This window comes from Actinacidiphila guanduensis (assembly GCF_900103985.1).
Taxonomy (GTDB): domain Bacteria; phylum Actinomycetota; class Actinomycetes; order Streptomycetales; family Streptomycetaceae; genus Actinacidiphila; species Actinacidiphila guanduensis.
The window spans coordinates 399233-456903 of record NZ_FNIE01000003.1 but is presented as its reverse complement, the minus strand read 5'-3'; the positions used below and the strand labels follow the sequence as shown (position 1 = coordinate 456903).

Here is a 57671-nt window from a genome sequence, read left to right as displayed (position 1 = left end):
CCGCGGCTCCCCCGCAGCCGCGCTACAGCCAGCCGTTGCGGCGGAAACCGCGGTGGATGGCGTAGCAGATCGCCAGGATCGCGCCCAGGACGGTGGGATAGCCGTAGCGCCAGTGCAGTTCGGGCATGTGGCTGAAGTTCATGCCGTAGACGCCGGTGATCATCGTGGGCACCGCCAGGATGGCCGCCCAGGCGGTGATCTTGCGCATGTCCTCGTTCTGCACCACGGTGGCCTGCGCGAGGTTGGCCTGCAGGATCGAGTTGAGCAGGTCGTCGAAGCCGGTGACCTGCTCGTGCACGCGGGCCACGTGGTCGGCGACGTCCCGGAAGTACTTCTGGATCTCGGGGTCCACCAGCCGCATCGGCCGCTCGCCGAGCATCTGCATCGGCCGCAGCAGCGGCGAGACGGCCCGCTTGAACTCCAGCACCTCGCGCTTGAGTTGGTAGATCCGCCCGGCGTCGCCGCCGCGCGAGGTCTTGCCGCTGCCGGCGGAGAACACGTCGATCTCCACCTCGTCGATGTCGTCCTGCACCGCCTCGGAGACGGCGAGGTAGTCGTCCACCACCCGGTCGGCGATGGCGTGCAGCACCGCCGAGGGGCCCTTGGCGAGCAGCTCCGGGTCGTCCTCCAGCCGCAGCCGCAGCGCCCGCAGCGAGCCGTGCCCGCCGTGCCGGACGGTGATCACGAAGTACTGGCCGGTGAAGACCATCACCTCGCCGCTCTCCACCACCTCGCTGGTGGCGGTGAGTTCGGCGTGCTCGACGTAGCGGATCGTCTTGAAGACGGTGAACAGCGAGTTGTCGTACCGCTCCAGCTTGGGCCGCTGGTGGGCGTGGACGGCGTCCTCCACGGCGAGCGGGTGCAGGTCGAACTCCTCGGCGATGCCGGCGAACTCCTGCTCGGTGGGCTCGTGCAGGCCGATCCACACGAAGCCGTCGCTGCCGTCGCAGGCCGCGCCGGGCCGCCCGGCCCGGACCATCTCCAGCGCCTCGCGCAGGTCGGCGCCCTCGTTGCAGCGGACCCCGTTACGGTAGACGGCGCAGTCCACCACGGCGCTGGGCGTGTTCAGGTCGCGGGCCGGGCCGTAGTCGTAGGACGTCGTGTGCTTGCGCAGGGTGGGTCGCAGGGCCGGGCGGACGACTGCGCGCAGGTCACGGATCATCGACATGGCAAGCTCCTTCACGGACTGGCCGACGGCGCGGGGCCGCACTGAATGCTGATCAGGGCGTGGTGATCACAGGCAGTTCAGGGCGCTCTTCCGACGCGGGCAGGACTCCGCGGAGCGGTGCGGCCGGGGCGGCACCGGTTGATCGCGTTTCACGGCGGCGGGGCCGGGTAGGGAAACGCTGCCACTCACGTCGCGGGGCGGCGTACGGAAGAGCGGCCGGTACTGCACGGTCGACTGGGATCCATGTCAGTCCCACCTCCTCCGGCCGATCCCCGCTGAGGGATGACGTCAGTGAACGCTCCACTTTAGCAACTCCGGAGGCGCCCGATGCCGCGCCTTGCGCGTTCCGTACGCGTTCTATGCTCGCCGTATGGCTGATGTTGTGGCGCTGGTCGAGGCGCGGCTGCGTTCCGCGCTCGGCGAGCCGGACGCCCGGGCCGCGGTCACCTTCCTGGGCACCGACCGGATCGAGGTGCTGCGGTTCACCGCCGGCGGGCTCGTCCGCTACGCCACGCTCGGCATGTCCGCGCAGCCGATGGGCGACCCCACCGCGGCCGCCGCCGACCCGGTCCGCGGGCCGCGCGCGGAGCTGGTGCTGACCGTGCGGGCGGGCGCCGCCGACACCGACAAGGTGCTGCGGCCGCTCGCCGTCCTGGCGGCGTCCCCGCAGGTCGAGGGCCTGGTCGTGGCGCCGGGCGCGGGCCTGGACACCGGGGAGCCGCTGTGGCCGGGCGCCCCCTTCTCCGCGGTGCTGGTCGCCGAGAGCGGCGGCCTGGTCCCCGACCTCGATCTCGATCCGCCGCTCGACCCGGTCCGCTTCCTGCCGCTGCTGCCGATGACGGCGAACGAGGCCGCGTGGAAGCGGGTGCACGGCGCCGCCGCGCTCCAGGACCGCTGGCTCGCCGCCGGCACGGACCTGCGCGACCCGTTCCGGGCCGGGGTGGCGCTGGACCAGGGTTCGCCCGGAGCCGGATCGGGGCCGGGCCCAGGCTTGACCGGAGCTTGACCGTCGCCGGTGCTTCGGCGGCAACCGCGCGCTGCCCTCCGGACGGGTGATCGTCCTTGACGCGGGCACGGGCGGGGAGGACCGTGGGGCCTTATGAGGGGCGAACCCAGTTGCCCGAAGTGCGGGGGAAGGGTCCGTGCGCCCGGGCTCTTCGCCGACTCATGGCAGTGCGCCGTGCACGGCACGGTGCACCCGCTGCAGCCCGTCGTGCCCCCCAGCGTCGAAGCCCTCGCGGTGGCTGTCCACCGCTCGCAGGTGCCGGTGTGGATGCCCTGGCCGCTGCCGGTGGGCTGGCTCTTCTCCGGTGTCGCCGCCGTCGGTGACGACCGCAGCGGCGGCCGCGGCGCCGCCGTCACCTGCTCCGGGCCCGGACCGCTCGGCGGCCCCGGCGAACTCATGCTGATCGCCGAGGAGTTGGGCGTCGGCCTCGGCGCCCGCTACGCCGGCATCGACGGCCCGGACCCCGGCCCGGCGATGTGCGTCGACACCCCGCCCCATGCCAAGGTGCTGGCCGCCGGCCGCCCCACCCCGCTCTGGCATGTCAGCGGCGCCCCCGACGACCGGGCCGTCTTCGCCGGCGAGGCGCGCGGCCTGTGGCTGTGGGCCATCGTCTGGCCCGAGGAGACCGGCCTGCTGATGTACGACGAGCTGGTCCTCACCGACCTGCGCGACGCGGGCGCCGAAGTGGACCTGCTGCCCTGCGGCGCCCTGTCCCCGCGGCTGCTGGCGCGCTGATCCCCGGCGGGGCGGCCCGGCCGTGGCACCCGTACGGGCCGGATATGCTGGAGCGGGCCCGCCACGTGCGGGTCCTGCCAGCCCGTCCCGTCAGCGTCCGTGGAGAGTGTCGTGCGTATCGACCTGCACACCCACTCCACCGCGTCCGACGGCACCGACAGCCCCGCGCAGCTGGTGCGCAAGGCGGCCGCCGCCGGGCTGGACGTCGTCGCCCTCACCGATCACGACACCGTCGGCGGCTGGGCCGAGGCGGCCGGCGCGCTCGTCGGCGTGGAGAGCCCGGGGCTCACCCTCGTGCCCGGCGCCGAGCTGTCCTGCAAGGTCCAGGGCATCAGCATGCACATGCTGGCCTACCTCTTCGACCCGGCCGAGCCCGAACTCCACGGCGAGCGCGAGCTCGTGCGCGACGGGCGGGTGCCGCGGGCGCAGGCGATGGTGGCCAAGCTGCGCGACCTCGGGGTGCCGGTGCGCTGGGAGCGGGTCGCCGAGATCGCCGGGGACGGCTCCGTGGGCCGCCCGCACATCGCCACCGCCATGGTGGAGCTGGGCGTGGTCGGCAGCGTCTCGGAGGCGTTCACCGAGGAGTGGCTGGCCAACGACGGCCGCGCCTACGTCCCCAAGCACGAGTTCGACCCCTTCGCCGCGGTCCGCCTGGTCAAGGCGGCGGGCGGGGTGACCGTCTTCGCGCACCCCGGCGCCCACAAGCGCGGCGAGACGGTGCCCGACGAGGTGATCGCGGACCTCGCGGCCGCCGGCCTCGACGGCCTGGAGGTCGACCACGTCGACCACGACGCCCCCACCCGGGCGCGGCTGCGGGCGCTGGCCGCCGAGTTGGGCCTGCTCGCCACCGGTTCCAGCGACTACCACGGCGAGCGCAAGACCGTCGGTCTCGGTGCGTGCACCACCGACCCCGAGGTCTACCGCGAGATCTCCCGCCGGGCGACCGGCGCCCTCCCCATCTCGCAGGTCTAGCACCCGCGTACCGACCTGCCCGGCCCGCCGCCCTCCGGTGCGGGCCCTCCGTGCGCCGCCGTGCCCCGCGGCCCCCGTTGTCCCCGCCCCCGCTCGACCGAAAGCCCCGTCATGTTCGAAGTACCGCTGTTCGGGTCGGTGTTCGTCACGCTCTTCGTGATCATGGACCCGCCCGGGATCACCCCGATCTTCCTCGCGCTCACCTCCGGCCGGGCCACGAAGGTGCAGCGGCGGATGGCCTGGCAGGCGGCCGCCGTCGCGCTGGGCGTCATCACCGTCTTCGGCATCTGCGGCCAGCAGATCCTGGACTACCTGCACGTCTCGGTGCCCGCGCTGCGAGTGGCCGGCGGGCTGCTGCTCCTGCTGATCGCGCTCGACCTGCTCACCGGCAAGGCCGAGGAGCCGACGCAGACCAAGGACGTCAACGTCGCGCTGGTGCCGCTCGGCATGCCGCTGCTCGCCGGGCCCGGCGCGATCGTCACCGTGATCCTCGCCGTGCAGCATGCGCACGGCTTCGGGCAGCAGCTGTCGGTGTGGCTGGCGATCGTGGCGATGCACGCGGTGCTCTGGCTCACCATGCGCTACTCGCTGGCGATCATCCGGCTGATCAAGGAGGGCGGCGTGGTGCTGGTCACGCGGCTTTCCGGCATGCTGCTCTCCGCGATCGCGGTGCAGTCGGTGGCGAACGGCGTCTTCGGCTTCATCCACGGGAACGGCGGCTGAGCGCGGCAGGCCAGGCGCATGGCCGCGCACAAAGCTGAGCACATGACCGAGCGCACGGCCGGGCACATGCGCGAGCACATGCCCGGGTACATGGTCGGGCGAGTGGCCGGGCACGCGAAAGCGCCCCGTACGTCCATCGGTACGGGGCGCTGCTGCGGGTTGGGTGCGTCGTGTGCGGAAATTCGGCGGGTGGAGCTGGACCTGCGGTGATGCGGTGCTGCGCGCTACTCCGCGGGTCGGATGTAGATGCGCTGGCCGAGTGCGGCGGCCTGCTGGACGATCTTGTCGACTGCGGTGGCGTCCACGACGGTGCTGTCCACGGCCTCGCCGTTGACGTCGTCGAGTCGCATGATCTCGAAGCGCATGGGGCCTCTCCCTTCGTCACGCGTTACATGTGTGGTCAACGAACACCCCCTTCAAAACATTCCCTAGACTAAAGAAATTCTTGCGCGCTGCGATTACTCGCCGGTAAGGGAGTTTCCGCCCCGCCGCTCGGCGTCGGTCCAGAAGTCGATCAGCGCTGCCGCGGTCTGCGCGGGCCGCTCGGCGTTGGGGGAGTGCTCGGCTCCCTTGATCACCACGCGGCGGGCCCCGAGACGCACCGCCATCTCGTCCAACCACGGCACCGGCCAGGCGTAGTCCACCTCGCCGGAGAGTACGAGTGTAGGCACCGGCAGCGCGGCGAGTTCGGCTACTCGGTCGGATTCGGTCATCAACTGGCGGGCGGTGGCAATAAGTTGCTCGGGAACGGTGGTCACCCAGCGGCGGTGCAGAAATTCCTCCAGCCAGTCCGGGTCGGCCGGCTGCGCGGCCGTGCCGTCCTCGGCGACCTGGGCGTCCATCGCGCGCATCGCCTGCCAGGCGGTCTCCATGTCCATCGTCGGCAGGTGGTCGATGAGCAGTTGGGTACGGACCTGCTGCTGCTCGGAGATCGCGGCGGGGCCCGAACTCATCAGCGTCAGCGAGGTGTAGGGCAGGGGTGCGCCCGCCGGCAGGGAGAGGGCGGCGGCCCGCACCACGTGGCCGCCGAAGGAGTGGCCGAGCACGTGCAGCGGGCGGCCGCCGCTCCCGGCGGCCACGGTGTCGGTCTGGGCGAGCAGGTCGGCGGCCAACTCGGCCTGGGCGTACGCCGTCTCGTCCCGCGGGCCGGGCGACTCGTGCTGGCCGCGGCCGTCCACGGCGACGACGCGGTAGCCCGCGGCGGTCAGCGGTTCCATCAGGTCGAGGAAGTCCTCCTTGCTCCCGGTGAACCCCGGTACGAGCAAGGCGGTGCCCTTCTCCTCCAGTTGCGGCGCGCCCTCCACCGCGGCGAACGCCCCCCGCGCGGTCTCCAGCACCCGCGCGGCCACGTTCCTCTTCGGCTTCAGCGAACGGGGTCGACTCATGCAGTGAGGTTACGCTGCGCTCGGCTTTACGGGGGCTACGCGCCTTGCCCCTTGCGGCCTGTCCCCGGCCGGCACCTCCGTGGGTGGTTGCTCGCGCCGTTCCTCGCGCCCCTCGGGTGCGCGTCTGCCCCGCGAGGGTGCCTTTCCGGCTGCGCGCCGGTGGCCTCTTCCCGCGCAGTTCCTCGCGCCCCCAGGAACGGTGGCCCGCCGTGGGGTTCCTGCCTGTTGCCGGCTGCCGGGCCGGTTCGGGGCTGGTCGCGCCGTTCCTCGCGCCCCTTCGGGTGCGCGTCTGCCCCGCGAGGGTGCCTTTCCGGCCGCGGGCCGGTGGCCCTTTCCCGCGCAGTTCCTCGCGCCCCCAGGAACGGTTCCCGCCGTGGGGGTTCTGCGTGTTGTCGGCCGCCGGGCCGGTTCGGGGCTGGTCGCGCAGTTCCCCGCGCCCCTTCGGGTTCCCGTCGTAGGGGTGCGCGGTGTTTTCCGGCCGCCGGGCCGGTGGGTGGTTGCTCGCGCAGTTCCCCGCGCCCCTTCGGGTTCCCGTCGTAGGGGTGCGCGGTGTTTTCCGGTCGCCGGGCCGGTGGGGGGTTGCTCGCGCGGGTCCCCGCGTTCCTCGGGGGACCGTCTGCCGCAGCCCTGCCGTGTCCGGCCGCAGGTGGTGGCCCTTTCCCGCGGCGTTCCTCGCGGCCCTCGGGGGGCTTTTGAGGGGGTGCGGGGGTAGCCCACGCTGGTAGGGGTGGGTGGGCGGGGAACGACAAAGGTGCGGCACCCCTTGTTGCTTGGGGTGCCGCACCCTTGGGCTCGCTACTGCTGGGGGGCTGCCGGGGCCGGGATCTCGGCCGCGGTCGCGGCCTTGCGCGAGGCTCGCTTGCGGGGGGCGGGCTTCGCTTCCTCGGTGGGCGCCGCCTCCGTGGTTGCGGCCGCGGTCGCGGTCTTGCGCGGGGCCCGCTTGCGGGCCGGCTTCGGCTCCTCCTCGGTGGCTGCGGCCGTCGCGGCGGTCGCGGGCGCCGCCGTCTTGCGGGTGCGCTTCGGGGCGGCAGGCTGGGGCTGCACCTCGTCCACTACGGCCTCGGCGGCAGCGGTCGCCGTCTTGCGGGGCGCACGCTTGCGCGCGGGCTTCGCTTCCTCGGCGGGCGCCGCCGCGGGTGCCACGTCGGTCGCAACCGCCGTAGCTGTCGCAGCCGTCGCCGCCGCGGTCTTCCGCGGGGCCCGCTTGCGCGCCGGCTTCGGCGCGACAGGCTCCACCGTCTCGACCGCCGGCTCCGCCGTTCCCACCGCGGGCTCGGCCGTCTTCACCGCCGGCTCCGCCGGCTCCGCCGTCTCCACCGCGGGCTCCGCGGCAGCGGACTTGCGGGTGCGGCGGCGGGCCGGCTTCTCGGCCGGGGGTGCGAGCGGCGGGTCGAGCACTGCGACCGGCTCGGCCGGAGCCACCGACTCACGTACCGTCTCGGGAGCGGCGGCCGCACCGGCGCGGGTGCGGCGGCGGCGCCGCGGGGTGCGGCGCGCCTCGCCGTCCACCGGCTCCGCGGGCGCGGGAATGGCCGACGCGGGAGCAGCCGTCTCGCCGGCACCGCCGGGGGCGACCGTCTCGCCGCCCCGGGTGCGCCGCCGCTGGCGCGGCGTGCGGGTGCGCGCGGGGCGCGGCTCCGCGGCCGGTGCCTGGGAGCGCCCGCGGCGCGGCCCGCGGGACCCGGTCTCGCCCAGGTCCTCCACGGCCTCGGCGTCGAGCCCGGCCCGGGTCCGCTCGGCCCGGGGCAGTATCCCCTTCGTGCCCTCGGGGATGCCGAGCAGCTCGTAGAGGTGCGGGGAGGTGGAGTACGTCTCCTCCGGCTCGTTGAACGGCAGTTCCAGCGCCTTGTTGATCAGCTGCCAGCGCGGGATGTCGTCCCAGTCCACGAGCGTGATGGCGGTACCGGAGGCGCCGGCGCGGCCGGTGCGGCCGATCCGGTGCAGGTACGTCTTCTCGTCCTCGGGCGTCTGGTAGTTGATCACATGCGTGACGCCCTCGACGTCGATGCCGCGGGCGGCGACGTCGGTGCAGACCAGGACGTCCACCTTGCCGTTGCGGAAGGCGCGCAGCGCCTGCTCGCGGGCGCCCTGCCCGAGGTCGCCGTGCACGGCGCCGGCGGCGAAGCCGCGCTTCTCCAGCTGCTCGGCGACGTCCGCGGCGGTCCGCTTGGTGCGGCAGAAGATCATCGCCAGGCCGCGGCCCTCGGCCTGCAGCACGCGCGCGACCAGTTCCGGCTTGTCCAGTGAGTGGGCGCGGAAGATGTGCTGGGTGATGTTGGCCACGGTCGCGCCCTCGTCGTCCGGCGCGGTGGCGCGGATGTGGGTGGGCTGCGACATGTAGCGGCGGGCGAGGCTGATCACCGCGCCGGGCATGGTGGCCGAGAAAAGCATGGTCTGCCGCTTGGCCGGCAGCATCGCCATGATCTTCTCGACGTCGGGCAGGAAGCCGAGGTCGAGCATCTCGTCGGCCTCGTCCAGGACGAGGGTGCGCACGTGCTTGAGGTCGAGCTTGCGCTGGCCGGACAGGTCGAGCAGCCGCCCCGGGGTGCCGACGACCACGTCGACGCCCTTCTTCAGCGCCTCGACCTGCGGCTCGTAGGCGCGTCCGCCGTAGATCGCGACCACCCGCACCGCGCGGACCTTGCCGGCGGTGAGCAGGTCGTTGGTGACCTGCTGGCACAGCTCGCGGGTGGGGACGACGACGAGCGCCTGCGGCGCGTCGGTGAGCTGCTCGGGCGTGGCGCGGCCGGCCTCGACATCGGCGGGCACGGTGATCCGCTCCAGCAGCGGCAGGCCGAACCCGAGGGTCTTGCCGGTGCCCGTCTTGGCCTGGCCGATCACGTCGTTGCCGGCGAGGGCGACCGGGAGGGTCATCTCCTGGATGGGGAAGGGGGTGGTGATGCCGACGGCGTCCAGGGCCTCGGCGGTCTCGGGGAGGATCCCGAGGCTGCGGAAAGTCGTGGTGGTCAGGATGTTGCCTCTTCTGTGAGACGCGGCACTGGCGGCAAGGGGGGTCGAGCCACCGGAGCGCCTAAGGGACGGCGCCGGTCGCTGACCGCGCAGAGGTGTCGTTCGGCCATAGGTCGGCCGCGGAGCGCGGGACCGCTGCCCTCGCTGATGCCGCGAGTGGGCCCCTCCCGATGGCGGGAAGGCGGTCGGTTCGGAGCCGATCGGGCCACCGACCGGGCATCCAGGTGTTGCACACGTCGCCCGCCGGCCGTCGTCACGTGACCGACTTCTCGGCGGGTGCATTACCACTCTACCCCGGAAACGCCCAGCTGCACCCGATCATGTGTTTCGTTCCACTGCGATCGGGCAGGAACGGGCGCTGCGGAGGGCCGCGCCGCACCGTATCCGGGCGGTGCGGCAACCCCGTGCCGTGCCCGTCGGGCCGCGGAGGCCCATGGCGTACGGCACCGGACCTCGCCGCCCGCCCTCGTCACCCGCCGGTTTGGCTATTGTGCGGGCCATGGACGACGAGACGCCTGAGTCGACGGACGCGAAGCCGCAGCCCCCGGTCACCGGGATCGCCGCACAGGACTGGGCGGAGGCCAGTGCGCAGCCGCAGTACCGGGCCGCCGTGGTGGACCTGCTGGGCGCACTGGCCTACGGGGAGCTGGCCGCCTTCGAGCGGCTCGCCGACGACGCGAAGCTCGCGCCGACCCTGGAGGACAAGGCGGAGCTGGCCGCGATGGCGACCGCCGAGTTCCACCACTACGAGCGGCTGCGCGACCGGCTGGCCTCGATCGGCGAGGCGCCCAACGACGCCATGGCCCCCTTCGCCGCGGCCCTGGACGGTTTCCACCGCCAGACCGCGCCCTCGGACTGGCTGGAGGGCCTGGTCAAGGCGTACGTCGGCGACGCCATCGCCTCCGACTTCTACCGCGAGGTCGCCGCCCGGCTCGACTCCGACACCCGCGAGCTGGTGCTCGCCGTTCTCGACGACACCGGGCACGCCTCCTTCGCGGTGGAGAAGGTCCGCGCGGCCATCGCGGCCGACCCGCGGGTCGGCGGGCGGCTGGCGCTGTGGGCGCGGCGGCTGATGGGCGAGGCGCTCTCGCAGGCGCAGCGGGTGGTCGCCGACCGGGACGCGCTGTCCACGATGCTGGTCGGCGGTGTCGCCGACGGCTTCGACCTGGCCGAGGTGGGCCGGATGTTCTCCCGGATCACCGAGGCGCACACCAAGCGGATGGCCGCGCTCGGCCTGGCCGCCTGACGCGCCGCAGGTTCCTTCCGACGCGCCGCCGGTTCCCCCTCAACCCCGGCGGGAACCGGGCCCGGCTAGACCCCGGCCTTGGCGTGGCGGCCGCGCCGGGGCGGGCCGGCCAGCAGGCTCAGCAGCACCGCCGCGGTGAGCGCGGCGGCGGGATACGTCAGCTCCGGGTGGCGTTCACCGACGACGCTGAACGCGACGAGGCCGCCGATGAGCGCGGCCACCGGCCCGGTGGCCAGGGTGAGCGGGCTCAGCCCCAGCCGGGCGGGGAACACCCGCCCGGCCGCCCACGAGACCACCAGCCCCAGCACGGCAAAGGCGACGGCGTTCCAAAGCATCGTCAACTCCCCTCGGTGGCATGCGGCTACGCCCGTACGGGACGCTACCTACCCGTAACAACGCCGCCATGAAACGGGACCATGCCCTCCGCTTGTTCGCCCGCTGTGAACGCGACGTGGCCGCGTCCCCCCGCCGGGCACGCAAAAGCCGCACCCCCGGGAGGGGATGCGGCTTTTGGATGCTGCCGGTGCCGCCCGCGTCAGAGGGCCGCGCCGAAGCCCACCCGGCGGGTGGCGGGCTCGCCGATCTCGACGTAGGCGAGACGGTCGGCGGGGATCAGGACCTTGCGGCCGTGCTCGTCCACCAGGGTCAGCAGCTTGGACGTGCCGGACAGCGCCTCGGCGACGGCGGTCTCCACCTCGTCCGCCGACTGCGCGCTCTCGATGTTGATCTCGCGCGGCGCGTGCTGCACGCCGATCTTGACCTCCACGGCTTGGATACCTCCGATGGTCGGGCGGTGTGCGCGGTCCTCTCGCGCCGTACGCTGCACAGACTAGCCCGGCGTGGCGGGCCGCATCGGACACGCCGGGAACGCCGTGAGCGAACAACCGGCGACCGCCGGGCGGCGCCCCCGGGGACCCCGGAGGGCGCGGCAGCGGCTTGCCGGTGGCCCGAGAGCGGCCTGCCGGCGGCCCGTCAGTGGCTCGCCGGCGGCCCCACAGCGCCCTGTCAGCGGCCCGTCAGTGGCCCTTCAGTGGTGCCCGTCGGTCCCGTGGTGGCCTTCCGCGCCGTGCAGCGGGAAGCCGGCGACGCCCCGCCAGGCGAGCGAGCTGAGCAGCGAGACCGCGGTCTCGCGCGGCACGTCGCTGCCGCTGGCCAGCCAGTAGCGGGCCACCACCTGCGAGACGCCGCCCAGGCCCACGGCCAGCAGCATGGAGTGCTCGGGGGCGAGCCCGGTGTCCTCGGCGATGACCTCGCTGATCGCCTCGGCGCACTGCAGCGCCACCTTGTCCACCCGCTCGCGCACGGCCGGCTCGTTCGTCAGGTCGGACTCGAAGACCAGCCGGAAGGCGCCGCCCTCGTCCTCGACGTAGGCGAAGTAGGCGTCCATGGTCGCCTCGACGCGCTGCTTGTTGTCCGTGGTGGACGCCAGCGCGGTACGCACCGCGTGCAGCAGTGACTCGCAGTGCTGGTCGAGCAGGGCCAAGTAGAGTTCGAGCTTGCCGGGGAAGTGCTGGTAGAGCACCGGTTTGCTGACGCCGGCCCGCTCGGCGATGTCGTCCATCGCGGCCGCGTGGTAACCCTGGGCGACGAAGACTTCCTGTGCCGCGCCCAGCAGCTGTTCGCGCCGGGCCCGGCGGGGCAGACGGGTGCCGCGCGGCCGTGCCTGAGTCTGCTCGATGGCTGTCACGCCGCCTCCCAGTTCGTGAGGGTTCCGGTGCGGGTCCTGCCGGAATGCACCGCGGTGGCCATCGTACTTTTGGGTAACGGCCTCGTGCCGCCCGCGGCCGCACATTCTCACACCCTGGTACTCCCGGGCAGGGCGCGCGAGGTACTCCCGGGCAGGGCGCGCCGCAGGCCGCCGCAGGGGGCGGTCACCGGTAGTCGTCCTCGTCGAGGGTCACCACGCGGTGCTGCTCGGCCTCGTCCGCCGGGTCCGCCTCGATGCCGGAGGGCGGGGCCTGCTCGCCCTCGTCGGCCTCCTCGCCGGGCACCACGTCCGCGCGCTGCTCGGCGGCGTCCGCCTCGGGCGCCTCCAGGTCGAGGTCGTTCTCCTCCGCATCCCCGGTGTTCGCGGGGTCCGCGGCCTTGGTGCCGGCCGCCTTCCCGGCGGGGTTCTCGGTGCGGTCGGTCGGGTGGGACATGGCGCCTCCTCGTGGTACCGGTGCGAGTCGAGCGTCTCCAGGGAGCCTATGGGCCCTGAGATGCTTCTGACCACTTGTGGCGGCGAACACACCGGCAAGGTGCGTGATCGCCTCGTAACATTGGCGCATGCCCACGACCGATCACTCCAATGCGGCCGTCGCACCGGTGTCCGTGCCCCCCAGGGGCCCGCTGCTCGCCGACGGGGAGTCGGCCCGCACGGTCCGGCTGCCCGGGTTCAGCCTGGTGGTCCGCTCCCGCCCCGGGCCCGGCCTGGAGCCGGCGCTGTTCGTGCACGGCCTGGGCGGCTCCTCGCAGAACTGGTCGGCGCTGATGGCGCGGCTGGAGGGCAGCGTGGCCCCCGAGGCGCTGGACCTGCCGGGCTTCGGCCACTCGCCGCCGCCCGACGACGGCGACTACTCGATCCCCGGGCACGCCCGGGCGGTGATCCGGCTGCTGGACGCCGGGGGGCGCGGTCCGGTGCACCTGTTCGGCAACTCCATGGGCGGCGCGGTGGCGGTGAAGGTCGCCGCCGCCCGGCCCGACCTGGTGCGCACGCTGACCCTGGTCTCGCCCGCGCTGCCCGAGGTCCCGCCGCAGCGCACCGCCTGGCCGACGGCCCTGGCCGCGGTGCCGGGCATGGTCGCGCTGTACGGGCGGCTGACCCGCGACTGGAGCGTGGAGCGGCGCACCGCCGCCCTGCTGGCGCTGTGCTACGGCGACCCGGCGGTGGTGGACCCGCGAACCCGAGAGGAGGCGGCCGCGGAGTACGACCGGCGGCTCGCCCTGCCGTACTTCTGGGACGTGATGGTGCGCTCGACCCGCGGCATCGTGGACGCGTACACCCTCGGCGGGCAGCACGCGCTGTGGCGCCAGGCCGAGCGGGTGCTCGCCCCGACGCTGCTGGTGTACGGCGGCCGGGACAAGCTGGTGTCGCCGAAGAGCGGCCGCCGTGCCGCCCGCGCCTTCCGCGACCGGCGGCTGCTGGTCATCCCCGGCAGCGGCCACGTGGCGATGATGGAGCACCCCGAACTGGTGGCCCGGGCCTTCCGCGACCTGCGCTACGACCTCGCCCACCGCAGTGGCGGGCGGGCCCTCGCGGAACCGACGACGACCGCGGCGACCGGGAGCTGAGCGAGAGCGTGGGCAGGCACAGCGCACCGGGCGGCCCGGACGACGGGGACCGCCTGGACCGGGGGATATCCGGTACAGGCGGTACAGGCGGCACGAGGAACACGGGCAGTACGGGCGGCGGCAGTCGCGCCCCCCTGGGCGGTACGGACCCGTTCGACGCCTTCGAACCCCTCGACCCGTTCGGTCCGGACGGCCTCGACCTGCCCGCGCCGCCCGCGCCCGGTACCCCCGGCTACATCAGCGGCACGCTGCCCTCGGGCCCGCCCGGCACCGGGCGGCGGCGCCGCGGGCCCGCCGAGGAGAGCGACTACTTCGTGCCGGTGCGGCCCACCGGACCGCACGTCCCCGGGCAGCGGCCCGGCGGCACCTTCGACCGGCTCGGCGACCGGCTCGGCGACCGGCTCGGCGACCGGCTCGGTGACCGGCTCGGTGACCGGCTGGGCGACCGGCTGGGGCACGCCCAGCACCCCGAGCACCCGGAGCACGCCGCCTGGGGCCGCTCCGGCACCTGGCCCGCCGCGGCCGCCGGGCACCGGGACCGGGCGGCCGAACTCGTGGAGGAGTGGGCCGCGGACTGGGCGGCCCACGACACCGCGTCCGGCGGTGGCGGTGCCGATCGCCCGCCCGCCGCCGGACGGCCGGTCCCGCGACTGCGACAGGAGTTCGTCGACGCCTTCGACGTGCCCCCGCCGCCCCGGCCGGCGCGCCCGGCCGCCGAGCCCGCACCGGAACCGGAACCGGCCGACGCGGCGGCGGCCGCGCCGCCGGCCAAGCGCGGCAGGGGCCGTGCGCTCAGCGGCATCGCGGCCGCCGCGGTGATGACGACTCTGGCCGTCGTGGTCGGCATGCACGTCCACCGCAGTGATCATCGCCACACCGGCGGCGACGGCCGCCCCGGTGGCGGGACCCGCCCGGCGGCGGGGGAGGACCCCGCGGCCGCGCCCTCGGCGAGCGCCACCGCGACGGCGACGGCGGCACCGGACTACGACGCGCTGATGTCCCGGCAGTACCCGCTGGACCCCGGGCTCAGCCTGTCCGGCGACTTCACCACCGTGCCCGGTCACCAGGCCGCCCCGGGCCGCGGCAAGGTGGTGCGCTTCCGGGTGGACGTCGAGAAGGGCCTGCCGCTGGACGCCGGGCTCTTCTCCGACGCGGTCTTCAAGACCCTCAACGACCCGCGCAGTTGGGGCCACGGCGGCGCCATGACCTTCGAGCGGGTGTCAACAGGCCCGGCTGACATCGTCGTCACCCTCGCCAGTCCGGGCACCACCGACAAGTGGTGTGCGAAGTCCGGATTGGACACAAGAGTTGACAACGTGTCATGTGACTCGGCGTCGACTCCCCGGACGATGATCAACGCCTACCGGTGGGCGCGGGGCGCGGCCACGTACGGCAGCGGGCGCATGCTCGAGTACCGGCAGATGCTCGTCAACCACGAGGTCGGGCACCGGCTCGGGCACGGCCACGTCGGGTGCCCGAAGGAGGGCGCGCCGGCGCCGGTGATGATGCAGCAGACCAAGTTCCTGTCCCTGGACGGAGGTCCCACCTGCACCCCCAACCCCTGGCCTTTCCCCTGAAGCACGGCCGTGGGAAGCGGGCCGGATCATAAGTGTTGCTTTGTGATTGCCAATGATCGACTTTGACTTTTCTCTGCGCCGCCAGGCACCCTTCTGGGCATGGCACAGCGCAACATCCGTCCCCTCGTCCGCACCGGTTTCGAGCTGGTGCTGATCGGCGTGGCCGCGCACAGCGTGGCCGACGTGCACTGTCGCTGACCCCACCGGCCGGTCCCCCGCGTCGAGGCACCGCCTCCGCGACCAGGGGCCGGCTCCGGCAGGTCCGGCCGCCCGCCACCGCGGGCCACCCGGACCGCACCCCCCGAGCACCACCCCCTTGCGCGCGCCCGGCGAACCGGCGCGCACCTTCCCCTGCTCGGGCCCCGACCGGGCCCGCGAAAGGTCTCCACCATGCATCGCTTGTCCGTGACGCCTCGCAATCTGGGCGTGATAGCCGTCGGCCTGGCCCTCGCCGGAGGGGCCGTCGCCTGCGGCCCCAAGAGCGCGGACTCGGCCGCCAAGAGCGGCACCGACGCGGCCCCGCACAAGGGCGGCACCCTCTACGTGCTGAACAACCAGCCGCAGACCAACTTCGATCCGGCCCGCCTCTACACCTCCGGCGGCGGCAACATCCCCTCGCTGGTGTACCGCACGCTGACCACCCGCAACCGCGCCAACGGCGCCGCCGGCAACAAGGTCGTCCCCGACCTCGCCACCGACACCGGCACGCCCAGCAAGGACGCGACGGTGTGGACGTACCACCTCAAGGACGGGCTGAAGTACCAGGACGGCACGCCGGTCACCGCCGCCGACATCAAGTACGGCATCGAGCGCTCCTTCGCGCCCGAGCTGTCCGGCGGCGCGCCCTACCTGCGGGACTGGCTGGTCGGCGCGCAGGACTACCAGGGCCCGTACAAGGACCCCAAGGGCCTGCCGGCGATCCAGACGCCGGACGCGAAGACCATCGTCTTCCACCTGAACAAGCCCGAGGGCGACTTCCCGCTGCTGGCCACCCAGACCTCCTTCTCGCCGGTGCCCAAGGCGAAGGACACCGGCACCAAGTACGCCGACCACCCGGTCTCCACCGGCCCGTACGAGGTGGTCAGCAACCAGAACAACGGCGAGCACATCGTGCTCAAGCGCAACCCCGAGTGGTCGCGGGCGACCGACGACCAGCGGCAGGCCTACCCCGACACCATCGACGTGCAGTCGGGCCTGGACCAGGCCGTCATCAACCAGCGGCTGTCCGCGGGCGTCGGCAAGGACGCGGACGCGGTGACCACGGACACCAACCTCGGCCCGGCCGAGCTCGCCAAGGTCACCGGCGACAAGGCGCTGGCCTCGCGGGTGGGCACCGGCCACTTCGGCTACACCGACTACCTGGCCTTCAACCCCAAGGTGAAGCCGTTCGACAACATCAAGGTGCGCGAGGCCATCGCCTACGCCGTGGACCGCTCCACCGTGGTCGACGCCGACGGCGGCTCCGCGCTCGCCGAGCCCGCCACCACCTTCCTGCCCCCGCAGGCCGCCTTCGGCTACACCCCGTACGACCCCTTCCCGGCGGGCGCGAGCGGTGACCCGGCCAAGGCGAAGGAGCTGCTGAAGGAGGCCGGCTACCCCCACGGCCTGACCGTCACCCTCACCCACGACACCAACAAGGGCGGCGAGGAAGGCCCCGAGGTCGCCACCGCGATCCAGGACGCGCTGAAGAAGGCCGGCATCACCGTCAAGCTCGACGGCCTGGAGCACAACGCCTACGACGACAAGGTCTACAGCGTCAAGACCGAGCCGGGCCTGTTCCTGGCCGGCTGGGGTGCCGACTGGCCCTCCGGCGGCCCGTTCCTCGGCCCGATCTTCGACGGCCGGCAGATCGTCAAGGACGGCTACAACTTCAACAGCGCCCAGCTGAACGACCCGTCGGTGAACAACGAGATCGACGCCATCAACAAGATCACCGACCTGAGCGCGGCCGCCAAGCGCTGGGGCGCCCTCGACAAGAAGATCGGCGCCCAGGCGCTGACCGTGCCGCTGGTGCACCCCGTCTACAAGCGGCTGTACGGCAAGGACATCCGCAACGTCGTCATCAGCGACTGGACCGGTGTGCTCGACGTCTCCCAGGTCGCGGTGAAGTGACGCCGTGAGCGCGGACACCCTCACCACCCTCCCGGAGGGCGGCGCGGCTCCACTGGCGCCGCCCTCCGGGGCGCGGCAGGTCTGGCGGCGGCTGCGGGCCAGGCCCGCAGCCGTGGCCGGCGGCGCCGTCGTCGTCCTGCTGGTGCTCGTCGCGGCCGGCGCACCGCTGCTCGCCGCCCTCGAAGGCCAGGACACCACCACGTACCACGCCGCGCTGCTCGACTCCCGGGCCGGCGCGGTGCCGCTGGGGCACTTCGGCGGCATCAGCGGGCAGCACTGGCTGGGCGTCGAACCCGGCACCGGCCGCGACCTGTTCGCCCGGCTCGTCTACGGCGCCCGCACCTCGCTCGCCATCGCGCTGGGCGCCACCGTGCTGCAGGTCGTCGTCGGCGTGGCCCTCGGGCTGGCCGCCGGCCTCGGCAACCGGTTCGTCGACGCGCTGCTCAGCCGGGTGACCGACGTCTTCGTCACCATGCCCGCGCTCGTCTTCACCATCGCCCTGCTCGCGATCGTGCCGAGCGGCTTCCCCCGCCCGGTGCTGCTCGCGCTCGTACTGGGCCTGCTCGCCTGGGGCGGCACCGCCAAGATCGTCCGCGCCCAGGTGCTCGCCCACAAGTCGCTGGACTACGTGGCCGCCTCCAAGCTGGCCGGCTCCAGCACCTGGCGCACCGCCCGCCGCGAACTGCTGCCCGCGCTGGTCGCGCCCGTGCTCACCTACGCGGCGATCCAGCTGCCCACCAACATCGTCTCCGAGGCGGGCCTGTCCTTCCTCGGCATCGGCGTCACCCCGCCGACCTCCTCCTGGGGCCAGATGCTCTCCTCGGCCGCGACCTGGTACCAGGCCGACTCCGCGTACGTGCTGCTGCCGGCGCTGCTGCTGTTCGTCACGGTGCTGGCGTTCACCGTCTTCGCCGACGGGGTGCGGGTCGCGCTCGACCCGCGCGCGGCCGGGCGGCTGGGGGTCGGCACGCGCAAGGAGCGGCGGGCGGAGGCCCGCAAGGCCGCGGGGGCAGGGGCGGCCGATGCCGCCGGGTCCGTTTCCGGGTCCGCTGCTGTGACGGCCACCGCCGATGCTCCGGGGAGTGCCAACGGTCCTGCGGCCGCTTCCGGTTCGTCGGCTGCCGCTGCCGCTGCCGACTCCGGCTCCGGCTCCGGCGAGGAGAAGGGCGGTGCCCGGTGATCCGCTTCGCCGGCCGGCGGCTGCTGCAGGCCGCCGTCGTCCTCCTCGTGCTCGCCGCGGTGCTGTACGCGACCTTCTACCTCGCGCCCGGTAACGCCGCCCAACTCGCCTGCGGCCCGCGCTGCTCGGTGGCGCAGGTGCACCAGATCCGCGTGCAGATGCGGCTGGACGACCCGGTGTACGCGCAGTTCTGGCACTTCGTCCAGGGCATATTCACCGGCCACGACTACAGCACCGGCACCGGCACCCTGCACTGCCCGGCGCCCTGCCTCGGCCAGTCCTACCGCACCGGCGACCTGGTCACCCACATCATCGCCGAGAAGCTGCCCGCGACCGCCTCGCTCGCCCTGGGCGCGATGGTGCTGTGGCTCGTCCTCGGCATCGGCACCGGCCTGCTCTCCGCGCTGCGCCGCGGCTCGATCGTCGAGCGCCTGCTGACCGGCTTCACGCTGATCGGCATCGCCACACCGGTGTTCATCACCGGCATCCTGCTGCTCCTGGTGTTCTGCGCCTGGCTGCGCTGGCTGCCCTACCCGACGTATGTGCCGCTGACCTCCGACCCGCAGCAGTGGGCCTGGAACCTGCTGCTGCCCTGGGTGGCGCTGGCCCTGGTCGAGGCGGCCAAGTACGCGCGGCTGACCCGCAGTTCGATGCTGGAGACGCTCGCCGAGGACCACATCCGCACCTTCCGCGCCTACGGCGTCGGCGAGGGCGCGCTGGTCCGCCGGCACGCCCTGCGCGGCGCGCTGTCCCCGGTGATCGCCCTGTCCGCGCTCGACCTCGGCACCATGTTCGGCGGCGCGCTGCTCACCGAGACGCTCTTCGGCGTCCCGGGGCTGGGGCAACAGCTCGTGCAGTCCGTGCAGTTGAAGGACCTGCCCGTGGTCGTGGGCATCGTGCTGGTGATGGGGCTCGCCGTGGTGGTCGCCAACGCGGTCGCCGACGTGCTCTACGCGCTGGCCGACCGAAGGGTGGTGCTGCGATGAGCGGCACCGAGGCGACGAGCGGCACCGACTCCACGACGGTCGAGGACATGACGGCAGCACCCATTTCCCCCGCGCTCCCCACCGGCCCCGGGCCCGCCCCGCTGGCCGAGGTCGCCGACCTGCGCATCGACTTCCCCACCGACGGCGGCACCGTACGGGCCGTGGACGGGGTCGGCTTCACCCTGCGCCCCGGCGAGGCGCTCGGCCTGGTCGGCGAGTCCGGCTCCGGCAAGAGCGCCACCGCCTACGCCCTGCTCGGCATGCACCGCGGCACCGGCGCGCGGGTGACCGGCACCGTCCGGGTCGCCGGCACCGATGTGCTCACCGCCCGTGAGGAGGAGCTGCGCCGGCTGCGCGGCGGCACCGCCGCCATCGTCTTCCAGGACCCGCTCTCCTCGCTGGACCCGTACTACGCCGTCGGCGACCAGATCGCCGAGGTCTACCGGGCCCACCACAAGGCGTCCCGCTCGGCGGCGCGGGGCCGGGCGGTCGAGGTGCTCGACCGGGTCGGCATTCCCTCGGCGGCCAAGCGGGCCCGGCTGCGGCCGCACGAGTTCAGCGGCGGCATGCGCCAGCGGGCCCTGATCGCGATGGCGCTGGCCTGCCAGCCGCAGCTGCTCATCGCCGACGAGCCGACCACCGCGCTCGACGTCACCGTCCAGGCCCAGATCCTGGACCTGCTGCACGAGTTGCGCGAGGCCGAGGGGCTGGCGCTGCTGCTGGTCACGCACGACCTGGGCGTGACGGCGGCGAGCGTGGACCGCCTCCTTGTCCTCCAGCACGGTCTGCCCGTGGAGTCCGGCCCGATGGCCGAACTGCTCGGCTCGCCCCGCCACCCGTACACTCGCGCCCTGCTGAGTGCGGTCCCGCGGCTGGACGGCGAGGGCCCGGCGGTGAAGCCCGTGCAAGAGCTGGCGGAGGAGGCGCCGGCGAAGGGCGCCGAGCCCGAAGCTCTCGGTGAGGGGGCCGTGTCGGAGGGCGCCGAGGCCGAAGCCGACGGTGGGCGTGCCGTGTCGGAGGGTGCGGCGGCTGAACTCCCGTCCGGGGAAGGGGCGTCGGAGGGGGCCGCTGCGGAAGTCCCCGCTGGGGAAGCCGCGTCGGAGGATGCCGAGGTCGAAGCTCGCGCTGGGGGTGCCCTGTCGGAGGAGGCGGCGGCTGGAGTCCCGGCGGGAGAAGGGGCGTCGGAGGACGCCGCTCCGGAAGTACCCGCTGAGGAAGCCGTGCCGGAGTACGCGGCGACCGAAGTCCCGGCTGCGGAAGCCGCGTCGGAGGGTGCTTCGGTCGAAGCTCTGGGCGAGGGGGCCGTGTCGGGGGCTGTCGGCCGTACGCTCGCCAACGGCGCCTCGGGAGCGGGTGCGGCTTCCGGTGGGGAGCCCTTGCTCGAAGCCGTGGGGCTGCGCAAGGAGTTCGGACGCGGGCGGGAGCGGTTCGCCGCCGTGGACGGGGTGAGCCTGACGGTCGCGGCGGGCGAGACGCTCGGCGTCGTCGGCGAGAGCGGCAGCGGCAAGACCACGCTCGGCCGGATGCTGGTGCGGCTGCTCGACCCGACCGCGGGCGCGGTCCGCTACCGCGGCCGCGACATCGCGGCCCTCCGGGAGCGGCAACTGCGGCCGCTGCGCCGGGAGTTGCAGATGGTCTTCCAGGACCCGGTCTCCTCGCTCAACCCCCGCCGCAGCATCGGCGAGTCGATCGCCGACCCGCTGCGGGCCGAAGGGCGCCTGACCGAGAGGGAGATCACCACCCGCGTCGGCGACCTGCTGGAGCGGGTCGGCCTGGACCCGGCCTGGTACCACCGCTACCCGCACGAGTTCAGCGGCGGTCAGCGGCAGCGCGTCGGCATCGCGCGGGCGCTCGCCCCGCAGCCGCGGCTGATCGTCTGCGACGAGCCGGTCTCCGCGTTGGACGTCACCACCCAGGCCCAGGTCGTCGCCCTGCTCGGCGAGCTGAAGCGGGAGTTCGGCGTGGCACTGGTGTTCGTCGCCCACGACCTGGCCGTCGTCCGCCAGGTGAGCGACCGGGTGGCGGTCATGCGCTCGGGCCGCGTGGTCGAGGAGGGCACGGCCGAGGACGTCTACGGCAACCCCCAGGACCCGTACACCAAGGGCCTGCTCGCCGCCGTCCCGGTCCCCGACCCGACCGAGGCGGCAGCCCGCAGAACGGCCCGCAAGGCAGTAGCGGCCCAGCTGGGCGTGTCCTGACAGGTCCGCCTGCCTGTCGCGGTTTCGTTCTCCGACCGGCGGTCGTCCTGCGGAGCTGTCCGCAGGGCGGCGGCCGTCCGTCCCGGCTCTGCCGGACGCGTTCGCCTGCTCGTGTCGGGCCTCGATCCGGCTGGGGGCCGCGGGGCCTTTCCGCACGGCAGCGGCAGCGATCGCTTGCCTGGGCCGGAGCGGCAAGCCCCGTTTGCCCGTCGCTGTTTCGGCCTCCGACCGGCGGCTGTCCTGCGGAGCTGTCCGCAGCCGTTCGCCGGGGCCCGTCGTGACGAGTCCGCCTGTCCGCCGCGGTTTCGTTCTCCGACCGGCCGTCGTTCTGCGGAGCTGTCCGCAGGGCGCCGGCCGCCCGTCCCGGTTCTGCGGGACGCGTTTGCCTGCTCGTGTCGGGCCCCGCTCCGGCCGGGGCCGCGGAGCTTTTCCGCACGGCAGTGATGGCGATCGCTTGCCTGGGCCGGAGCGGCAAGTTCCGCCTGCCCGTCGCTGTTTCGGCCTCCGACTGGCCCGGGCTGCGCGCTGACGAGCCGTGACCGGGCCGTGGTCTGCCGAGCCGTCCGCAGGGGTAGCAACGGCCAACCGGACAACGCCCGCCTGACGCCGCCTCGCCCCGCCCGCGGCTCCCGGCTCCGCGTACCCCGATAGTTCGCGGAAGCGCGGCCGCGGCGGATCGCCGTCCTGGGCCCGCTCACCCGGGCGGTGGCCCCGCCTCGGCGTACACGGCAAGTGCCAGGAGCGCGCCAGGGGTTGGGGGCGCTGCCCCTCACCTGCCGGGCGCAGCCCCCGGGCGGGGCTCCGTAAACGCACCGGCCGCCGGGAAGGTTACGGCTCTTCACCCCTTCTGATGGCGCCGCGGACAACCGTCCGCCGCGGCACCGTTGTCCCGGCATAGCGTGCTTCGCGCCGGGCGGGCGCCGACCGCCGTCCATGGCGGTGCCCCCGGAGGGACGCGCCCGCCCGGCATGGCCGTACGTCCGTCATGCCGAGAGGGGGCGCACCCGTGCGCATCGCACTGCTCACCGAGGGTGGCTATCCGTATGCGCGAGGTGAGGGAGGAGCGTGGTGCGAACGGCTCGTCCGCGCACTGCCGCAGCACGCGTACGACGTCTACGCGCTCAGCCGCTCGCCGCGTACCGAGGCCGGCGGCCGGGTCGAGGTCCCGCCGCAGGTCGGGCAGGTCCGCACCGAACGGCTGTGGGGCGAGCCGCCGGCCCGCCCCGCCACCGGCGGCCGGGCCGACCGCCGGGCCCGCCGTGCGGCGTTCGGCTGGCACTTCGGCGACCTCGCCGCAGCTCTGGCCGGCGCCCCGCAGCGGGCGGGCGCCGGGCCGACCGCCGCACGCGGCCGCGCCGACCGCTTCGCCGCCGGGCTCTACGGACTGGCCGAGACCGCCGCCGAGTTCGGCGGGCTGCCCGACCTGCTGCGCGGCGAGGACGCCCTGACCGCGCTGGAGGCGGCCTGCCGGGCCCCCGGGGTGCGGCCGCTGCTCCAGGACATCACCGTCACCGAACTCCTCGCCGTGGCCGCCCTCCTGGAGCACCAGCTGCGGCCGCTCTCCCTGCCCTGGTACGGCCCCGACGCCCTCGGCTCCGCCGATGTGTGCCACGCCGTCTCGGGGGGCCCGGCCACCCTGCCGGGACTGCTGGCCAAACGGTTCTGCGGCACCCCGCTCATCGTCACCGAGTACACCGTCCGGGTCCGCGAGGCCCTGCTCGCCCACCGCGCCGCCGGGCTCACCCCGGCTGTGCGCGCCCTGCTCGGCGACTACCACCGGCTGCTCGCCGGCGAGTCCTACCGCCAGGCCGCGCTCATCACCCCCGGCTCCACCCACGTGCGCCGCTGGCAGGAGCGCTGTGGCGCGCCGGCCGAGCGGCTGCGCACGGTCTACCCCGGCATGGACGCCGCCCGCTTCGCCCGCGCCGGCGAGGAAGCGGAGGCCGAGGCGGCCGCGCCCGCGGCGCACGCCGACCCCACCGTCGCCTGGGTCGGCCGGGCCGAGCCCGCCAAGGACCTGATCGCCCTCCTGCACGCCTTCCGCACCATACGGGCCGAGGAACCGCAGGCCCGGCTGCGGGTCTTCTACGCCCCCGCCACCGACGAGCGCTCGGCCGCCTACCTCGGCCACTGCCGCACGCTCGCCGCCCAGCTGTTCCCCGACGAGGCGGCGCACCCGCACGCGGTCGGCGAGAACCCGGTCACCTTCGAGGAGATCGGCTCCCCGGGCGCCCCCGAGGCGGCGGACGCCTACGCGGCCGGCGACGTGGTGCTGCTCTCCAGCAGCGCGGAGGGCTTCCCGCTCAGCCTTGTCGAGGCGATGTTCTGCGGGCGGCCCACGGTCTCCACGGACGTGGGCGCCGTACGGGAGGTGATCGGCGGCACCGGCCTCATCGTGCCGCCGCGCAACCCGCGGGCGCTCGCCGACGCCACCCTGCAGCTCCTGCGCGGGCCCGAGCGCGCCGCCCGGCTCGGCGCGGCCGCCCGTGAACGCGCGCTCGCGCTCTTCACGGTCTCCACCTGCACGCGGGCCTTCCGCGACGCCTACCTGAGCGTCGTCGCCCACCACCCCGTCCCGCGGGAGCCCTTGCACGACGCGTCGGGGGCGCCGCGCCCCTTCACCACGCCGGCGGAGTCCCTCGCACCGACCACGCTGACCCCCTGTCATTAGGAGCCATCTGCCATGCGGCCTTCCCACGTTGACGAATCGCTTCTGCTCCCCGGCGGGGGCGCCCCCGCCGGGTTTTCCGAGGAGGGGGACGACGCCGGGCCCGAGGACTCCGAGGGCGGCGGCTTCGCGCGCGACGGGCTGGGGATAGCGCCGGACGCGGGGGAGGGGGGCAAGGGCGTCGGCCTGCCGGGACAGCGGCGGGGTGGGGCAAGCGGCACCCCCGGTACGGAGGGTGGGGCTTCGCCGGAGGGGCGGGGCGAGGTGTCCCGCGAGAAGGGGGTGGCCGCGGGGGAGGCGGAGTCCGCCCGTACGGGTGGTGGTCGTGAGGAGGAGGAGGGGGGTCGGAGGTTGTCGCCGGAGGGCGGTGACGGCGCGTCAGGTGCCGGTGCCGGGTCCCCTCGTACGGACGGTGGTGGTGAGCCGGAGGGGGTTCGGGGGCCGTCGTGGGCCGACGGTCACGGCGCGTCAGGTGCCGGCGCCGGGTCCCCCCGTACGAGGGCTGGGCGTGAGCCGCAAGGGTCTGCCGAGCCTCGAAGCGAGGGCGGTCGCGGGGGCGCCGGCAGTACGGCCGCGGGCGGGGCCGCCGCACGGACGGGGCTGCCGCGGCGTCGGGGGCCCGCCGACCCCGTACTCGGCGTGCTGCACCGGCACCACGACATGCTGGCCGGCGCCGTCGACATGTGGGAGGTCGCGGCCGGGCTGGAGGCGCGGGGCGTCACCGACGCCGACGCCCGGCGGCTGCGGCACCGCGACGTCTTCGGCCTCGCCGAGGAGCTGGTGGCGCGGACGCCCAGGAACGGGCGGCCCGCACCGGCCGCGGGCGCGCGCGAACCGCTCGGCTTCGGCGTCCGCGACGCCGCGCTGCACCTCATGCCCGCCCTGGCCCTCGCCCTGGCTGCCGCCCTGGGGCTGCCGGGCCCCGCCGCCGTCGGGCTGCTCGTCGCCGCCGCGTGGCCGGCGCTGCGCCGGGGTCCGCTGCGGGTGACCGAGGGCGCCCTGCGGCACCTGCCCGCGCTGGGCACCGTCGCCCTGCTCGCGCTGGCCCGCTGCGGCCCGCACCCCGTCGGCGCCTGGACGCTCGCCGCCCTCGCGCTCACCCTGCTCCCCGCCGCCTGGCTGGCCCGCTGGTTCGCGTGCAGCGCCCGCGCCCAACTGGCGCCCAGCCACAGCCTCGCCGACTTCGCTGACGCGGTACGGCCGCGGCTGCTCGCCGTCCTCGCCGGCTACGCGGCCGTGCTGCTCGGCCTCCTCGCCGCGCTCGGCACCTTCCGCGGCTCCGCGCTGGGCGCGCTGCTCCTCGTCGCCCGGCTGCTCGCCGTCCACGGCGCGGCCCGGCCCGCGGCGGCCGCACTCGCCGCGGCCCTGGCCGCCCAGGCCGTCCTGCTCGTCCTCCTGCCCGCCGTCCCTGCGGGCACCACGGAGGCGGCGGCCTGCGGCACCCCCGCGCTGGCCCTCACCGTGGCGGCGCTCCGCCTCCTGCCGCGCGCCGCGGCCCACCGCACATGACGTCCCGTGACACCGATCAGGAGAGATCTCCCGTGACCACGCACCATCGCCCTTCCTTCCCCCGACCGGCTGCCGCGCCGTCGCCGGCAGCCGCGGCGAGCGCCGCCCCGGCCGCTCCCACCGCAGCCCGAGATACGGGCTCCCCCGATGCCACTTCGGCTGCTCCGCGCCAGGGAGCAACGTGTACGGAGCCGGGCCCCGTCCGGCCCGGACCGAGCCCCTTGACGAGCCCCTTGAACGGTCGCCGGGCCGGCGCCCCCCGAACGCTCGCCCGCCGCAGGGCCGTTCCGATCGGCCCCTTCGCCATCCCGGTCCTGCCGGCCCCGGTCGAGCCCGGCCCGGGCGCCGGATCGCTCGCCGTCCCGTCACCGGTGACGGCCGCCCCCGGCCGGCAGGTCGCCGTGTCGCGTCTGCCGGTGGGGCCGTTCGCGGTGCCCGTCCCGCCTGTTCTGCCCGTCCCCCCCGCCTCCTCCGAACGAACCGCCGCCGTACCGCCGGCCGTTCGTACCGGCGCCGCAACCCGCCCGCACGTGCCCGTCCTGGCCGTACGCAGGCAGCGGCGGGACGCTCCCGTCGTGCGGGCCCTCGCGGTGCGTTGCGGGGGTGCGCGATGAGGGTGCTGCTGCTCGGGGCCGACGGGTTCCTCGGCCGCCACGTCGCGGAACGGCTGCTGGCCGACCCCGCCTGCCAGCTCACCGCGCTCGGCCGCAGCGACGACGCCGACGTGCGCTTCGACCTCGCCAGCGGGGCGCCGGGGGTGCTCGCGCGGTTCATCGACGCCGTCCACCCCGGGGTGGTCATCAACTGCGCCGGGGCCACCCGCGGCACCGCGCGCGACCTGACGCGGCACAACATCGTGGCCGTCGCCACCGTCTGCGAGGCGCTGCGGCGCAGCGCGGTGGCGGCCCGGCTGGTCCAGGTCGGGTGCGGCTCGGAGTACGGGCCCTCGCAGGCCGGCTCCTCGATCGGTGAGGACGCGGCGCCGCGGCCCGGCGGCCCGTACGGTGTGAGCAAACTCGCGGCCACCGAGCTGGTACTGGGCTCCGGCCTGGACGCGGTGGTGCTGCGGGTGTTCACCCCGGTCGGGCCCGGCACCCCCACCGGCGCGCCGCTCGGCCGGGTCGCGGAGGCGCTGCGCCGGGCGATGCAGAGCGGCGACGGCGAGGTGAAGCTCGGCGGGCTCACCGCGCAGCGGGACTTCGTGGACGTACGCGACGTCGCCCGCGCCGTGCACGCGGCCTCGCTGTCGGCCGCGCAGGGCGTGGTGAACATCGGCAGCGGCCGCGCGGTGCGGATGCGGGACATGGCCGCCGCCCTCGCCCACGTCGCCGGGTTCGACGGGGCGCTGCGCGAACTGGACGACCCGCCGCACGCCTCGCCGTACCCGGACGGCTGCGGCGCCTGGCAGCAGGCCGACGTCCGCACCGCCCGCGACCGGCTCGGCTGGCGGCCCCGGATCGCCCTGGAGGAGTCGCTCGCCGACGTCTGGATGGAGGCGGCATGCCGCGTCTGATTCCCTCGCGAATGCCCCGGCTTCTCCCCGCGCACGGCTTCCGCGACCGCTGGCGTGCCGACGCCCCCGCCCACCCCGCCGACAGCACCCCGCGTGAGAGCCCCGGGCCGCAGGCCGCACAGGCGGACGCCATCGACGCGGGTGAGTCCGGGACCCGTGGCGGAGAGGCCGAGTCCGCGGCCGGGGAGGCGAGGACGGCGAGCGTCCATGGTGACGGGTGCGACCTCGCTGCCAGGGCAGCGGAGGCCCGCGCTCATGGTGCTGGCGCAAAGTCCGCCTCCCAGGAGGTGGACAGCGCCGGCGCCCCTGGACGCGAGGCCAAGCCCGTCACCGGGGAGGCGGCCAGGATCGGCACCCATGGCGATCAGGTCGTCCCCGCTCCGAGGGGCGCGACCCCTGGCAGCCCTGGTGACCCGGCCGACCGGGACCCCGGGGGTGCGACCCCCGGCACCCATGGAGGAGAGGCCGACCCCGACCCCAGGGGTGCGACCCCTGGCGCCCATCGCGACCAAGTCGCCCCCGCCCCCAAGGGCGCGGACCCCGGCACCCCGGGCGACGAAGCGGGCACCGCCGCCGAGGAGGAGAGCCCGCCTCGCCTCCCTTGCGGCGAATCCGCGGCCAAGGAGCGCACGCGTCGGGCCGTCGCCAGGGCGTTCGCCTCGCGATCCGCCCCTCCTGAGCACGCCCCCATGCCGCCGGAGCCGGTCGCCCTCGGCGAGCCCGCCGCGGGCGCCCGCTTCGGAGTGCCGCTGTTCGCGCACCCGCTGGTCGCCCCGGCGGAGTGGGCCGAACTCGCCCGGCCGGGCGCCCCGCTGGACTGGGTGGCGTTCGACGTCTCCGGAGGGCCCGGCGCCAAGGCGGACGGCCTGTACGCCGAGGCGCTGGGCCGCGTCCGTGAGAACGGCGTCCCGATCCTCGGACGCCTGGACGCCGCCTACGGGGCCAGGCAGCACGGCGACCTGGTGACCGAGGCCACGCACTACCTGGACTGGTACCGCGTGGACGGCTTCTACGTCGACCGGGCGCCCACCCTGCGGTCCGAGGCGGCGTCCTGCAGGCGCGCGGTCGGAATGCTGCGGGCAGTGCTCGGCGACAAGGGCGCCGTGGTGCTCGCCCCGGGCGCCCATCCGCACCCCGCCTACGCCGAGTTCGCCGACCAACTGGTCACCTTCGCCGGGCCGTGGGCGCGTTACCGCTGGTCGGAGGTGCCGCAGTGGACGGCCTGCTACCCGGCCGCGCTCTTCGCGCACCTGGTGCACGGACTGCCGGCCGCGCACCTGGACGAGGCCCTGCGGATCGCCCGCTGGCAGGGTGCGGGCACGGTCTGCCTGACGGACCGCACCGACCGGGACGGCGCCGACCCGTGGGCAGGCCTGAGCGGATACTGGCACCGGGCGGCGCGCGGGACGGCCCGGCCGGAGCGGGCGCGGGCCCGGCCGCGCGCCTGAATCCGCCGCCATGGCGGCGGGCAGGGCCGCGACCTGCGGCGCCGGACCAGCATGTGGCCCTCGATCGTCTCGGCCCTCGGAACAGGTGTCTTGGAATGAAGACGGGCGTGGCACTGTTGTGCAGTGGTAGTGCGCTCCGGCGCCCGCCTGTCCGCACTGTCTGATGACCGACCAACCGTATTGCTGAGGTCCCTGTGTCGCTGCCACCCCTGGTCGAGCCGGCATCCGAGCTCACCGTTGACGAGGTCCGCAGGTACTCGCGTCACCTGATCATCCCCGACGTCGGGATGGACGGGCAGAAGCGGCTGAAGAACGCCAAGGTGCTGTGCGTCGGGGCCGGCGGCCTCGGCTCGCCGGCCCTGATGTACCTCGCCGCGGCAGGCGTCGGCACGCTCGGCATCGTCGAGTTCGACGAGGTCGACGAGTCGAACCTGCAGCGCCAGATCATCCACAGCCAGGCCGACATCGGCCGCTCGAAGGCCGAGTCCGCGCGGGACACCGTCAAGGGCATCAACCCTTACGTGAACGTCGTCCTGCACGAGGAGCGCCTCGAGGCCGAGAACGTGATGGAGATCTTCGCGCAGTACGACCTCATCGTCGACGGCACGGACAACTTCGCCACGCGCTACCTGGTCAACGACGCCTGCGTGCTGCTGAACAAGCCGTACGTGTGGGGGTCGATCTACCGGTTCGACGGCCAGGCGTCGGTGTTCTGGTCCGAGCACGGCCCCTGCTACCGCTGCCTGTACCCCGAGCCCCCGCCGCCGGGCATGGTCCCCTCCTGCGCCGAGGGCGGCGTCCTCGGCGTGCTGTGCGCCTCGATCGGCTCGATCCAGGTCACCGAGGCGATCAAGGTCCTGGCCGGCGTCGGCGAGCCGCTGGTCGGCCGCCTGATGATCTACGACGCCCTGGAGATGTCCTACCGCCAGGTCAAGGTCCGCAAGGACCCCGACTGCGCGGTGTGCGGCACGAACCCCACGGTCACCGAGCTCATCGACTACGAGGCGTTCTGCGGCGTGGTCTCCGAGGAGGCCCAGGAGGCCGCGGCGGGCTCCACGATCACTCCCAAGCAGCTCAAGGAGTGGATCGACGACGGCGAGAACATCGAGATCATCGACGTCCGCGAGCCCAACGAGTACGAGATCGTCAACATCCCCGGCGCCAAGCTGATCCCGAAGAACGAGTTCCTGATGGGCTCGGCGCTGGAGCACCTGCCGCAGGACCGGCGGATCGTCCTGCACTGCAAGACCGGCGTGCGCAGCGCCGAGGTGCTGGCCGTGCTGAAGTCCGCGGGCTTCTCCGACGCCGTGCACGTCGGCGGCGGCGTGATCGGCTGGGTCAACACCGTCGAGCCCGAGAAGCCGGTCTACTAGGCCCGCGTCCCAAGGACCGCCGACGGCCACGCGGTAAGGGGCGGCACCCTCTGGGTGCCGCCCCTTACGCATGCCCGCATGTCCCGCTACAACTGGCCCTTGCGGGAGAGGTGGGTGAAGGACAGCCAGCCCGGCAGCACCGGCAGCCAGAAGGTCAGCAGCCGGAAGAAGAGCACCGCCGGAGTGGCCACCTCCTTGGGCAGCCCGGCCGCGATCAGGCCACCGGTCAGCGCCAGTTCGACGGCCCCGACCCCGCCCGGCGTCGGCGCCGCCGAGCCCAGCGCGTTGCCCGCGAGGAAGACCACCGCGGTGGCCGAGTAGCTCAGGTGCCCGCCGAAGGCCCGTACGCAGCCGTCCAGGCAGATCACGAAGGTGACCGTCAGCATCAGGGTGCCGCCGATGCCCGTGAGCAGCTTGGCGGGGCGCTGCAGCACGTCCAGCATGCGCGGCACCACCCCGGCGAACAGCGCCCGCACCCGGGTGGAGACGAACTTGCGCAGCGCCGGCACCGCGGTGACCACCAGCACCAGCACGCCCGCGGTCAGCAGGCCCGCCATGACCGTGCGGGACGGCGACAGCGAGGGCGTCTTCTCGGTGCCGGTGATGAAGCCGAAGGTCATCAGCAGCACGATGTGCGCGCCCAGGCCCACCAGCTGGGAGGCGCCCACGCTCGCCACCGCCAGGCCCGGCCGCACCCCGGCCTTCTGCAGGTAGCGGGTGTTGAGCGCCACCCCGCCCACCGCGGCCGGCGCCACCAGCTTCACGAAGGAGCCGGCCACCTGCGCCAGCACCGTGCGCGGCAGCGACAGCCGCTCGGGCACGAAACCGGACAGCGCGCAGGCCGCCGCCACGTAACTGGCCGCCGAGCCGAGCACCGCGATGACCGCCCACCGCCAGTCCGCGTGCAGGATCGCGTCGCCGATCGGCACCGAGGTCAGCTGGGAGAGCAGGAAGTAGGCCGCGAAGGCGCCGGCGATGACCGTCACCAGGGTGCGCGGCTTGATGCGCTCCAGGCGTACGGGCTCCACGGGCGCCTGGGGGCGGATCAGCAGCACCTGGCGGCGGATGCGGGCGAGCAGGTCCTCCTCGCGCACCTCCTCCAGGGCGTCCTCCATGGCGCGCTTCTCGGCCTTGTTCTCCGCCTTGCGCTCCGCCTTGGCGGCCTTGGACAACTCCTTGGCCGTCGGGGAGTCGGGCGCCTCATGGGCGGCGTGCGCCTGGCGGCTGCGCTCGCGCGCCTCCTTCTCCGCCGAGACCGCCGCCAGCACCGCCTCCCGTTCGCGCTGCGCCCGCTCCCGGTTGAGCACCTTCAGCTGGCCGCGGGTGGAGCGGCTGAGCCCGATCGGCTGCAGCAGGGGCAGCGAGGCGGCGACGGCGTCCGGGCCGAGCACCGCCACGGCGGAGGCCACCGAGCGCTCGGGGCCGACCCGCAGCGCCATGGTCGTCAGCATCTGGGCGACATCCATGCGCAGCACGATGTCGCCCGCCGCGATCTCGCCGCCGCGCAGGTCGGTCAGGAAGACCCGGCCCCGGTCGTCCACCAGCAGCGACTCGCCGACCAGCCGCCGGTGCGCGATCCGCCGCGACTGGAGGGCGCGCACCTGGGTCCAGGCCTCGTGCAGCAGGTCGTCGGTGATCTCCTCGTCGGCCAAGGCGTCCAGCCGCCTGCCGCCGATGTGCTCGTAGACGAGCATCACCGCGTCCGGCCCCAGCTCCGAGGTGGCGATCAGCTTGGGCGCGTTGGCGCCGGCCGCGATCGCCGCGTAGGCGAGCAGCGCCTCCTGCTCCAGGGCCTGGCGCAAGGAGAGCAGGGCGCGCCGCTGGGTGATGCCGCCCACCAGCGACAGCCGCCGCCAGGAGCGGTAGAAGAAGCCGTGCGCCTGCTGCTCGCGGTCCACCACGGTGACGTCGAGCGGCGCCCCGTCCTCCAGGGTGACCAGGTAGCCGCGGCCGCGGTCGGAGTCCGCGCTCTCCGGGCCCTCCTCCACCACCCGGCGGGCGGTCAGGGGGGCGAAGCCGACCCGGCGCAGCCCCGCCAGCAGGTTCTGGCCGGTGGGGCGGACGTTGGGGGAGCCGACGGCGTAGATCGTGCCGCTGGCCACCGTCCAGCCGATCAGCACCGTCAGCGCGATCGAGAAGGGCGTGGTGTAGCCGCCGACGAGCACCGCGAAGGCGTCCAGCAGCAGCACGCACCACAGGGCCACCCGCCACCTGGGTCTGCGGGCCATGCCGCTGGCCGTCACATAGGCGATCACCGGCGCCAGGTAGCCGTGCACGGGGTCGGTCATGCCGACACCCGAGGGCGCGGTGTGCGACAGGGCCTCGCGGATGGCGCCCGGCGCCGCGTTCGTCACCCACAGGTCGGTGGCCAGGGCGGTGCCGTGGGCGAGCACGGCGGCCAGGACGCCGTCGGCGATCTTCAGGCCGTCGCGCTTGGCCAGCCGCTCGACCGCGAAGGCGACCGGCACGATCAGCACCGCCACGCTGGCGGTCGTGCCGGTGAAGGACGAGAAGAAGTCGGGCGCCCGCTCGGTGCCCTTGGTGATGTCGGTCTCGAGCCCGCTGGTCGTCGCGTGCGCGAAGCCGGCGACGGCGAGCACCACCGCGATGCCCAGCAGGCCCAGGATGAAGCTCACCAGGTCGGCGGGGCGGTGCACCCGTGCGGCCAGCAGCGGCTCGTCCACGGACACCGCGTACCGGGTCGCCCCGGCGGGCTCCCCGGACGCGCGGGGCCTGCCGCCGGGCCGGTCGGGCGCGGGCACGGAACGGGGGGCGCGGTCGGCCTCCCCGGCCTTGTGCGCGCCCTTCTCCTGGCCCGTTTCCTGGCCCGCTGTCTCTTCTCGGTCTCGTATCACCAGTCACCGCCCGGACGATGGTGGCATGCGGGGTGCGGATACGGGGCCGGAACCCCCCTGTGTCGGCGCTGTGCGGCAGGATTGCCCGGGTGAGCGAGAGCAGTGCGGACCGGTCGCAGGGCCGTGAGGAAGAAGGTGTGGCGGGCGAGCTGGACCCCTACACCGAGCGGGTGCTCGACCTGGTGGCGTCCATCCCGCCGGGCCGGGTGCTGGCCTACGGCGATGTCGCCGCCTGGCTGGGCGAGGGCGGGCCGCGCCAGGTCGGCCGGGTGATGTCCCTGTACGGCGGGGCGGTGCCCTGGTGGCGGGTGGTGCGCTCCGACGGGGTGCTGCTGCCCGGGCACGAGCTGCGCGCCATGGACGCCTACCGGGAGGAGGGCACCCCGCTGCGCGAGAGCGGCCCGGCCGCCGAGGGGCACATCCCGCGGGTGGACATGCGCCGGGCGCGCTGGGACGGGACCGCGCCCTAGCGGCGGCGGGCGGCGCCGGGCGCACCCCGAGCTGCCACGCGGACCGGGGACGGCTCCCATGGCGGCGCGGCGGGCTCCTGGTACGGCCCGCACTCCTGCGGACGGCCGGGCGCTCATGTCATCCAGCTTCCGCCATCCCGCACCTGTCCATGCCGTCCTCCGCCCGTCCGGAGTAGATTGCCGCACCCTGACGAAAACGGCGAACCACGTGAACACCTTCCCTTCATCCCGCAGCGGTCCGGGCACCCCGGGCGCCGTCCTCGACCCGCCGCGCCCGGCCGCCGGGGGCTACCGGCTGGTGCGGGCGCCCGTCGCGACCGCGGCGCCCCCCGTGCTGGACGCAGAGCAGCGCGCCGTGGTTGAGCACGGCTCCGGACCGCTGCTGGTGCTCGCCGGGCCGGGCACGGGGAAGACGACCACGCTCGTGGAGGCCGTCACCGCCCGGGTGCGGGCCGGCACCCCCGCCGACCGCATCCTGGTGCTCACCTTCGGCCGCTCGGCCGCCGTCGAACTGCGCGACCGGATGGCCGCCCGCCTGCCGGCCCGCGGCACCGGCGCCGGCGCGCCCCGCCCCGCGCCCCAGGCGAGCACCTTCCACTCCTTCTGCTACGGCCTCCTGCGCGCCCACCAGGACCCCGACCTGTTCGCCGAGCCGGTCCGCCTGCTCTCGGGCCCCGAGCAGGACCTCATGGTGCGCGAGCTGCTGGCCGGCGAGGCGCGGCTGGCCCGCGAGGGCCGCGCCCGGGTGCGCTGGCCGGACGACCTGAAGGCCGCCCTGACCACCAGGGGCTTCGCCGACGAGGTCCGCGCCGTCATCGCCCGCACCCGCGAACTCGGCCTGGGCCCCGACGCCCTTGCGGCGTTCGCCCGCCGCAATGGGCGCCGGGACTGGCTCGCGGCCGCCGACTTCCTGCGCGAGTACCTCGACGTCGCGGACCTGCAGGGCGTCATCGACTACACCGAGCTGGTCCAGCGCGCGGTGCGGCTGGCCGCCCGCCCCGACGTCCACGCCGAGCTCGCCGCCCGCTACGACGCGGTCTTCGTCGACGAGTACCAGGACACCGATCCCGCGCAGACCCGGCTGCTGCAGCTGCTCGCGGGCCAGGGGCGCACCCTGGTGGCCTTCGGCGACCCCGACCAGTCGATCTACGCCTTCCGCGGCGCCGACGTCAACGGCATCCTCGACTTCCCGGCCCGCTTCCCGCACCGCGACGGCCGCCCGGCGCAGATCCGCGTCCTGACCGGCAACCGCAGGTCCGCCGCCAGGGTGCTGGCCGCCGCCCGCGAGCTGACCGCCCGCATGCCGCTGCCGCGGCTGCCCGCCGCCGCGGTCCGCCGCCACCGCGCGCCCCGCCCCGCCCGCCCGAACGGCACTGTGGCCGTGCGCACCTACCCCACGCCGGGCGCCGAGGCCGACGCCATCGCGGACGCCCTGCGCCGCGCCCACCTGGAGGACCACCTGCCGTGGTCGTCCATGGCCGTCCTGACCCGCTCGACCACCGCCCTGCCCGCCCTGCGCCGCGCCCTGACCACCGCGGGCGTCCCCGTCGACCTCCCCGCGACCGACACCCCCCTGCACGCCGAGCCCGCCGTGGCCCCACTGCTGCTCGCCCTGAGGATCGCGGCGGAGTCGGCGATCACGGCGGCACGGAGCAGCAGGGCAGCGGGCGGAGGCGTCCTGGACTCGGGGCAGGCCGTCCCCGCCCGGGGACCGGGCACCCAGGAGGCCGGATCGCGGCCGGGCATCGCCATCACGGTCGAGGACGCCCTGACCCTGCTCACCTCGCCACTGGGCGCCATGGACTCCGCCGATCTCCGCAAGCTGGGGCGGGCGCTGCGCGAGGAGGAGCGCGCCGCCGGGCAGGCGGTGCCGCGGCCGTCGGACACCCTGATCGCCGAGGCCGTCGCCGAGCCCGAGCGCCTCACGGCTCACGACCCCTCGTACGCCAGGGGCGCGCTGCGGCTGGCCCGCCTGCTGCGCGCCGCGTACGGGATCCTGACCGCGGGCGGCACCGCCGAGGACGCCCTGTGGGCGCTGTGGAACGGCACGCCCTGGCCGGGCCGCCTGGAGCGGGCCGCCCTGCGCGGCGGGGCGGCCGGGCGCGGCGCCGACCGCGACCTGGACGCGGTGTGCGCGCTGTTCGAGACCGCGGCCCGGGCCGAGGAGCGCACCGGAGGCCGCGGGGCGCTCAACCTGATCGAGGAGCTGTCCTCCTTCGACGTGGTGGCCGACACCCTGGGCGGCAGGATCGTGCGCCCGGACGCCGTACGGCTGATGACCGCCCACCGCGCGAAGGGACTGGAGTGGCGGCTCGTCGTCGTGGCGGGGGTGCAGGAGGGCGTGTGGCCGGACCTCAGGCGGCGCGGCTCCCTGCTGGAGGCCGATCGCATCGGCCGCGACGGGCTCGCGCCGCCCATGAGCCAGGGCGCCCTGCTCACCGAGGAGCGCCGGCTGTTCTACGTGGCCGCCACCCGGGCCCGCGACCGCCTGCTGGTCACCGCGGTCAGGTCCGCGGCCGACGACGGCGACCAGCCCTCCCGCTTCCTCGCCGAACTCGGCGTCGAGCCGCAGCACGTCGCCCACCGCACCCGCCGCCCGCTCGCGGTCGCGGACCTGGTCGCCGAACTGCGGGCCACCACCGTGGACCCCGACGCCTCCCCGTCGCTGCGCGCGGCCGCCGCGAGCCGCCTGGCCACCATGGCGGCGCTCACCGACGAGGGCCACGCGCTGATCCCCACCGCTCACCCCGACCGCTGGTGGGGCCTGTACGAGCCGACCCGCTCCCAGCGGCCGGTCCGCGACCGCGACCAGCCCGTCGCCCTGTCCGGCAGCGCGCTCGACCAACTCGCCAACACCTGCGCGCTGCAGTGGTTCCTGGGCCGCGAGGTCAAGGCCGAGCCGCCGGCAACGGCCGCCCAGGGCTTCGGCAACGTCGTGCACGTCCTCGCCGACGAGGTCGCCTCCGGCCGGACCCCCGCCGACCTCGACGTCCTGATGGCGCGCCTGGACTCGGTGTGGGACGCGCTCGCCTTCGACGCGCCCTGGAAGTCCCGGCAGGAGAAGGACAACGCGCGCGCCGCCCTGGAGCGCTTCCTGCGCTGGCACGTCATGGAGCGCGGCCGCACCGCGGTGGGCACCGAGCACGACTTCGACGTCACCTTGGAGGCCGGCGGCGCCCAGGTGCGCATCCGCGGCAGCATGGACCGCGTCGAGACCGACGCCGACGGGCAGGCCTACGTGGTCGACTTCAAGACCGGCAAGGCCAAGCCGACCGCGAAGGAGGTCGCCCGCCACCCGCAGCTCGCCGTCTACCAACTGGCGGTCCGCGAAGGCGCGGTGGACTCCCTCTTCGACGGCACCCGCCCGCACCCGGGCGGCGCCGAACTCGTCCAGCTGCGCATCGGCGCCCCGGCCAAGGAGGGCGGGGAGGCGCTGCCGGCCGTCCAGCGGCAGCAGCCCCTCGAAGGGGAGTCGGGCGCGTGGGCCGAGGAACTGCTCGCCGAGGCCGCGGGCCGGGTGCTGGACGAGCGCTTCACGCCCAACGCCGGTCAGCACTGCGCCCACTGCGCGTTCCGCGGGTCGTGCACGGCCCGTCCCGAGGGCCGGCACGTGGTCGAATGACCGCCCGCCGAATCCGCGGAACCGACGGCTGACGCCCTGTCAACCCCCCTGTGGACAACTGTGAGCAGGCTGTGCGGGGCGGGGTCTATCGTGTGGAGCACGGCAGGACGCCGGGGGCGACCGGGCGCGCGGACAGGGGCGTGCGCGCGGGTGATCAGGGGTGGAGGGGCTGGCCATGACGGCCACGACGAGGTTCTGGACAGGGGCGGCCGGCGCCGCGGCGGCGACGGCGCTGCTCGCGGGCTGCGCGCAGGACGACGCGGCGGACGCGCCGCTGGTGGCCCCGGTGAGCGTCGAGCGGGACACCGGCCCGTTCGCGGGCACGAGCGGCGCGGACGTGATGGCCCGGGCCACCCGCGCGATGGACGGCATCGTGGCGGTCACGGTCGACATCCACTTCGACGCGGGCCCGGACGGCTCCGGCGGGTCGGACGACCCGGAGGACGGCCCCTCACGCCTGGCGGCCGCGGTGGAGTACGGCAAGTGCGCGGGCTCCATGGAGTTCGACGCGCGCAAGGTGCAGTTCCTGCTGGTCTCCGGGACGCGCTACCTCAAGGGGGACGCCGGGTTCTGGACGACCGAGGTGGGCGCCCCGCCCGCGATCGGCCAGGAGCTCTCCGGCTCCTGGGTGAAGCTCCCGCCGCCGGGCAGCGACGGCGACGGCGACACCGGCCTGGAGCACTTCTGCGACCTGCAGGGCATGCTGAACCAGATCGACGACGCGGCCGGCGAGGGCCCGGTGACCAAGGGCTCCGCCACCACCTACGACGGCCACGCCGTCATCCCGCTCACCCAGGACGGCGGCGACGTCACGACCCGGTACTACGTGGCCACCGCCGGCACCCCGTACATCCTGCGGCTGGACGACACCGAGGACGGCGACACCACCACCGTCGGGTTCTCCGATTTCGACAAGAAGCCGCGAATAACCGCCCCGCCGGCCGGCTCCACGCTGGACCTCGCGGACTACACGCACGACCCGGGCTTCACCGTCTGAGCCGAGCGGCTTCCCCGGCACGGTGGCCGGGTGCTGGGCTCCGGGGGCGGACGGGGTGGTCAGCCCGAGCCGAGCTGTGCCCCCGGCACGGTGCCCAAGTGCTCGGCTAACGCGCGGACGGGCTGGTCAGCGGCGCCCGCGGGCCGCGGTGACGGGCGGTGCCGGTACGGGTGAACGGCGGCGGGCGGGAAAGGGAAAGTCCGTCCCTGCGGATAGCCTCGCTGGGTGTCCTTCCCCCTCGACCGGCCCGAACAGCTCAGGGAGCTGCTGGGCATCCCGTTCACACCGGAGCAGTTGGCGTGCATTGCCGCGCCGCTCGCCCCGGGCGTGATCGTGGCCGGGGCCGGCTCGGGGAAGACCACGGTGATGGCCGCGCGGGTGGTGTGGCTGGTCGGCACCGGCCAGGTCGCGCCCGAGCAGGTGCTGGGCCTGACGTTCACCAACAAGGCGGCCGCCGAGCTGTCCGAGCGGGTCAGGCGGGCGCTGGCCCAGGCGGGCGTCACCGGCGGCACCTCGCAGACCGCGCGGACCCCGGCCGGCCCGCCCGCGCCCTACGCCGAGCCGGATGTCCCCGGCGACCCCGAGATCTCCACGTACCACGCCTTCGCGGGGCAGCTGCTCAAGGACCACGGGATGCGGATCGGGCTGGAGCCCTCGGCGCGGCTGCTGGCGGACGCCACGAGGTTCCAGCTCGCGGCGAAGGTGCTGCGGTCGGCGCCCGGTCCCTACCCGGCGCTGACGAAGGGCCTGCCCACCCTCATCGGCGACCTGCTCGCGCTCTCCGGCGAGCTGTCGGAGCACCTGGTGGAGCCCGAGCGGCTGCGCGCGTTCGACCAGGGGCTCGCCGAGCGGCTGGGCGAGCTGGACCCGGCGAAGCGGGGCTTCGCCTGGGTGCGGGAGGTGGCGCCCGCGGTCGCGGCCCGCCGGGAGCTGGCCGAGCTGGCGGCGGCCTACCGCGACGAGAAGAAGCGCCGCGACCTGCTGGACTTCGGCGACCAGATCGCCCTGTCCGCACGGCTCGCGCAGACCAGGAAGGAAGTGGGAGCCGCGCTGCGCGAGCAGTACCGGGTGGTGCTGCTCGACGAGTACCAGGACACGTCCGTGGCCCAGCGGCTGCTGCTCGCCGGCCTCTTCGGCGGCGGCACCGGCCACCCGGTGACCGCGGTCGGCGACCCGTGCCAGGCGATCTACGGCTGGCGCGGCGCCTCGGTGGCGAACCTGGACGACTTCCCGCGGCACTTCCCGAACGCCGACGGGCGGCCCGCCGACCGCTACGCCCTCAGTGAGAACCGCCGCTCGGGCGGCCGGCTGCTGGAGCTCGCCAACACCCTGGCGGCCGAACTGCGCGAGCGCCACGAGGGCGTGGAGGCGCTGCGCCCCGCCCCCGGCGCGGAGCGGGACGGCCTGGTGCGCTGCGCCCTGCTGCCCACGTACGCGGAGGAGATCGCCTGGCTCGGCGACTCCGTGGCGCACCTGGTGCGCACCGGCACCGCGCCGGGGGAGATCGCCGTGCTGTGCCGCACGGCCGCGCACTTCGCCGACATCCACGCCGCCCTGGTGGCCAGGGAAGTGCCGGTGGAGGTGGTCGGGCTGTCCGGGCTGCTGCACCTGCCGGAGGTCGCGGACCTGGTCGCCACCTGCGAGGTGCTGCACGACCCGACGGCCAACGCCGCCCTGGTGCGGCTGCTGACCGGCCCGCGCTGGCGGATCGGCCCGCGCGACCTGGCGCTGCTCGGCCGGCGCGCGAGGCTGCTGGTGCGGCACGCCGGACCGGACGGGGCCGCGGCCGACCGGCTGGCCGCGGCCGTCGAGGGCGTGGACCCCGCGGAGGTGGTGTCCCTGGCGGACGCGCTGGAGACGTTCCTGACGGACGAGCCGGCCGACGACCTGCCGTTCTCGCCGGAGGCGCGGGTGCGGTTCGGGCGGCTGGCCGGGGAGATAAGGGAGCTGCGGCGGGCGCTGGCCGACCCGCTGATGGACGTGCTGCACCGGGTGCTGGCGGTCACCGGGCTGGAGGTCGAGCTGTCGGCCTCGCCCCACGCGCTGGCCGCCAGGCGCCGCGAGACCCTGCACTCCTTCCTGGACGTCGCCGCGTCCTTCGCCTCCCTCGACGGCGAGACGACGCTGCTGGCCTTCCTGGGCTTCCTGCGGACGGCGGCGCAGTTCGAGAAGGGGCTGGACAGTTCGCTGCCCGGCGGCGAGAACACGGTCAAGGTGCTCACCGCGCACAAGTCCAAGGGACTCGAATGGGATGTCGTCGTCGTGCCGGGCCTGGTCGCCAAGGGCTTCCCGAGTGAGCGCGGCCGCGAGCTGTGGCCGACGAGTCCCAAGGTGCTGCCGCACGGGCTGCGCGGCGACGCGGCCACGCTGCCGGACGTCGCGGAGTGGAGCAAGGCCGGGCTCGACGGTTTCCGCGCCGACATGAAGGAGCACCAGCGGATCGAGGAACTGCGCCTGGGCTACGTCACGTTCACCCGTCCCAGGTCGCTGCTGCTCGGCTCGGGGCACTGGTGGGGGCCCACGCAGGGCCGGTCGTTCGGCCCGTCGGCGTTCCTGGAGGCCCTGCGCGCGCATTGCGAGGCAGGCGACGGCGAGGTCGAGGTGTGGGCCGAGCGCCCGGCCGAGGACGCCACGAACCCCGCGCTGGAAGGGGCCGCCGAGCCGCAGTGGCCGCTGCCGCTGGACCCGGTCGCCCTGGAGCGGCGGCGCGAGGCGGCCCACCGGGTGCGCGAGGCGATCGAGGAGGCGAGGACCGCCGCCCTGTTCCCGGGCGCCCCGGCGGAGGGGAGCGGGGCGGCGGCCGGCGGGCAGGGGGCGGGCGCTGCCGCGCGGGAGGAGGGCGACGCCCCCGTGCCCGGAGCCCGGCGGGAGCCGGACCCGGCCGAGGTGCCGCACCAGGGCGGCCCGGCCGAGGAGGGGAGCGGGCTCGTCGGGGAGGAGGCGCGGGTGGTGGCCGCGTGGGACCGCGATCTGCAGGCGCTGGCCGGCGAGCTGCGGCGGGCCCGCTCGGGCGTCAGGGAGGTGCCGCTGCCCGCCGCCCTCACCGCCACGCAGCTGATGCGGCTGGCCGCCGACCCGGACGGCCTCGCCGAGGAACTGGCCCGCCCGCTGCCCCGCCCGCCCGCGCCGGCCGCCCGGCGGGGCACCAGGTTCCACGCGTGGGTGGAGTCCCGGTTCGACGTCCGCCCGCTGTTCGCCCCCGAGGAACTGCCCGGCATCGAGCCCGGGGACGACATCGCCGACGAGCAGGACCTGGCCGCTTTGAAGGAGGCGTTCCTGCGCACGCCGTACGCCGACCGGCACCCCTACCGCGTGGAGGCACCATTCAGCCTCGCGCTGGCCGGTCGGCTGATCCGCGGCCGGATCGACGCGGTCTACCGGGTCGCCGCCGGGGGAGCCGAGACGTACGAGATCGTGGACTGGAAGACCGGCCGCACCCCGCACACCGCCGACCCGCTCCAGCTCGCGATCTACCGCCTGGCCTGGGCCGAGCAGCAGGGCGTGCCGCTGGAGAACGTGACCGCGGCGTTCGTCCACGTCCGCACCGGCGCGGTCGTACGGCCCGCGCCGCTGCCCGACCGCGCCGCCCTGGAGGAGCTGCTCGCCCCGGAGCCACCGGAAGGGGCGGGTGCATGAGCGGGCAGGTGAGCGGGCCGGCCCTTTGTACGGCGGGGTGCGCGGCCGGAGCGCCCGGTCCTCGTACGGCCGGGCACGCAGGCAGCGCGTCCGCCCTCGTACGACCGGGCGCCCCGCCGTGCGCTTCGAGCGCCCACCCGACCGGCCACGGCCCTTGCCGCGCCGCCCGGTACGCTGAAAGCCATGCGCACCGCCCCGGACAACGCCGTCCGCTCCTTCGTCGCCGAGCACACCGCCGACTTCCTCGGTGAGCTGGAGGAATGGCTCCGCATCCCGTCCGTTTCCGCCGACCCCGAGCGCGCGCCCGAGGTGCGGCACAGCGCTGAGTGGCTGGTGGCCGCGCTGCGGCGGACCGGCTTCCCGGTGGCCGAGGTGTGGGAGACCGAGGGTGGGCCCGCGGTGTTCGCCGAGTGGCCCAGCGGCGAGCCCGACGCGCCCACCGTGCTGGTCTACGGGCACCACGACGTGCAGCCCGCCGCCCGCGAGGACGGCTGGGCGACCGACCCCTTCGAGCCGGTCCGGCAGGACGGGCGGCTGCGCGGCCGCGGCGCCGCCGACGACAAGGGCCAGGTGTTCCTGCACACCCTGGGCCTGCGCGCCCACCTGGCCGCGAGCGGCCGGACCGCCCCCGCCGTCAACGTCAAGCTGCTGGTCGAGGGCGAGGAGGAGTCCGGGTCGCCGCACTTCGGCGCCCTGATCCGCGCCCACGCCGACCGCCTGGCCTGCGACACCGTGATCGTCTCCGACACCGGCATGTGGTCCGAGGACACCCCCACCGTCTGCACCGGCATGCGAGGCCTGCTCGACGGGCAGATCGACCTGCGGGGACCCGACCAGGACATCCACTCCGGCTCCTTCGGCGGCGCCGTGCCCAACCCGGCGGTCGAGGCCGCGCGCCTGGTCGCCGCCCTGCACGACGAGGACCGCCGGGTGGCGATACCCGGGTTCTACGACGGCGTCGTCGAACTCGGCCCCCGCGAGCGCGAACTCTTCGCCGAGCTGCCCTTCGACGAGGCCGCCTGGCTGCGCGGCGCCAAGTCGCACGCGGCCCTCGGCGAGGCCGGCCACACCACCCTGGAGCGGATCTGGGCCCGTCCCACCGCCGAGGTCAACGGCCTGCACAGCGGCTACGGCGGCCCCGGCGGCAAGACGATCGTCCCCGCCGACGCGCACATCAAGTTCTCCTTCCGGCTCGTCGCCGGCCAGGACCCCGCCCGTATCCGGCAGCTGGTCACCGACTGGGTGGCCGCCAAGCTGCCCGACGGCATCCGGCACGAGGTCGGCTTCTGGGGCGAGGGCACCCGGCCGTGCCTGACCCCACTGGACCACCCCGCCCTGCGCGCGCAGGTGCGGGCGATGGGAAGGGCCTTCGGCCAGGAGATCCGCTACACCCGCGAGGGCGGTTCCGGCCCGGCGGCCGACCTGCAGGACCTCCTCGGCGTTCCCGTGCTGTTCCTGGGAATTTCCGTGCCGTCCGACGGTTGGCACTCGGTGGACGAGAAGGTGGACCTCGACCTGCTGCTCACCGGCGTGCAGGCCGCCGCGTACCTCTGGGAGGAGCTGGCGGCGGACTGGGCACGCGAGCCATGGCCGGCGGCCGGCGCGTGAACGCGGCGCCGCGCACCGGCCCGGCACCGCGCGGGAGCGCCACCGCACCAGCACGGCACCACGACGTACGACGGGGAGTTGGGAAGCAGCCTTGACCGGACTGGACGCGACCTCGAAGCCGCTCGCGCTCACCACCACGGGGGTGGACCGCGCGGCGCACCACCGCCAGGACGAGGCGTGGCTCGCGGCCGCCTGGAGCCACCCGACCACCCGCGTGTTCGTCGTGTCCGGCGGACAGGTGCTGGTGGAGGAGACGGCCGACGGCCGCACGGAACTCGTCATGACCCCGTCCTTCGACGCGCCCGAGACCGAGCAGCACCGCTACTTCCTGGGCATCGACCCCGACGGCGTGCGGTACTTCGCGCTGCAGAAGGACACGCTGCCGGGCCGGATGGACGACGTCGCCCGCCCCGCGGGCCTGCGTGAGGTCGGCGGGCTGCTCTCGCCGCTCGAAGCGGGTCTGATGGTGCACGCGGTGGCGCTGGAGAACTGGCAGCGGATGCACCGCTTCTGCTCCCGCTGCGGCGAACGCACCGTCATCGCCGCCGCGGGCCACATCCGCCGCTGTCCCGCCTGCGGGGCCGAGCACTACCCGCGCACCGACCCGGCCGTGATCATGCTCGTCACCGACGACGAGGACCGCGCGCTGCTCGGCCGCCAGGTGCACTGGCCCGAGGGCCGATTCTCCACGCTGGCCGGCTTTGTGGAGCCCGGCGAGTCCATCGAGCAGGCCGTGCGCCGCGAGGTCTTCGAGGAGGCCGGCGTGGTCGTCGGCGACGTGGAGTACGTCGCGAGCCAGCCGTGGCCCTTCCCCTCCAGCCTGATGCTCGGCTTCATGGCCCGCGCCACCAAGCCCGACATCCACGTGGACGGCGAGGAGATCCACGAGGCCCGCTGGTTCTCCCGCGAGGACCTGCGCGCGGCCTTCGAGTCCGGCGAGGTCCTCCCCCCGTACGGCATCTCCATCGCCGCCCGCCTCATCGAGATCTGGTACGGCAAGCCCCTCCCGAGGCAGGGCACCTCCCGGTAGTCCTTTCGCTGGTTCTTTCCCGGTACACCGGTCCCAGCGGCGCGGCAGGCCCCTCCCGATTCCTTTCGGGAGGGGCCTGTCGGCATGTGCGTGCATTCATGCACGGAAGTGGCCGGTTTTCCCCTTGGAATGGAGAGGCAGCGCGGTGCGGCGGCCGGAAGCCGCAGGTGGGGCGGGCCGATGGGATGTGCTCTGACCACGCTCTGATCAGCTCTGATTTCTCTTTTCGCAGAGCCGGGAATACGGTAGGTGTCTATCACTGAGCGTGGATGCTTGACAGCCTGGGAGTAGCCAAGCCGGCGCGGAACAGGAATGCGGAAGGTCCAGCGATGGAAACCCGTCACGTCATGGCACAGGACCACGAGGTGGTCAATCGCTGGCCGAGCAGCAGGCGCAGCGTCCCGAGGGCGCGCCGGCAGCTCGCCGCCACCCTCGCGGCCTGGGGGATGCCCGAGTTACGGGATGCTGCCGAACTGGTGCTCTCGGAACTGCTCACCAATGCCGTCCGGCACGCCCGTACGCCTCTCGGCCACCTCGTGGAGACCCGCATCCGCCGGCTGCCCGGCGACCGGGTGCGGCTGGAGGTGCACGACGCCAACGACGGGCACCCGGTGCTGCGGGACGCGGAGGACACCGACGAGAGCGGCCGCGGACTGCTGCTGGTGGACGCCCTGACCGCGCACCAATGGGGCGTCGACGCCCGCCCGGGCCTCGGCAAGCTCGTCTGGGCGGTGGTCTCCGTCCCCGACGACACCGTGCCGTGGCCGTAGCACCCCGCGCGGCCGGCAGGCCGCTCCGGTAGGGGTGCCGAGCCGCGCCCCACCGACATCCAAGCCCCTCGCCCCGGCAGTCCGCCGATCCAGGGCGAGGCGGGCCAGCGCCCGCCACTTGCGGAGCCCGGTCGCAGTGATCCGGCCGGGTGTGGCGAGGCGCCGGCCCGGGGCCGCTCTCCCGAGCCCCCGTAGGGAGGGCGGCCCGTATGTGCAGCGCGGCGGCGAACAATCCGGAGGGGGGCCGGAGCGGGGGCGTAGCCCGGCGCCGAGTCGGCCGGAGCGCGGCAAGCGCCGCACGTGTCCTGAGTGCCGCGAGCGTGAGGAGTGCCCTGAGTGTGCTGAGCAGCGTAAGTGGACGGCGTGGCGCCCGGTGCTGCCGGGAATCTGACCTAGCCTCGGTCGTACCGCAGCCGACTGGGAGCACTCCATGGCCGAAGCCGGGCACCTCGCCCTCACCCGCCGGGCGTTCTTCACCTCGGCAGGGGTGCTGGGAGCCGGGGCCGGGGCGGTCCTCGTGGGCGCGGCGCCCGCGCGGGCCAGGGGCCGCAGGTGGCGGGACGTGCCCGAGCCGGAGATCCACGGCACGGACGACTGGGGCGCCAGGCAGCCCACCTCCCCGGTGGCGCTCGCGGGCAACGACCCGGACAAGATCATCGTCCACCACACGGCCTTCGCCAACACCGCCGACTCCGGCACCTCCGGCTCGTACCCGGTCGCGCGCGAGATCCAGGACCTGCACATGGACACCAACGGCTGGATCGACAGCGGCCAGCACTTCACCGTCAGCCGCAGCGGCGTCGTCATGGAAGGCCGCCACCGCAGCCTGGAGCGGCTCCGCGCGGGCAGCGACATGGTCGTCGCCGCCCACACCGTCGGTCAGAACACCCAGAGCATCGGCATCGAGAACAACGGCACCTACACCTCGGTGGCGCCGCCGCAGGAGCTCTACACGAGCCTGGTGGACCTGTGCGCCTATGTGTGCGGGCAGTACGGGCTCAGCCCGCAGGAGATCTACGGGCACCGGGACTTCAACGCGACCGAGTGCCCGGGGGACCGGCTCTACGCGATGCTGCCGCAACTGCGCGGGGACGTGGCGGCGCGGATGTAGACGCCGGGTTTCCCCAGTGGCTGCGGGAGGGGCGGCCGCCGGGCCTGTGCCGATCGCTGCCGCCGGCCGTTGCCGCCGGTTGCCGCGTGGAACCGGCCGGCCGGGTGCGGACACGGCTGCGTCCCCGGGAGGCCGCGGGCTTCCCGGGGACGCGTCTTCTGTCGTACTGCCAGTGACCCCAGCGACCGTCCGGGGCTCGTCTGCGGCTCCTTTGCGGCTGTCCGGACCGCGGCGGCGATCAGGCGCTGAGCGCCTGGGAGACCTGGGCGAGGCTCGGGTTCGTCATCGTCGCCTGGGTGCCGGCGGGGGAGACGACCACCACGGTGGGGACCGTCTGGTTCCCGCCGTTGACCTCCTCGACGAACTTCGCCGACTCGGGGTCCTCCTCGATGTTGATCTCGGTGTACGCGATGCCCTCGCGGTCGAGCTGGCTCTTCAGCCGGCGGCAGTAGCCGCACCAGCTGGTGGAGTACATGGTCACGGTGCCCGACATGTCCTGCCTCGCTCCTCGGTGAATCCGGGTCCGGCGGCCCCGGAAGGTGTCGATGCGTGAACGACGGGGAGGTCCCGGACATTCCCGCATGCGGCGAGCTTCCGGCGGCGGTGGGCCGAACGGGGGCTGTGGACAACTTTTCCACGGTGTCGCACGAACCTGGCACAGTGGCGGTTGTGACTGCGACACCCCACGAATCGCTCTTCCCCGCGACACCCGACTCCGCGGACGCGGTGCTCGAGGGCCTCGACCCCGAGCAGCGCGCCGTCGCCACGGCCCTGCACGGCCCGGTCTGCGTGCTGGCCGGCGCCGGCACCGGCAAGACCCGCGCGATCACCCACCGGATCGCGTACGGGGTGCGCGCGGGGATCCTCCAGCCGTCCACCGTGCTCGCGGTCACCTTCACGGCCCGCGCGGCCGGCGAGATGCGCGGGCGGCTGCGGCAGTTGGGCGCCGGCGGGGTGCAGGCCCGCACCTTCCACTCGGCCGCGCTGCGCCAGCTGCAGTACTTCTGGCCGCGCGCGATCGGCGGCGAGATGCCGCGGCTGCTGGAGCGCAAGGTCCAGCTGGTCGCCGAGTCCGCCGCCCGCTCCCGCATCCGCCTGGACCGCAACGAACTGCGGGACGTCACCGGCGAGATCGAGTGGTGCAAGGTCACCCAGACCGTCCCCGAGGAGTACGCGGCCGCGGCCGCGAAGGCCGCCCGCGACGTGCCGCGGGACCCGGCCGAGGTGTCCAGGATCTACGCGGGCTACGAGCAGCTGAAGCGGGACCGCGCGGTCATCGACTTCGAGGACGTGCTGCTGCTCACGGTCGGCGTGCTCCAGGACCGCCCGGACGTGGCGGACACCGTCCGCGCCCAGTACCAGCACTTCGTGGTGGACGAGTACCAGGACGTCAGCCCGCTGCAGCAGCGCCTGCTGGAGCTGTGGCTCGGTGGCCGCGGCAACCTGTGCGTGGTGGGCGACGCGTCCCAGACCATCTACTCCTTCACCGGCGCCACCCCGGACTTCCTGCTCGGCTTCCGCGGCCGCCACCCGGACGCCACCGTGGTCAAGCTCGTCCGCGACTACCGGTCCACCCCCCAGGTCGTCGCCCTGGCCAACGGGCTGCTCGCCCAGGCCCGCGGCCAGGCCGCCGCCCACCGCCTGGAGCTGGTCTCCCAGCGCGAGAGCGGGCCGGAGCCCGTCTACACCGAGTACCCCGACGAGCCCGCCGAGGCCGAGGGCGCCGCCCGGCGGATCAGGGAGCTGATCGACGCCGGGGTGCGGCCCTCGGAGATCGCGGTGCTCTACCGGATCAACGCCCAGTCCGAGGTCTACGAGCAGGCGCTGGCCGACGCGGGCGTGCCCTACCAACTGCGCGGCGCCGAGCGGTTCTTCGAGCGGCCCGAAGTGCGCGAGGCGGGGATGCTGCTGCGCGGCGCCGCCCGGGCGCCGCAGGACGAGGAGCCGGAGAGCCTGCCGGACCAGGTGCGGGCGGTGCTCAGCTCGCGCGGCTGGGCCTCGGAGCCGCCGGCGGGCTCGGGCGCGGTGCGGGACCGGTGGGAGTCGCTGGCCGCGCTGGTGCGGCTGTCGGAGGACTTCTCGGCCGCCCGCCCGGACGCGGTGCTCGCCGACTTCGTCGCCGAGCTGGACGAGCGGGCCAACGCCCAGCACGCCCCCACCGTCGAGGGCGTCACACTGGCCTCCCTGCACGCGGCCAAGGGCCTGGAGTGGGACGCGGTCTTCCTGGTCGGCCTCACCGAGGGCACCATGCCGATCACCCACGCCAAGACCGACGAGCAGGTCGAGGAGGAGCGGCGGCTGCTCTACGTCGGGGTGACCCGGGCCCGGGCGCACCTGTCGATGTCCTGGGCGCTGTCCCGCTCGCCGGGCGGCCGGGGCGGCCGGCGCCCCTCGCGGTTCCTCGACGGGCTACGGCCGGGCTCCGCGCCGCGGGGTGCCAGGGGCGGCCGGGCCGGTGGCCAGGGCGGCGTGGAGCGCGGCGCGGGCGGCCGCAGCAGGCGGCGCGGCCCGGTGCTGTGCCGGGTGTGCGGGCGCACGCTCTCCGACCCGGGCGAGATCAAGCTGATGCGCTGCGAGGACTGCCCCTCGGACCTGGACGAGGGCCTGTACGAGCAGTTGCGCTCCTGGCGGATGGACCAGGCACGCCAACTCGGCCAGCCCGCCTACTGCGTCTTCACCGACAAGACGCTCCTCGCCATCGCCGAGGTGCGGCCCTCGGACGAGCAGGGGCTGGCCGCGATCCCGGGGGTGGGGGCGCGCAAGCTGGAGAAGTTCGGGGCGGACGTACTGGCGCTGTGCGCGGGGGAGTTCACGGAATCAGAGCCTCCGGACGGGGAATCCGGCACTCCGTTTGAGGATGTCCGGGAGCCCTCCGGGGACGCCGCAAAATCTTCCGCGGAAGAAGCAGAAAAATAGTTTGCGCATCGCGCGCGAATCCTCATAGCCTGCGGGAGCACGGTCGGGAACGGCCTTCGGAACAAGTCTTCCGAGAGTCGCCACCGCTGTGATGTACTAGGCAAGTACGGTCCACTGCCCTTACGAGACGCCGAGAGGAGGCGAGCACAGTGAGCACGAAGATGATCACCAAAATGACCGATCGCCCGGTCGTTCTCGCCTGCCCGCCTGGCGTCTCGATGGCCTCTGTGCGTGGCACCGGTCTGTCCCTCGTTCCCGCCCTGCTGCCGGTCTTCCCGGCCCGGGTGCGCAATGAGCGACCGACCCAGGCGTCCGCGGCGGCGGCGAAGGCGCAGGCTCCGGCCTATGCCTTCGCGGCGGTGGCCAACGGCGCCGGCGCTTTCAGCGCGAGGGGTGCCGAAGCCGGCGCCGCAGGACAGCCGATCGGACAGCAGAAGACGACGCAGCACGGTAAGTGGGCCTTCCGCGGCCTCGAACCCTGGAGTGATCCAGCCTGATAGCGCATCAGGTCGGCACCTCAGGGCCGCGGAAACCCAGACCGGGTTCCGCGGCCCTTCTGTTTCTCCAGCAGACACAACCGAAGAGCCGGCCCCACCGGCCGGACCGACAGACGAGGAACGCACACCGTGCACACCACCCCGCACGACACGTCTGGAACCGACCTGAACACCCCGCACCCCGGCACCACCGCCGCGGACCGCACGGACCACCCGCCCGCACAGCCCCCGGAGACCACCTTGCTGCCCCTCACCGAGCTCGACGACGAGATCGAGCGACTCGGCGTCCCCGTCCCCTGCCGGACCTACGACCCCGAGGTCTTCTTCGCGGAGTCCCCGGCCGACGTCGAGTACGCCAAGTCCCTCTGCCAGACCTGTCCGGTCCGCGAGGCCTGCCTCGCCGGTGCCAAGGACCGCCGCGAGCCCTGGGGTGTCTGGGGTGGCGAGCTGTTCATCCAGGGCGTCGTCGTCCCCCGCAAGCGGCCGCGTGGCCGCCCGCGCAAGAACCCGGTCGCGGCATGAGCACCAGGAAGACCCGCAGGGTCCCCGGCACCATCGACCGCCCGCTGACGCACGACCCGAAGCATCGCGACTCCGAGAATCAGGCCCCGATGACCACCTCCCTCACCGAGCTCCCCGCCCGAGCCTCCGACGCCATGGCGTCGACCCAGAACAGGAACCTCGAAATGCAACTCATGCCAGAAGCACTGGCCCGCGCGCATATGCAGCAGCGACTGCGCGAGGCCGAAGAGCAACGCAGGTCGCAGCGCCTGCTGGCCGCACGCCGGCTGCAGCGCCGCGCCGAGCGCGCCTCGCTGCGCGCCCGCCGGGCGCTCGCCATGGCCGTGATGCAGTAATGGCCCCACGGCCCCCGGCCGACCACCGGGCGCTCCCGGAGCGCACCTGACCAGCAACGATTCCGCGGGACCGGCCCTCACCAGGCCGGTCCCGCAGTGCGTTGCGGCGGCCGGCCCGCTCCGGCGGAGTTATCGTCAGCCGGTGGATCAGAAACCCTCTCAGACCACGACGGCAACCAGCTGCGCCCGCTGCGGCACCACCTCCGAGGGCCCGCCGCTGACCTGGACCTGCTCGGTCGAGAACGGCCGCCGCGTCTACTTCTGCGACGCCTGCGCCCGCAAACACCTGCGCAGCATCGAAAGCCGGCTGGACTCCGCCTGGTGGTGACCCCGCCGGCGAGCCGGGACCTGCCGCAGCCGCAAAGTGCCTAGCCCGCTCGCGCCGAGCCGCCGGCTCACGCCGAGCCGGCGTCCTCCTGCGGCCCGCCGCCCTCGGGATCGAAGCCGGGCAGCCACGCCTGCAGCTCCGCGCGCAGCCGCACCGTCGCGTTCAGCTGGCACAGCACCCCGACGGTGCTCAGCGTCACGCGGTGGATCAGCAGGTACGACGGCGGCAGGTTGAGCTGCTTGCCCAACTGGTGCGCGGGCGAGCGCGGATCGGCGATCCGGGCCGCCTGCGCCCGCATCCACGCACGGTCGAACGGGAACTCCTCCCGCCCGGCCGGCTCGATGATCGGCAGCAGGTAGTCCAGCACGGCGTCCGCGTCCAGCTGGATCGTCGGCTTGACGAAGCCCTCCTCGCGCAGCATCCGGTACACCTGCTCGGCGTCGCCCTCCAGTGCCAGCCGCAGCGCGTTGCCGATCGGCAGCGGCAGGCCCTCGGGCAGCCGGTCCACCGTGCCGAAGTCCAGCACGCCCAGCCGCCAGCCCGAGGCTGGACCGTCGTCGGTCAGCAGCCGGAAGTTGCCGGGATGCGGGTCGGCGTGCAGCAGACCGGTGCGGGCGGGCCCGGCGAACAGGAAGTGCGCGAGCAGCTGACCGGCCCGGTCGCGCATCTCCTGGTCCCCGCCGGAGATCACCTCCGACAGCGGCACCCCGTCCATCCACTCGGTCACGAGCACCTGGTCGGCCTGGTGCACCACGTCCGGCACCTCGATGTCCGGGTCGCCCGCGAACTCCTCGGCGTGGATGTGCTGCGCCTTCGCCTCCAGGGCGTAGTCCAGCTCCTCGGCCACCCGCTCGCGCAGCTCGGCCAGCAGCGGCTTGACGTCCATCCCCGGCACCAGCGGGCCGAACAGCCGCGCCACCCGCCCCAACTGCGCCAGGTCCGACAGCAGGGCGTCGCCCGCACCCGGATACTGGACCTTCACCGCCACCTTGCGGCCGTCGCTCCACACCCCCCGGTGCACCTGCCCGATCGAGGCGGCGGCCGCCGGGGCGTCCTCGAACTCCGCGAACAGCGAGCGCCAGTCCGGACCCAGCCGCTCGGCGAGCACCCGGTGCACGGTGCGGGCCGGCATCGGCGGGGCGGCCTCCTGGAGCTTGGTGAGCGCCGCCCGGTACGGGCTCGCCACGTCCTCCGGCAGCGCCGACTCGAAGACCGACAGGGCCTGGCCGAACTTCATCGCCCCGCCCTTGAGCTCACCGAGCACCTTGAACAGCTGCTCCGCGGTGCGCTCCTGCAGTTCGGTCGCGACCTCGTCGGCCGGGCGGCCGCCCAGCCGCTTGCCCAACCCCAGCGTCGCCCGCCCGGCGAAGCCGAGAGGAAGCGCGGCCAGCTTCGCGGTGCGGGTCACCGCCTTGCGCGGAAGATCAGACATGCGCCCCCTCATTTCCCGTCGGTTCCATGGCCATTGTGCCTCCCCCCGCTCGCGCACCACCCCGGAGACCGCCACGGGTTCCCGCCGACCCCTCCTCCGGCCCTGCGGCCGCGTCCCCGCCGTCACCCTTGTCCGCACCCGCGCCGTCCCCGCGGCCCGCACCGGCCCCCGCACCCGCGCATTCCCAGCGGGCCCCAGCCGCACCCGCGCCCGCCGCCGCGGCCTGACGGGCGGCCGCGCCGCACTCGCAGCGCGGATCGGGGGGCAGCGCCCGTACATAGGTGGACAGCCTCGCCTGGGACAGCTCCACCCGGGCGCCCGCGCTCGGCGGCACCCGGCCGTCCAGCCGGGCGAGGACATGGCCCGCGGCGATCCCCGCCACCGCGGTGGCCAGCGCGACGTCGCACGCCGGGACCGCCGGCTGCCGGCCGGACCGCAGCTGCGCCAGCACCCGCGGCAGCGCCGGGTCCCGGTCGGCGAGCGCCAGCGCCAGGCACTCCCCGCACGCGGTGCGCCCGGGCACCACCAGCGGGCCCACGAACCCGGTGCCCTCCAGCACCCCGGCGTAGAGGTGCACCACACCCGAGGCGACCAGCCGCCTCGCGTGCGCCACGTCCGGTACGTAGGCCGCCAGCCCGTCCCGCGGGACGATCACCGTCACCGAACGGTCGCCGGCCCGCCCGGCCGGTACCGCCGAGCCCACCGAGCCCAATGGGCCCGCCGAGCCCGTGGAGCCCGGCACCCCCGCAGTCCCCGGCGGCGCCGATCCCTCGTCCGCGCCCCCGTCTCCGCCGCCGCAGGGCGTCGCCCGCGGGCGGCCCCCGCCACCGGGGGACCACGGCCGGCACCGCTGCTCGCCCTGCGGTCCGGCCCGGCCGCCGGACGCCCTGCGCACCACGCCCCGGGCCGCCGCGTCCCGCCGCTCGCCCACCTGCTCGGCCGGGAAGCCGGCCGGCGCCACGTCCCACGGCTCGACGCGGCCGGTGTCCACCACGTCCACCGCGCCCACCCCGGCCGCCGCCAGCACCGCGGCGAGCGCCGTGCCCACGCGCCCGGCGCCGGCCACCCGCACCCGCGAGGCGCCCCGCTCCCGCATCCGGGCGGGCGCCGCGCCGGGCGGCCGGTGCACCACCGAGAGGGCGGCGAGGTCGGGCCGCAACCGGTCCAGCACGTCGCCGCGGCGGTGGAGGGCGGCCAGCTCGGCGTGCGCCGCCGCGTCGTCCAGCACGCCGCCCTGCGCGAGCATCGCCAGCAGCCGCCGGACCCGGTCCGGGTCCATGCCGAGCGCCGCGGCCTCGCGCATCAGCGTCTCCCCGCCGCGCGTGCCGTCCAGCAGCCCGAGGAAGGCCGCCGCCGGCCCGTCCACCGGGTCCATCACCACCGCGTGCTCCGGGTCCACCCCGAACTGCACGCACTCCTGGTCCCGCCAGCTGCGCCGCAGCGCGCCCTTCACCATCGGTCGCATGGCCCTGCCTCCGTCCGGCATCGCGGAACCTGCCCGGACAGCACGCGAGGCACGTACGGCCGGCAGATCCGTCACTCTCCGTGAGCGACAGATCCACCATGCCCGAGATCGCCGATCCGCCGCGAAAGTTATCCACAGGTTGTGAGGGTCAGTCGTTCAATATGCGTATGAAGCGAGGTGATTCCTGCGTCATCCGGCCGCGAGGCGGGACTTCCCGTACCGCCAGCCGGTAACGTCGAGGCGTGTCCGCCGATCCCGCCCATGCCCGTGACCTCGCAGATCCGCCCGCTCGGGGTGTCCGCAGCGGTGCCGGAGGGCCGGTCGAGGTCCGCCGCAGCGCCCGTCGGCGACGGACCGTGTCCGCCTACCGCGAGGGCGACCGCACCATCGTGCTGATCCCCGCGCGCATGTCGGCGGCCGAGGAGAAGCGCTGGGTGACGGTGATGCTGGACAAGCTCGCCGCCCAGGAGAGCCGGCGGATGCCCGGCGACGACGAACTGGCCGCCCGCGCCGAGCGGCTGTCCGAGCAGTACCTGCAGGGCCGGGCCGTGCCCGACACCGTCCGCTGGGTCACCAACCAGAACTCCCGCTGGGGCTCGTGCACCCCCGCCGAGGGCAGCATCCGTCTCTCCCACCGCCTGCAGGGCATGCCCGAGTACGTCATCGACTATGTGCTGCTGCACGAACTGGCCCACCTGCTGGTGCCCGGACACGGCCCGCGGTTCTGGAAACTGCTGGAGAACTACCCGCGCACCGAGCGGGCCCGCGGCTTCCTGGAAGGCGTCGTCGCCGCCGGCCGCCTGCCCAACCCGCCCGCCCCGCACGGGGACTGACCCCGCGGCCGGGCCCGGCCCGCCGTCCCCCGCGCCCCTCACGTCCCGTTCTGCTCTGCTACACGCCCGGTACGGAGCAGAGATGGCCCCGCCCACACCGACCGGTTAGCCTGACGCAACGCACCCGGACGACGCGGAACCGGCGCGGGCACACCGCGGCGGGCCGCGCACGAGCAAAGCGCCAGCACGAGCGGGATGGGGGACGGTCGCACCATGGCCAGGGAGTTCCAACGCGGCCACAAGGCCAAAATCAGTGATCTCACCGCCGGAACGGACCTCTACGTCGGAGTCCGGATCGCCGCCCCCGGTCTCACCTTCGACATCAGCTGCTTCGGCCTCGACGCCGACGAACAGCTCTCCGACGACCGGTACTTCGTCTTCTTCAACCAGCCCAAGTCGCCCGAGGAGTCGATCCAGCTCCTGGGCCCCCAGGCCGGCGACACCGAGTCCTTCCGGGTGACGCTGGAGAAGATCCCGACCGCCGTGCGCAAGCTCGCCTTCACCGCGACCATCGACGGCGACGGGCAGATGTCCCAGGTCGCCCCCGGCTACATCCGCCTGGTGGCCGGCGGTGAGGAGGTCGCCCGCTACGCCTTCACCGGCGCGGAGTTCAGCACCGAGCGCGCGGTGATGCTCGCCGACATCTACTTCAAGGACGTGTGGCGCTTCGCCGCCGTCGGCCAGGGCTTCGACGGCGGACTGGCCGCCCTGCTGCGCAACTTCGGCGGCGAGGTCGCCGAGGACGAGCCCGCCGCCGAGCCCGCGCCGCAGGCCGCACCCGGCTTCGCGCCCCCGCCCGGCGGCCCCGCCCCCGCCTTCGCACCGCCGCCCGCGGCCACCCCGCCCCCGGCGCCCGCCCCCTCCTTCGCCCTGCCCGGTGGCGGAGCCACCCCGCCGCCCCTGCCGCCGCCTCCGCCTGCGCCCGGTCAGCAGGGCTTCACCCCGCCGCCCGGCTCCGGCGACCCCGCCATCCACCAGGCGCCCACGATGATCGCGCCACTGGCCACCCCGCCCGCCCAGGCACCGCCCTTCGGCGAGGTCCCGCCGCCGGTCGCCCCGCCGGTGCCCCCGCCCCCGCCTGCGTACGGCGGCGGGCCCACTCCGCCGCCCTTCCCGCAGCAGCCCTCCTTCGGGGCCCAACAGGTGCCCCCCGGGCCGCCCATGGCAGCCGGACCCTCGTACGCGGCGGCCCCCACCCAGGGCGCCGGCATCCAGGTGTCCATGCAGAAGTACCGGGAGCAGCCCACCGGGCAGCGCTGGACGCAGCAGAACCCGAAGATGATGCGGGCCGACCTCGGCCAGGGCGGCGGCCAGGCCGTGCTCGCCCGCCAGGGCTCCATGGTGCTCTACCAGGGCAAGGTCGAGTTCGCCTACAAGGGCGCCGGGTTCCGCGGCCGCGTCGTGGGCGCCATGACCGGCCAGGAGATGCAGCTGATGCGCTGCACCGGCGGCGGCCAGGTCTTCTTCGCCGAGAACGCCGCCTACCTGCACCCCGTCGAGCTGCAGAACGACGCCCTGTGCGTCTCCGCGGAGAACGTGCTCGCGTTCGACGAGGGCCTGCAGCACGAGGTGCGCCGGATCGAGGGGCACGGCATCCCGGGCGGCGCCCTGTACACCATGCAGTTCCAGGGCACCGGCACGGTCGTCGTCAAGACGCACGGCACCCCGGTGGTGCTTCCGGTCACCCCCACCACCTACGCCGACAGCAACGCCATCGTGGCGTGGTCGGCCGGCGCCCAGGTGATCGTCTCCACCCAGGTGCGGCTGCGCAGGAGCGCCTACCCGGGCCACAGCGGCGAGACCGTGAATCTCCAGTTCCGCGGCGCGCCCGGCAACTTCATCGTCGTCCAGCCCTACGAGGTGTGACCCGCCATGGACCAGCAGATGATCGCGGGCCACGCCCCCAAGCCGGTGACCGCGCGCATGGAGAACCACGGCTCCTCGATGCTCAAGGTCGCCATGGCCACCGGCCAGGACCTCTTCGCCCGCACCGGCTCCATGGTGGCCTACGAGGGCTTCATCCAGTACGAGCCCAACCCGCCGGCCGTGCGGCAGATGGCGTCGGCCTGGCTCACCGGCGAGAGCGCCCCGGTGATGAAGTGCAGCGGCGACGGCCTGCTCTACCTCGCCGACTACGGGGCCGACGTGGTCTGCCTCAACCTCAACAACGAGTCGGTGTCGGTCAACGGCACCAACCTGCTCGCCTTCGACGCGCACCTGCAGTGGGGCGTCGAACGGGTCAAGGGACTGGCGAAGTTCGCCGGGCAGGGCCTGTTCAACGTGGCGGTGTCCGGCACCGGCTGGGTGGCGATCACCTCGCGCGGCACGCCGATCGTGGTCGACTGCGGCTCGGGCGCCGACGAGACCTACGTGGACCCAGACGCCCTGGTGGCCTGGTCGTCCGGCCTGAAGATGAAGGCCAAGCGCAGCTTCAAGGCGTCGTCCCTGATCGGGCGGGGCAGCGGGGAGGCGTTCCAGATCGCCTTCTCCGGACAGGGCTTCGTCGTCGTACAGCCCAGCGAGGACAGCACCGACCGGCTCCGGGCCCGGGGCTGAGGGGGAACGAGACACCATGCAGAGCCCGCTTTTCGCCTACACCGAGGTCCAGAACCAGGACCACTACAGCCTGCAGAACTCCTACCTGCTGCGGGTCCGGCTGGACGGCAACACCGGCCCCGACTGCCTCGCCCGCAAGGGCTCGATGGTCGCCTACCAGGGGATGATCGAGTTCGACGGGGAGTACCAGTCCCGCCACCAGCGCGCCGCCCGGCGGCACACCGGGGAGGCGCTGGACCTGATGCGCTGCTCCGGCCAGGGCACCGTCTACCTCGCCAACCTCGCCCAGCAGATCCACATCCTGGACGTCGACCACGAGGGGCTCACCGTCGACAGCGCCTACGTCCTCGCGCTCGACTCCGGGCTGCACTGGGACGTGATCGCGGTCGACAGCCTCTACGGCCTGTCGGGCACCGGGCAGTACAACGTCGCCATCGCGGGCAGCGGCAAGGTCGCCCTGATGACCTCGGGCAAGCCGCTGATGCTCCCCGTCACGCCCGACAAGTACGTCTCCTGCGACGCCGATGCCGTGGTGGCCTGGTCGACGTCGCTGCGGGTGCAGATGCAGGCGCAGACGAGCAGTTCCTCGGTGTTCCGCCGGCGCGGCAACACCGGCGAGGGCTGGGAGCTGAACTTCGTCGGGCAG

46 protein-coding genes (1 of these 46 cut by a window edge) are annotated in these 57671 nt (G+C 74.5%); 34 read left to right on the top strand and 12 right to left on the bottom strand.

Annotated features, from left to right (window positions below; all coding sequences use genetic code 11):
• Positions 1-22 precede the first annotated feature (22 nt).
• On the bottom strand, positions 23-1168 hold the full coding sequence (locus BLR33_RS08265; RefSeq protein ID WP_093783622.1) for a magnesium and cobalt transport protein CorA: 1146 nt from the start codon (positions 1166-1168) through the stop codon (positions 23-25).
• 370 nt (positions 1169-1538) lie between these two features.
• Between BLR33_RS08265 and BLR33_RS08260 the strand changes: the two genes are divergently transcribed.
• The 4 genes from BLR33_RS08260 (at position 1539) to BLR33_RS08245 (ending at position 4604) form a co-directional block, all read left to right on the top strand.
• On the top strand, positions 1539-2174 hold the full coding sequence (locus BLR33_RS08260; RefSeq protein WP_093783621.1) for a suppressor of fused domain protein: 636 nt from the start codon (positions 1539-1541) through the stop codon (positions 2172-2174).
• A 93-nt stretch (positions 2175-2267) separates the two neighbouring features.
• Positions 2268-2909: a DUF6758 family protein gene (locus BLR33_RS08255; RefSeq protein WP_093783620.1), complete on the top strand. Its 642-nt coding sequence runs from the start codon at positions 2268-2270 to the stop codon at positions 2907-2909.
• A 111-nt stretch (positions 2910-3020) separates the two neighbouring features.
• Positions 3021-3881: a PHP domain-containing protein gene (locus BLR33_RS08250; protein WP_093783619.1), complete on the top strand. Its 861-nt coding sequence runs from the start codon at positions 3021-3023 to the stop codon at positions 3879-3881.
• Positions 3882-3992: 111 nt separating this feature from the next.
• Positions 3993-4604 carry a MarC family protein gene (locus BLR33_RS08245; RefSeq protein WP_093783618.1) on the top strand — a complete coding sequence of 204 codons (612 nt, stop codon included), beginning with the start codon at positions 3993-3995 and terminating at the stop codon, positions 4602-4604.
• Between the two features lie 224 nt (positions 4605-4828).
• Here the strand turns inward: BLR33_RS08245 and BLR33_RS35105 are convergent, their stop codons facing one another.
• From BLR33_RS35105 to BLR33_RS08225, 3 genes are all read right to left on the bottom strand, one after another.
• Positions 4829-4969, bottom strand: a complete 141-nt coding sequence (locus BLR33_RS35105) for a hypothetical protein (RefSeq protein WP_093783616.1) — start codon at positions 4967-4969, stop codon at positions 4829-4831.
• A gap of 93 nt (positions 4970-5062) precedes the next feature.
• Positions 5063-5989: an alpha/beta fold hydrolase gene (locus BLR33_RS08230; RefSeq protein WP_093783615.1), complete on the bottom strand. Its 927-nt coding sequence runs from the start codon at positions 5987-5989 to the stop codon at positions 5063-5065.
• A gap of 795 nt (positions 5990-6784) precedes the next feature.
• Entirely contained in the window at positions 6785-8863 is a 2079-nt protein-coding gene (locus BLR33_RS08225; RefSeq protein ID WP_245771255.1) for a DEAD/DEAH box helicase, read from the bottom strand.
• Positions 8864-9458: 595 nt separating this feature from the next.
• On the opposite strand from BLR33_RS08225, the gene BLR33_RS08220 reads away from it, so the two are divergent.
• Entirely contained in the window at positions 9459-10205 is a 747-nt protein-coding gene (locus BLR33_RS08220) for a ferritin-like fold-containing protein (protein WP_093783613.1), read from the top strand.
• Positions 10206-10270: 65 nt separating this feature from the next.
• Here BLR33_RS08220 and BLR33_RS08215 read toward each other — a convergent pair whose 3' ends face one another.
• From BLR33_RS08215 to BLR33_RS08200, 4 genes are all read right to left on the bottom strand, one after another.
• Positions 10271-10540 (bottom strand): hypothetical protein, encoded by a 270-nt coding sequence (locus tag BLR33_RS08215; RefSeq protein ID WP_093783612.1) that lies wholly within the window; start codon positions 10538-10540, stop codon positions 10271-10273.
• A 200-nt stretch (positions 10541-10740) separates the two neighbouring features.
• On the bottom strand, positions 10741-10971 hold the full coding sequence (locus BLR33_RS08210) for a DUF3107 domain-containing protein (RefSeq protein ID WP_093783611.1): 231 nt from the start codon (positions 10969-10971) through the stop codon (positions 10741-10743).
• Between the two features lie 261 nt (positions 10972-11232).
• The gene (locus BLR33_RS08205) at positions 11233-11892 is read right to left on the bottom strand and encodes a TetR/AcrR family transcriptional regulator (protein ID WP_093783610.1); all 660 of its coding nucleotides are present in this window, start codon (positions 11890-11892) and stop codon (positions 11233-11235) included.
• A 184-nt stretch (positions 11893-12076) separates the two neighbouring features.
• The gene (locus BLR33_RS08200) at positions 12077-12346 is read right to left on the bottom strand and encodes a hypothetical protein (RefSeq protein WP_093783609.1); all 270 of its coding nucleotides are present in this window, start codon (positions 12344-12346) and stop codon (positions 12077-12079) included.
• A gap of 127 nt (positions 12347-12473) precedes the next feature.
• Here BLR33_RS08200 and BLR33_RS08195 point away from each other — a divergent pair, with 127 nt between their 5' ends.
• The 12 genes from BLR33_RS08195 to moeZ all read left to right on the top strand — a co-directional run bounded on the left by BLR33_RS08195 (position 12474) and on the right by moeZ (position 30042).
• On the top strand, positions 12474-13478 hold the full coding sequence (locus tag BLR33_RS08195; RefSeq protein WP_093783608.1) for an alpha/beta fold hydrolase: 1005 nt from the start codon (positions 12474-12476) through the stop codon (positions 13476-13478).
• Positions 13479-13486: 8 nt separating this feature from the next.
• Positions 13487-15055 carry a DUF3152 domain-containing protein gene (locus BLR33_RS35970; protein WP_245771254.1) on the top strand — a complete coding sequence of 523 codons (1569 nt, stop codon included), beginning with the start codon at positions 13487-13489 and terminating at the stop codon, positions 15053-15055.
• A gap of 99 nt (positions 15056-15154) precedes the next feature.
• Positions 15155-15253: an Ms4533A family Cys-rich leader peptide gene (locus tag BLR33_RS36910; RefSeq protein WP_322987145.1), complete on the top strand. Its 99-nt coding sequence runs from the start codon at positions 15155-15157 to the stop codon at positions 15251-15253.
• A gap of 192 nt (positions 15254-15445) precedes the next feature.
• On the top strand, positions 15446-17167 hold the full coding sequence (locus BLR33_RS08185) for an ABC transporter substrate-binding protein (protein ID WP_093783607.1): 1722 nt from the start codon (positions 15446-15448) through the stop codon (positions 17165-17167).
• A gap of 4 nt (positions 17168-17171) precedes the next feature.
• The gene (locus BLR33_RS08180) at positions 17172-18347 is read left to right on the top strand and encodes an ABC transporter permease (protein ID WP_093783606.1); all 1176 of its coding nucleotides are present in this window, start codon (positions 17172-17174) and stop codon (positions 18345-18347) included.
• Entirely contained in the window at positions 18344-19333 is a 990-nt protein-coding gene (locus BLR33_RS08175) for an ABC transporter permease (protein WP_093783605.1), read from the top strand. Before BLR33_RS08180 ends, BLR33_RS08175 begins: the two co-directional genes overlap by 4 nt.
• Before the next feature lie 47 nt (positions 19334-19380).
• On the top strand, positions 19381-21531 hold the full coding sequence (locus BLR33_RS35965) for a dipeptide ABC transporter ATP-binding protein (protein WP_093783801.1): 2151 nt from the start codon (positions 19381-19383) through the stop codon (positions 21529-21531).
• A 1006-nt stretch (positions 21532-22537) separates the two neighbouring features.
• Positions 22538-24202 carry a DUF3492 domain-containing protein gene (locus BLR33_RS08165; protein WP_093783604.1) on the top strand — a complete coding sequence of 555 codons (1665 nt, stop codon included), beginning with the start codon at positions 22538-22540 and terminating at the stop codon, positions 24200-24202.
• 636 nt (positions 24203-24838) lie between these two features.
• A complete protein-coding gene (locus BLR33_RS08160; RefSeq protein ID WP_093783603.1) occupies positions 24839-25708 on the top strand; it encodes a hypothetical protein in 870 nt (289 codons plus the stop codon).
• A 610-nt stretch (positions 25709-26318) separates the two neighbouring features.
• Positions 26319-27221, top strand: coding sequence for an NAD-dependent epimerase/dehydratase family protein (locus BLR33_RS08155; RefSeq protein ID WP_093783602.1), 903 nt, complete (start codon positions 26319-26321; stop codon positions 27219-27221).
• 689 nt (positions 27222-27910) lie between these two features.
• Positions 27911-28669 carry a spherulation-specific family 4 protein gene (locus tag BLR33_RS08150; RefSeq protein ID WP_093783601.1) on the top strand — a complete coding sequence of 253 codons (759 nt, stop codon included), beginning with the start codon at positions 27911-27913 and terminating at the stop codon, positions 28667-28669.
• Positions 28670-28863: 194 nt separating this feature from the next.
• Entirely contained in the window at positions 28864-30042 is a 1179-nt protein-coding gene (gene moeZ / locus BLR33_RS08145) for an adenylyltransferase/sulfurtransferase MoeZ (protein ID WP_093783600.1), read from the top strand.
• Positions 30043-30128: 86 nt separating this feature from the next.
• On the opposite strand, the gene BLR33_RS08140 is transcribed toward moeZ, so the two are convergent.
• Positions 30129-32897, bottom strand: a complete 2769-nt coding sequence (locus BLR33_RS08140; protein WP_407639649.1) for a lysylphosphatidylglycerol synthase domain-containing protein — start codon at positions 32895-32897, stop codon at positions 30129-30131.
• Between the two features lie 89 nt (positions 32898-32986).
• On the opposite strand from BLR33_RS08140, the gene BLR33_RS08135 reads away from it, so the two are divergent.
• The 8 genes from BLR33_RS08135 to BLR33_RS08100 all read left to right on the top strand — a co-directional run bounded on the left by BLR33_RS08135 (position 32987) and on the right by BLR33_RS08100 (position 46141).
• On the top strand, positions 32987-33367 hold the full coding sequence (locus BLR33_RS08135; protein ID WP_322987144.1) for an MGMT family protein: 381 nt from the start codon (positions 32987-32989) through the stop codon (positions 33365-33367).
• A gap of 58 nt (positions 33368-33425) precedes the next feature.
• Complete coding sequence (locus BLR33_RS08130) at positions 33426-36989, top strand: ATP-dependent helicase (protein WP_407639648.1); 3564 nt, start codon at positions 33426-33428, stop codon at positions 36987-36989.
• Positions 36990-37164: 175 nt separating this feature from the next.
• The gene (locus BLR33_RS08125) at positions 37165-37986 is read left to right on the top strand and encodes a hypothetical protein (RefSeq protein ID WP_093783596.1); all 822 of its coding nucleotides are present in this window, start codon (positions 37165-37167) and stop codon (positions 37984-37986) included.
• Positions 37987-38211: 225 nt separating this feature from the next.
• Positions 38212-41622, top strand: coding sequence for an ATP-dependent DNA helicase (locus BLR33_RS08120; RefSeq protein ID WP_245771251.1), 3411 nt, complete (start codon positions 38212-38214; stop codon positions 41620-41622).
• 183 nt (positions 41623-41805) lie between these two features.
• A complete protein-coding gene (locus BLR33_RS08115; protein ID WP_093783595.1) occupies positions 41806-43230 on the top strand; it encodes a M20/M25/M40 family metallo-hydrolase in 1425 nt (474 codons plus the stop codon).
• A gap of 91 nt (positions 43231-43321) precedes the next feature.
• Complete coding sequence (gene nudC / locus BLR33_RS08110) at positions 43322-44260, top strand: NAD(+) diphosphatase (protein WP_176930177.1); 939 nt, start codon at positions 43322-43324, stop codon at positions 44258-44260.
• A gap of 329 nt (positions 44261-44589) precedes the next feature.
• Positions 44590-45030 carry an ATP-binding protein gene (locus tag BLR33_RS08105; protein ID WP_245771250.1) on the top strand — a complete coding sequence of 147 codons (441 nt, stop codon included), beginning with the start codon at positions 44590-44592 and terminating at the stop codon, positions 45028-45030.
• Between the two features lie 430 nt (positions 45031-45460).
• Positions 45461-46141 carry a peptidoglycan recognition protein family protein gene (locus BLR33_RS08100; protein ID WP_093783593.1) on the top strand — a complete coding sequence of 227 codons (681 nt, stop codon included), beginning with the start codon at positions 45461-45463 and terminating at the stop codon, positions 46139-46141.
• A gap of 238 nt (positions 46142-46379) precedes the next feature.
• On the opposite strand, the gene BLR33_RS08095 is transcribed toward BLR33_RS08100, so the two are convergent.
• Complete coding sequence (locus tag BLR33_RS08095; RefSeq protein ID WP_093783592.1) at positions 46380-46634, bottom strand: mycoredoxin; 255 nt, start codon at positions 46632-46634, stop codon at positions 46380-46382.
• 176 nt (positions 46635-46810) lie between these two features.
• Here BLR33_RS08095 and BLR33_RS08090 point away from each other — a divergent pair, with 176 nt between their 5' ends.
• The 5 genes from BLR33_RS08090 (at position 46811) to BLR33_RS08070 (ending at position 50739) form a co-directional block, all read left to right on the top strand.
• A complete protein-coding gene (locus BLR33_RS08090) occupies positions 46811-49057 on the top strand; it encodes an ATP-dependent DNA helicase UvrD2 (protein ID WP_093783591.1) in 2247 nt (748 codons plus the stop codon).
• 161 nt (positions 49058-49218) lie between these two features.
• Complete coding sequence (locus BLR33_RS08085) at positions 49219-49554, top strand: hypothetical protein (protein WP_093783799.1); 336 nt, start codon at positions 49219-49221, stop codon at positions 49552-49554.
• Positions 49555-49683: 129 nt separating this feature from the next.
• Entirely contained in the window at positions 49684-50076 is a 393-nt protein-coding gene (locus tag BLR33_RS08080) for a WhiB family transcriptional regulator (RefSeq protein ID WP_407639647.1), read from the top strand.
• Entirely contained in the window at positions 50073-50411 is a 339-nt protein-coding gene (locus BLR33_RS08075; RefSeq protein WP_093783590.1) for a hypothetical protein, read from the top strand. The genes BLR33_RS08080 and BLR33_RS08075 overlap by 4 nt, the downstream gene beginning before the upstream one ends.
• 142 nt (positions 50412-50553) lie before the next feature.
• A complete protein-coding gene (locus BLR33_RS08070) occupies positions 50554-50739 on the top strand; it encodes a hypothetical protein (RefSeq protein ID WP_093783589.1) in 186 nt (61 codons plus the stop codon).
• Positions 50740-50806: 67 nt separating this feature from the next.
• On the opposite strand, the gene BLR33_RS08065 is transcribed toward BLR33_RS08070, so the two are convergent.
• Both BLR33_RS08065 and BLR33_RS08060 read right to left on the bottom strand, forming a co-directional pair.
• On the bottom strand, positions 50807-52171 hold the full coding sequence (locus BLR33_RS08065; RefSeq protein ID WP_093783588.1) for an ABC1 kinase family protein: 1365 nt from the start codon (positions 52169-52171) through the stop codon (positions 50807-50809).
• Complete coding sequence (locus BLR33_RS08060; RefSeq protein WP_093783587.1) at positions 52164-53636, bottom strand: ThiF family adenylyltransferase; 1473 nt, start codon at positions 53634-53636, stop codon at positions 52164-52166. Before BLR33_RS08060 ends, BLR33_RS08065 begins: the two co-directional genes overlap by 8 nt.
• 242 nt (positions 53637-53878) lie before the next feature.
• Between BLR33_RS08060 and BLR33_RS08055 the strand changes: the two genes are divergently transcribed.
• From BLR33_RS08055 to BLR33_RS08040, 4 genes are all read left to right on the top strand, one after another.
• Positions 53879-54469, top strand: coding sequence for a M48 metallopeptidase family protein (locus BLR33_RS08055; protein ID WP_093783586.1), 591 nt, complete (start codon positions 53879-53881; stop codon positions 54467-54469).
• Between the two features lie 213 nt (positions 54470-54682).
• A complete protein-coding gene (locus tag BLR33_RS08050; RefSeq protein WP_093783585.1) occupies positions 54683-56335 on the top strand; it encodes a TerD family protein in 1653 nt (550 codons plus the stop codon).
• Positions 56336-56341: 6 nt separating this feature from the next.
• A complete protein-coding gene (locus tag BLR33_RS08045; protein ID WP_093783584.1) occupies positions 56342-57025 on the top strand; it encodes an AIM24 family protein in 684 nt (227 codons plus the stop codon).
• 16 nt (positions 57026-57041) lie between these two features.
• Positions 57042-57671, top strand: the 5' portion of a protein-coding gene (locus BLR33_RS08040; protein ID WP_093783583.1) for an AIM24 family protein. Its footprint extends 132 nt past the window's final position; only the first 630 of its 762 coding nucleotides appear in the window; it begins with the start codon at positions 57042-57044; the stop codon falls past the right edge of the window.

Bases quoted from the DNA above. Each gene is read 5' to 3' on its own strand.
- BLR33_RS35965 (WP_093783801.1), top strand. From the start codon at position 19,381: ATGACGGCAGCACCCATTTCCCCCGCGCTCCCCACCGGCCCCGGGCCC.
- BLR33_RS36910 (WP_322987145.1), top strand. From the start codon at position 15,155: ATGGCACAGCGCAACATCCGTCCCCTCGTCCGCACCGGTTTCGAGCTG.
- BLR33_RS08065 (WP_093783588.1), bottom strand. From the start codon at position 52,171: ATGTCTGATCTTCCGCGCAAGGCGGTGACCCGCACCGCGAAGCTGGCC.
- BLR33_RS08195 (WP_093783608.1), top strand. From the start codon at position 12,474: ATGCCCACGACCGATCACTCCAATGCGGCCGTCGCACCGGTGTCCGTG.
- BLR33_RS08115 (WP_093783595.1), top strand. From the start codon at position 41,806: ATGCGCACCGCCCCGGACAACGCCGTCCGCTCCTTCGTCGCCGAGCAC.
- BLR33_RS08215 (WP_093783612.1), bottom strand. From the start codon at position 10,540: ATGCTTTGGAACGCCGTCGCCTTTGCCGTGCTGGGGCTGGTGGTCTCG.
- BLR33_RS08245 (WP_093783618.1), top strand. From the start codon at position 3,993: ATGTTCGAAGTACCGCTGTTCGGGTCGGTGTTCGTCACGCTCTTCGTG.
- BLR33_RS08150 (WP_093783601.1), top strand. From the start codon at position 27,911: ATGCCGCCGGAGCCGGTCGCCCTCGGCGAGCCCGCCGCGGGCGCCCGC.
- BLR33_RS08200 (WP_093783609.1), bottom strand. From the start codon at position 12,346: ATGTCCCACCCGACCGACCGCACCGAGAACCCCGCCGGGAAGGCGGCC.
- BLR33_RS08155 (WP_093783602.1), top strand. From the start codon at position 26,319: ATGAGGGTGCTGCTGCTCGGGGCCGACGGGTTCCTCGGCCGCCACGTC.
- BLR33_RS08045 (WP_093783584.1), top strand. From the start codon at position 56,342: ATGGACCAGCAGATGATCGCGGGCCACGCCCCCAAGCCGGTGACCGCG.
- BLR33_RS08130 (WP_407639648.1), top strand. From the start codon at position 33,426: ATGGCGGCGCGGCGGGCTCCTGGTACGGCCCGCACTCCTGCGGACGGC.
- BLR33_RS08265 (WP_093783622.1), bottom strand. From the start codon at position 1,168: ATGTCGATGATCCGTGACCTGCGCGCAGTCGTCCGCCCGGCCCTGCGA.
- BLR33_RS08075 (WP_093783590.1), top strand. From the start codon at position 50,073: ATGAGCACCAGGAAGACCCGCAGGGTCCCCGGCACCATCGACCGCCCG.
- BLR33_RS08125 (WP_093783596.1), top strand. From the start codon at position 37,165: ATGACGGCCACGACGAGGTTCTGGACAGGGGCGGCCGGCGCCGCGGCG.
- BLR33_RS08050 (WP_093783585.1), top strand. From the start codon at position 54,683: ATGGCCAGGGAGTTCCAACGCGGCCACAAGGCCAAAATCAGTGATCTC.
- BLR33_RS35105 (WP_093783616.1), bottom strand. From the start codon at position 4,969: ATGCGCTTCGAGATCATGCGACTCGACGACGTCAACGGCGAGGCCGTG.
- BLR33_RS08105 (WP_245771250.1), top strand. From the start codon at position 44,590: ATGGAAACCCGTCACGTCATGGCACAGGACCACGAGGTGGTCAATCGC.
- BLR33_RS08085 (WP_093783799.1), top strand. From the start codon at position 49,219: ATGATCACCAAAATGACCGATCGCCCGGTCGTTCTCGCCTGCCCGCCT.
- BLR33_RS08185 (WP_093783607.1), top strand. From the start codon at position 15,446: ATGCATCGCTTGTCCGTGACGCCTCGCAATCTGGGCGTGATAGCCGTC.
- BLR33_RS08260 (WP_093783621.1), top strand. From the start codon at position 1,539: ATGGCTGATGTTGTGGCGCTGGTCGAGGCGCGGCTGCGTTCCGCGCTC.
- BLR33_RS08230 (WP_093783615.1), bottom strand. From the start codon at position 5,989: ATGAGTCGACCCCGTTCGCTGAAGCCGAAGAGGAACGTGGCCGCGCGG.
- BLR33_RS08095 (WP_093783592.1), bottom strand. From the start codon at position 46,634: ATGTCGGGCACCGTGACCATGTACTCCACCAGCTGGTGCGGCTACTGC.
- BLR33_RS08255 (WP_093783620.1), top strand. From the start codon at position 2,268: ATGAGGGGCGAACCCAGTTGCCCGAAGTGCGGGGGAAGGGTCCGTGCG.
- BLR33_RS08100 (WP_093783593.1), top strand. From the start codon at position 45,461: ATGGCCGAAGCCGGGCACCTCGCCCTCACCCGCCGGGCGTTCTTCACC.
- BLR33_RS08060 (WP_093783587.1), bottom strand. From the start codon at position 53,636: ATGCGACCGATGGTGAAGGGCGCGCTGCGGCGCAGCTGGCGGGACCAG.
- BLR33_RS08225 (WP_245771255.1), bottom strand. From the start codon at position 8,863: ATGACCCTCCCGGTCGCCCTCGCCGGCAACGACGTGATCGGCCAGGCC.
- BLR33_RS08220 (WP_093783613.1), top strand. From the start codon at position 9,459: ATGGACGACGAGACGCCTGAGTCGACGGACGCGAAGCCGCAGCCCCCG.